Annotated in this window: 49 protein-coding genes and 1 pseudogene (2 of these 50 running past the window's edge); 24 read left to right on the forward strand and 26 right to left on the reverse strand. The window is 64.9% G+C overall.

The annotated features are described in order from the left end of the window. The 7 genes from AC1HFH_RS20760 to AC1HFH_RS20790 all read left to right on the forward strand — a co-directional run. On the forward strand, window positions 1–1,348 hold the 3' portion of the coding sequence (locus AC1HFH_RS20760; RefSeq protein ID WP_480244453.1) for a type IV secretory system conjugative DNA transfer family protein. Its footprint begins 1,127 nt before the window's first position; only the last 1,348 of its 2,475 coding nucleotides appear in the window; the start codon falls outside the window, past its left edge; its stop codon occupies window positions 1,346–1,348. A 166-nt stretch (window positions 1,349–1,514) separates the two neighbouring features. Next, window positions 1,515–2,438 (forward strand): replication-relaxation family protein, encoded by a 924-nt coding sequence (locus AC1HFH_RS20765; protein ID WP_480244454.1) that lies wholly within the window; start codon window positions 1,515–1,517, stop codon window positions 2,436–2,438. Window positions 2,439–2,445: 7 nt separating this feature from the next. Further along, on the forward strand, window positions 2,446–3,450 hold the full coding sequence (locus AC1HFH_RS20770; protein ID WP_480244455.1) for a C40 family peptidase: 1,005 nt from the start codon (window positions 2,446–2,448) through the stop codon (window positions 3,448–3,450). Between the two features lie 31 nt (window positions 3,451–3,481). Then, entirely contained in the window at window positions 3,482–4,885 is a 1,404-nt protein-coding gene (locus AC1HFH_RS20775; RefSeq protein ID WP_480244456.1) for a cutinase family protein, read from the forward strand. Between the two features lie 683 nt (window positions 4,886–5,568). Then, a complete protein-coding gene (locus AC1HFH_RS20780; RefSeq protein WP_480244457.1) occupies window positions 5,569–6,495 on the forward strand; it encodes a hypothetical protein in 927 nt (308 codons plus the stop codon). After that, window positions 6,492–7,031 carry a restriction endonuclease gene (locus tag AC1HFH_RS20785; protein WP_480244458.1) on the forward strand — a complete coding sequence of 180 codons (540 nt, stop codon included), beginning with the start codon at window positions 6,492–6,494 and terminating at the stop codon, window positions 7,029–7,031. The genes AC1HFH_RS20780 and AC1HFH_RS20785 overlap by 4 nt, the downstream gene beginning before the upstream one ends. Before the next feature lie 252 nt (window positions 7,032–7,283). Then, window positions 7,284–8,183 (forward strand): hypothetical protein, encoded by a 900-nt coding sequence (locus AC1HFH_RS20790; protein WP_480244459.1) that lies wholly within the window; start codon window positions 7,284–7,286, stop codon window positions 8,181–8,183. 169 nt (window positions 8,184–8,352) lie between these two features. On the opposite strand, the gene AC1HFH_RS20795 is transcribed toward AC1HFH_RS20790, so the two are convergent. The 12 genes from AC1HFH_RS20795 to AC1HFH_RS20850 all read right to left on the reverse strand — a co-directional run bounded on the left by AC1HFH_RS20795 (window position 8,353) and on the right by AC1HFH_RS20850 (window position 20,368). Then, the gene (locus AC1HFH_RS20795) at window positions 8,353–8,814 is read right to left on the reverse strand and encodes a hypothetical protein (RefSeq protein ID WP_480244460.1); all 462 of its coding nucleotides are present in this window, start codon (window positions 8,812–8,814) and stop codon (window positions 8,353–8,355) included. A 90-nt stretch (window positions 8,815–8,904) separates the two neighbouring features. Continuing rightward, window positions 8,905–9,630 carry a hypothetical protein gene (locus AC1HFH_RS20800; protein ID WP_480244461.1) on the reverse strand — a complete coding sequence of 242 codons (726 nt, stop codon included), beginning with the start codon at window positions 9,628–9,630 and terminating at the stop codon, window positions 8,905–8,907. A 135-nt stretch (window positions 9,631–9,765) separates the two neighbouring features. Continuing rightward, window positions 9,766–10,275 carry a hypothetical protein gene (locus AC1HFH_RS20805; protein WP_480244462.1) on the reverse strand — a complete coding sequence of 170 codons (510 nt, stop codon included), beginning with the start codon at window positions 10,273–10,275 and terminating at the stop codon, window positions 9,766–9,768. Window positions 10,276–10,322: 47 nt separating this feature from the next. After that, window positions 10,323–10,634 (reverse strand): hypothetical protein, encoded by a 312-nt coding sequence (locus AC1HFH_RS20810; RefSeq protein WP_480244463.1) that lies wholly within the window; start codon window positions 10,632–10,634, stop codon window positions 10,323–10,325. 127 nt (window positions 10,635–10,761) lie between these two features. Continuing rightward, window positions 10,762–12,546: a vWA domain-containing protein gene (locus AC1HFH_RS20815; protein WP_480244464.1), complete on the reverse strand. Its 1,785-nt coding sequence runs from the start codon at window positions 12,544–12,546 to the stop codon at window positions 10,762–10,764. Between the two features lie 40 nt (window positions 12,547–12,586). Next, on the reverse strand, window positions 12,587–12,856 hold the full coding sequence (locus AC1HFH_RS20820) for a hypothetical protein (protein WP_480244465.1): 270 nt from the start codon (window positions 12,854–12,856) through the stop codon (window positions 12,587–12,589). Between the two features lie 57 nt (window positions 12,857–12,913). Further along, entirely contained in the window at window positions 12,914–14,107 is a 1,194-nt protein-coding gene (locus AC1HFH_RS20825) for an AAA family ATPase (protein WP_480244466.1), read from the reverse strand. A 740-nt stretch (window positions 14,108–14,847) separates the two neighbouring features. After that, entirely contained in the window at window positions 14,848–16,632 is a 1,785-nt protein-coding gene (locus AC1HFH_RS20830) for a BTAD domain-containing putative transcriptional regulator (protein WP_480244467.1), read from the reverse strand. Window positions 16,633–16,644: 12 nt separating this feature from the next. Beyond that, window positions 16,645–17,385, reverse strand: a complete 741-nt coding sequence (locus AC1HFH_RS20835) for a DUF8176 domain-containing protein (RefSeq protein WP_480244468.1) — start codon at window positions 17,383–17,385, stop codon at window positions 16,645–16,647. Between the two features lie 84 nt (window positions 17,386–17,469). Further along, a complete protein-coding gene (locus AC1HFH_RS20840) occupies window positions 17,470–18,624 on the reverse strand; it encodes a lipase family protein (RefSeq protein WP_480244469.1) in 1,155 nt (384 codons plus the stop codon). Next, complete coding sequence (locus tag AC1HFH_RS20845; RefSeq protein ID WP_480244470.1) at window positions 18,621–19,730, reverse strand: cutinase family protein; 1,110 nt, start codon at window positions 19,728–19,730, stop codon at window positions 18,621–18,623. Before AC1HFH_RS20845 ends, AC1HFH_RS20840 begins: the two co-directional genes overlap by 4 nt. Before the next feature lie 122 nt (window positions 19,731–19,852). Then, entirely contained in the window at window positions 19,853–20,368 is a 516-nt protein-coding gene (locus tag AC1HFH_RS20850) for a hypothetical protein (RefSeq protein WP_480244471.1), read from the reverse strand. A gap of 1,024 nt (window positions 20,369–21,392) precedes the next feature. Between AC1HFH_RS20850 and AC1HFH_RS20855 the strand changes: the two genes are divergently transcribed. The 5 genes from AC1HFH_RS20855 to AC1HFH_RS20875 all read left to right on the forward strand — a co-directional run bounded on the left by AC1HFH_RS20855 (window position 21,393) and on the right by AC1HFH_RS20875 (window position 24,339). Continuing rightward, entirely contained in the window at window positions 21,393–22,208 is an 816-nt protein-coding gene (locus tag AC1HFH_RS20855) for an MmyB family transcriptional regulator (RefSeq protein ID WP_480244472.1), read from the forward strand. A 167-nt stretch (window positions 22,209–22,375) separates the two neighbouring features. Further along, window positions 22,376–23,149 (forward strand): helix-turn-helix domain-containing protein, encoded by a 774-nt coding sequence (locus AC1HFH_RS20860; protein WP_480244473.1) that lies wholly within the window; start codon window positions 22,376–22,378, stop codon window positions 23,147–23,149. A 77-nt stretch (window positions 23,150–23,226) separates the two neighbouring features. Then, window positions 23,227–23,613, forward strand: coding sequence for a helix-turn-helix domain-containing protein (locus tag AC1HFH_RS20865; protein ID WP_480244474.1), 387 nt, complete (start codon window positions 23,227–23,229; stop codon window positions 23,611–23,613). Window positions 23,614–23,615: 2 nt separating this feature from the next. Next, on the forward strand, window positions 23,616–23,969 hold the full coding sequence (locus tag AC1HFH_RS20870) for a hypothetical protein (protein ID WP_480244475.1): 354 nt from the start codon (window positions 23,616–23,618) through the stop codon (window positions 23,967–23,969). Continuing rightward, window positions 23,950–24,339 (forward strand): transposase, encoded by a 390-nt coding sequence (locus tag AC1HFH_RS20875; RefSeq protein WP_480244476.1) that lies wholly within the window; start codon window positions 23,950–23,952, stop codon window positions 24,337–24,339. Before AC1HFH_RS20870 ends, AC1HFH_RS20875 begins: the two co-directional genes overlap by 20 nt. A gap of 32 nt (window positions 24,340–24,371) precedes the next feature. Here the strand turns inward: AC1HFH_RS20875 and AC1HFH_RS20880 are convergent, their stop codons facing one another. Beyond that, entirely contained in the window at window positions 24,372–26,600 is a 2,229-nt protein-coding gene (locus AC1HFH_RS20880) for a hypothetical protein (protein WP_480244477.1), read from the reverse strand. A gap of 216 nt (window positions 26,601–26,816) precedes the next feature. Between AC1HFH_RS20880 and AC1HFH_RS20885 the strand changes: the two genes are divergently transcribed. The 3 genes from AC1HFH_RS20885 (at window position 26,817) to AC1HFH_RS20895 (ending at window position 31,330) form a co-directional block, all read left to right on the forward strand. Next, a complete protein-coding gene (locus AC1HFH_RS20885; RefSeq protein ID WP_480244478.1) occupies window positions 26,817–29,495 on the forward strand; it encodes a hypothetical protein in 2,679 nt (892 codons plus the stop codon). Window positions 29,496–29,581: 86 nt separating this feature from the next. Next, a complete protein-coding gene (locus tag AC1HFH_RS20890; protein WP_480244479.1) occupies window positions 29,582–30,421 on the forward strand; it encodes a phosphotransferase family protein in 840 nt (279 codons plus the stop codon). Between the two features lie 72 nt (window positions 30,422–30,493). Then, entirely contained in the window at window positions 30,494–31,330 is an 837-nt protein-coding gene (locus AC1HFH_RS20895) for an alpha/beta hydrolase (RefSeq protein ID WP_480244480.1), read from the forward strand. 97 nt (window positions 31,331–31,427) lie between these two features. On the opposite strand, the gene AC1HFH_RS20900 is transcribed toward AC1HFH_RS20895, so the two are convergent. Further along, the gene (locus tag AC1HFH_RS20900; RefSeq protein WP_480244481.1) at window positions 31,428–31,940 is read right to left on the reverse strand and encodes a GNAT family N-acetyltransferase; all 513 of its coding nucleotides are present in this window, start codon (window positions 31,938–31,940) and stop codon (window positions 31,428–31,430) included. 10 nt (window positions 31,941–31,950) lie between these two features. Further along, window positions 31,951–33,333 (reverse strand): NsdA family TPR-like regulatory protein, encoded by a 1,383-nt coding sequence (locus AC1HFH_RS20905; protein ID WP_480244482.1) that lies wholly within the window; start codon window positions 33,331–33,333, stop codon window positions 31,951–31,953. A gap of 143 nt (window positions 33,334–33,476) precedes the next feature. Here AC1HFH_RS20905 and AC1HFH_RS20910 point away from each other — a divergent pair, with 143 nt between their 5' ends. Continuing rightward, complete coding sequence (locus tag AC1HFH_RS20910) at window positions 33,477–34,304, forward strand: hypothetical protein (RefSeq protein WP_480244483.1); 828 nt, start codon at window positions 33,477–33,479, stop codon at window positions 34,302–34,304. 466 nt (window positions 34,305–34,770) lie between these two features. On the opposite strand, the gene AC1HFH_RS20915 is transcribed toward AC1HFH_RS20910, so the two are convergent. Beyond that, window positions 34,771–35,526: an ESX secretion-associated protein EspG gene (locus AC1HFH_RS20915; RefSeq protein ID WP_480244484.1), complete on the reverse strand. Its 756-nt coding sequence runs from the start codon at window positions 35,524–35,526 to the stop codon at window positions 34,771–34,773. 1,220 nt (window positions 35,527–36,746) lie between these two features. Between AC1HFH_RS20915 and AC1HFH_RS20920 the strand changes: the two genes are divergently transcribed. The 4 genes from AC1HFH_RS20920 to AC1HFH_RS20935 all read left to right on the forward strand — a co-directional run bounded on the left by AC1HFH_RS20920 (window position 36,747) and on the right by AC1HFH_RS20935 (window position 41,895). Further along, entirely contained in the window at window positions 36,747–37,430 is a 684-nt protein-coding gene (locus AC1HFH_RS20920; protein ID WP_480244485.1) for a hypothetical protein, read from the forward strand. A gap of 984 nt (window positions 37,431–38,414) precedes the next feature. Continuing rightward, window positions 38,415–38,723 carry a hypothetical protein gene (locus AC1HFH_RS20925; RefSeq protein WP_480244486.1) on the forward strand — a complete coding sequence of 103 codons (309 nt, stop codon included), beginning with the start codon at window positions 38,415–38,417 and terminating at the stop codon, window positions 38,721–38,723. 2 nt (window positions 38,724–38,725) lie between these two features. Beyond that, a complete protein-coding gene (locus AC1HFH_RS20930; protein WP_480244487.1) occupies window positions 38,726–41,239 on the forward strand; it encodes a TPR repeat domain-containing protein in 2,514 nt (837 codons plus the stop codon). A gap of 152 nt (window positions 41,240–41,391) precedes the next feature. Next, a complete protein-coding gene (locus tag AC1HFH_RS20935; protein WP_480247925.1) occupies window positions 41,392–41,895 on the forward strand; it encodes a DUF3558 family protein in 504 nt (167 codons plus the stop codon). Between the two features lie 87 nt (window positions 41,896–41,982). Here the strand turns inward: AC1HFH_RS20935 and AC1HFH_RS20940 are convergent, their stop codons facing one another. Both AC1HFH_RS20940 and AC1HFH_RS20945 read right to left on the reverse strand, forming a co-directional pair. After that, window positions 41,983–42,567: a DUF3558 domain-containing protein gene (locus AC1HFH_RS20940; RefSeq protein WP_480244488.1), complete on the reverse strand. Its 585-nt coding sequence runs from the start codon at window positions 42,565–42,567 to the stop codon at window positions 41,983–41,985. A gap of 27 nt (window positions 42,568–42,594) precedes the next feature. Further along, on the reverse strand, window positions 42,595–42,966 hold the full coding sequence (locus AC1HFH_RS20945; RefSeq protein ID WP_480244489.1) for a hypothetical protein: 372 nt from the start codon (window positions 42,964–42,966) through the stop codon (window positions 42,595–42,597). Window positions 42,967–43,180: 214 nt separating this feature from the next. Between AC1HFH_RS20945 and AC1HFH_RS20950 the strand changes: the two are divergent. Then, window positions 43,181–43,337 (forward strand): annotated as a pseudogene (locus tag AC1HFH_RS20950) (IS5/IS1182 family transposase); the annotation flags it as partial. A 251-nt stretch (window positions 43,338–43,588) separates the two neighbouring features. Here the strand turns inward: AC1HFH_RS20950 and AC1HFH_RS20955 are convergent. From AC1HFH_RS20955 to AC1HFH_RS20990, 8 genes are all read right to left on the reverse strand, one after another. Then, the gene (locus AC1HFH_RS20955; protein ID WP_480244490.1) at window positions 43,589–44,197 is read right to left on the reverse strand and encodes a DUF3558 family protein; all 609 of its coding nucleotides are present in this window, start codon (window positions 44,195–44,197) and stop codon (window positions 43,589–43,591) included. Continuing rightward, entirely contained in the window at window positions 44,194–44,571 is a 378-nt protein-coding gene (locus AC1HFH_RS20960; RefSeq protein WP_480244491.1) for a hypothetical protein, read from the reverse strand. Before AC1HFH_RS20960 ends, AC1HFH_RS20955 begins: the two co-directional genes overlap by 4 nt. Window positions 44,572–44,756: 185 nt before the next feature. Further along, window positions 44,757–47,873: a type I restriction endonuclease subunit R gene (locus AC1HFH_RS20965; protein ID WP_480244492.1), complete on the reverse strand. Its 3,117-nt coding sequence runs from the start codon at window positions 47,871–47,873 to the stop codon at window positions 44,757–44,759. Beyond that, on the reverse strand, window positions 47,870–49,099 hold the full coding sequence (locus AC1HFH_RS20970; protein WP_480244493.1) for a restriction endonuclease subunit S: 1,230 nt from the start codon (window positions 49,097–49,099) through the stop codon (window positions 47,870–47,872). Before AC1HFH_RS20970 ends, AC1HFH_RS20965 begins: the two co-directional genes overlap by 4 nt. 2 nt (window positions 49,100–49,101) lie before the next feature. Continuing rightward, on the reverse strand, window positions 49,102–49,908 hold the full coding sequence (locus AC1HFH_RS20975) for a hypothetical protein (protein WP_480244494.1): 807 nt from the start codon (window positions 49,906–49,908) through the stop codon (window positions 49,102–49,104). After that, the gene (locus AC1HFH_RS20980) at window positions 49,895–51,475 is read right to left on the reverse strand and encodes a type I restriction-modification system subunit M (protein ID WP_480244495.1); all 1,581 of its coding nucleotides are present in this window, start codon (window positions 51,473–51,475) and stop codon (window positions 49,895–49,897) included. Before AC1HFH_RS20980 ends, AC1HFH_RS20975 begins: the two co-directional genes overlap by 14 nt. A 383-nt stretch (window positions 51,476–51,858) precedes the next feature. Further along, a complete protein-coding gene (locus tag AC1HFH_RS20985) occupies window positions 51,859–53,043 on the reverse strand; it encodes an XRE family transcriptional regulator (protein WP_480244496.1) in 1,185 nt (394 codons plus the stop codon). Further along, entirely contained in the window at window positions 53,036–53,851 is an 816-nt protein-coding gene (locus tag AC1HFH_RS20990; protein WP_480244497.1) for a hypothetical protein, read from the reverse strand. The genes AC1HFH_RS20985 and AC1HFH_RS20990 overlap by 8 nt, the downstream gene beginning before the upstream one ends. A gap of 233 nt (window positions 53,852–54,084) precedes the next feature. Here AC1HFH_RS20990 and AC1HFH_RS20995 point away from each other — a divergent pair, with 233 nt between their 5' ends. From AC1HFH_RS20995 to AC1HFH_RS21005, 3 genes are all read left to right on the forward strand, one after another. Then, entirely contained in the window at window positions 54,085–54,891 is an 807-nt protein-coding gene (locus AC1HFH_RS20995; protein WP_480244498.1) for a TIGR02391 family protein, read from the forward strand. A 502-nt stretch (window positions 54,892–55,393) separates the two neighbouring features. Continuing rightward, complete coding sequence (locus AC1HFH_RS21000) at window positions 55,394–56,971, forward strand: endonuclease NucS domain-containing protein (protein WP_480244499.1); 1,578 nt, start codon at window positions 55,394–55,396, stop codon at window positions 56,969–56,971. Window positions 56,972–57,575: 604 nt separating this feature from the next. Beyond that, window positions 57,576–57,671: the 5' portion of an NACHT domain-containing protein gene (locus AC1HFH_RS21005; RefSeq protein WP_480244500.1), read on the forward strand. Its footprint extends 1,830 nt past the window's final position; the window shows 96 of its 1,926 coding nt (coding positions 1–96); its start codon is at window positions 57,576–57,578; its stop codon lies off the right edge, out of view.

A 57,671-nucleotide genomic window follows, 5' to 3' on the forward strand; every position in this document is an offset into this window, starting at 1 on the left:
TCTGCCCACCGACGAGGGGCTACCCGGTCTACAACGCGCCGGAGCCCGCGCCCTGTCCCCCGCCCCGGAGATCCCTGTCGGCGGCGAGCACACCAAACCGCTCGGAATGGCTGACACCGGCACTCGTCGCCCGGTTGCGGTGAAGATCTCCGACGCCCGCCACCACCTGCACATCCTCGGCCCTACCGGCGTCGGCAAATCCACTCTGCTGGCGCGCACGATCCTCGATGACGCCGACGCCGGACGCGGGGTGATCGTCATCGATCCCAAAGGCGACCTCGTGACCGACGTCCTGTCGCGGCTGCCGTCACGAATGGGTGAGCGGGTGGTGCTCTTCGATGCCGACTCCCCCGCCGCGCCGCCGTGTGTGAATCCGCTCGACATCGGCCGGATCGGGCGCGCAAGGACCGATCTCGCCGTCGACAACCTCGTCACCGTCTTCCACCGCATCTTTCACCAGTGGTGGGGGCCACGCACCGACGACATCATGCGCGCCGGCCTGCTCACCCTCTGCGCGCAGCCTGGAACCGCGACCCTGGCCGACCTGCCCCGCCTCCTCACCGAGCCTGCGTTCCGCTCCCGCGTCACCCGGACCACCAAAGACCCTGTCTTGCGCGGGTTCTGGGACGCCTACGAGCAGCTCTCCGACACCGGTCGCGCCCAACTCACCGGCCCGTTGCTGAACAAATTGCGTGCGTTCCTGCTGCGCCCGTTCGTGCGGTCGGCCATCGCGGGCGGCCCCAGCACGGTCGAGTTCGCCGATGTCCTCGACGAGGGCGGCATTTGCCTCGCGCGCGTGCCGAAAGGTTCGCTCGGAGAGGAGACCTCGCGCTTGGTGGGGTCTTTGCTGGTAGCGAGGACCTGGCAGGCGGTGACGGCGCGTGCGCGGGTGCCTTCTGCTGACCGGCCGGACGCGGCTCTCGTGCTCGACGAGGCGCAGAACTTCCTCAACCTGTCCACACCGATCGAGGACATGCTCGCCGAGGCCCGAGGACTGCGCCTGTCGCTACTGCTGGCGCACCAGAACCTGGGCCAGCTCACGCGCGAGTTGCGCGATGGCATCTCGGCCAATGCCCGCAACAAGGTCATCTTCGCCGTGTCACCCGATGACGCCCGGGACCTGGCCCGCCACACCGACCCGTGGCTGTCCGAGCACGACCTGTCACATCTGGATGCCTTCCACGCCGCCGCCCGCTTGCTGATCGACGGCCGCAACGCCCGCCCGTTCACCCTCACCACCCGACCGCTCGATCCGCCGATCCCCGGCCGGGCCCGTGAAATCGCTGCCGCCGCCCGCGCCCGCCTGGTCGCCCCAGCATCCACACCTGGCCCCGCGCCCACCGACTGACTCAGCCCTCCCGCACCCAGAACCCTCACCCATTCGACCTGACCACCCGAGAAAGACCGTGCCACAGATGCTTTCCCGCCCCGCCCGGCAAGCAGACAGCCGGCGCCCCCGACCCGACAACCGACCTCGACCCCGACCGCTCGACCTGACCGCGCTTGTCGGGCGGATGACCGAGCGGGACCGCTGGATCCTGCGGATGCTGCACGAGCACCGCGTCCTGACCACCAACCAGCTCGCCGCCCTCGCCTTCCCCACCCCCGCCATCGCATTGCGGCGTCTCACCCTGCTGCATCGCTACGGCGTCCTGGATCGGTTCCGGCCCTTGCGGCCCCGGGGAAGCGCACCGATGCACTGGGTCCTCGCGCCGGCCGGCGCCGGCGTACTCGCCGCCGAAGCCGGGATCACGGTGCGCGAACTGGGCTACAACCACCAGCGCGCCCTCGCCGTCTCCCACAGCTTGCACCTGGCCCACGCCCTCGGCGTGGCCGACTGGTTCACCGCCCTGACCGCCTACCCCGCCCACGACCAGCGCGGCGAACCCTCACAGGTGCGGGCGTGGTGGTCACAGACCCGTTGCGAGCGCCTGTGGGGCGATCTCGCCCGCCCCGACGCCTTCGGCCGCTACACCTACGCCGAGACGACCCTCGACTTCTTTCTCGAGTACGACCTCGACACCACCCGAGGCACGGCCAAGGTCGCGGCCAAACTGAACGGCTTTGCCGAGCTGGCGCGCACCACCGGCGTCATCACACCCGTCCTGTTCTGGGTACCGACCCTCGTCCGCGAGACCAGAACCCGCGCGGCACTGCACCGGACCTGGGAACGGCTCCCCGACCCCGAGGCCGTGCCCGTGGCCACCGCCGCAGCCGAACTCGCCTCCCGCAGTATCGAAGCGAGCCCCGCCGAGCAGGTGTGGCTACCGCTGGGTCCCGCCACCGAACGCACACGCATGCACCACCTCGCCGCCGTGTGGCCCCGACTCACGCCACCGGCCGAGGAGGCCGAACCGGAGCCCACATCGACACCGTTGGGCGGCATCATCGCCCTCGCACCACCGCCACCCCAGCCGCCGCTCTCCGAGTGGTGTTGAAGCAGCGATGCTGGCCAAGGCACTCGGGGCGGGGTTCGCGTTCGTGTTCCTCACGGTCGTCATCGCGACCGTGGTCAGCGCCGTCGTCGTGTTCGACACCGCGCTCGCCCCTGCCCCGGGCGCCTCGGCCGGCACCGGCTCGACCCCGAGCACCGAAGCTCACCAGGACGTCCCGACCGAGATGCTCGTGCTCTACCAGGCCGCTGCCGCAGACTGTCCCGGTCTGGACTGGTCGGTGCTTGCCGCGATCGGCAAGATCGAGACCGACCACGGCCGCTCCACCCTGCCGGGAGTGTCCGCCGGTGAGAACGCCTCCGGGGCCGGTGGACCGATGCAGTTCCTGGCTCCCACCTTCGACTCGGTCATCGCCCGACACTCGTTGCCCGCTGGTGGGGCGAGTCCGCCCTCGCGCTACAACCCCTCCGACGCCATCCACGCCGCCGCGTTCTATCTATGCGACTCCGGCGCGCCCGCCGACATGTACAGCGCGATCTTCGCCTACAACCACGCCGACTGGTACGTCCGCGATGTCCTCGACCAAGCCGCCCGCTACCGCGCCACCACACCCGACACCTCCGGCGGCGACTGCCACACCACCTCACCGACAAACCCGACAGCCGCACAGGTGATCTCGTTCGCCTGCGCACAGCTCGGCCTCCCCTACGTGTGGGGCGGCAACGGACCGGACGTGAACGGCGGCTGGGACTGCTCGGGACTCACCCAAGCCGCCTACCGCGCCGCCGGGATCTCACTCCCGCGCACCACCTACGACCAGGTCCACACCGGCACACCCGTGCCCGAGGACCAGCTCGTCCCCGGAGATCTCGTGTTCTACGGCACCGCAGCCGACGTCCATCACGTAGGGATCTACCTCGGCGCGGGCCGGATGGTGCACGCACCCACCTTCGACCAACCCGTCCAGGTCTCGCCCTACCGGTGGAACGGCGACGACTTCTACACCGCCCGCAGACTCACACCCGCCCACGACAACAACTCCCGCGCCACCTCCTGACCAGCACCCTCACCCGAACGGAGAACACACCATGCACCGCAACAACGCCCCGCTCCGCCGCACCGCCCGCGCGGCGCTGTGCGCGGCCATCACCGCGACCACCGTGACGGCCGGTATCGCCGCCGCAGAACCCACCCCCGACCGCACCGATACCCCGTGCCCGCACTGGACCGCGCTACTGACACCAGGCACCTACGAGACAATCCCCGCCACCAACGGGCAGGCCACGAACGGGACCCTCACCGAGCTCGGGCAATCCCTGACCACCCGCTACGGCACCGATATCGAGGTCCGAACCCTCACCGAGTCCTCCGCAGGTGCGGGGTCGGTGAGCGAAGCAGACCTCACCGCGGCGGTGAAGGGACTGTGCTCGGACACCCGAGTCGTTATGGCCGGCTACGGCCAGGGCGCCGAGGTCGCCGGCGACCTCGCCACCAGAATCGGCAACCATCGAGGCCCGATCCCGGCCTCCCGCGTCCTGGCCGTCGCGCTCGTAGCCGATCCGCGCCGCGACGCGGCCACCCCCCAGCTCGGTACGCCGGTCTCCGGGCAAGGCGTCACCGGTCCACGGGTGCAGGGCTTCGGCGAGCTGACCGACCGGGTCCGCACGCTGTGCCTCACCGGTGACAGCTACTGCTCCACCACCGCCGAGTCCTCTCCGGCCCTCGCCGCGGTGAGCCGTGCCCTCACCACCACGGCGACCTCGACAACGGCCCTGACCAGCACGACCTCAGCGACTGCCTTGGCGAAGGGCGCCTCCACCGCGACGAGCATCGGGTCGTCCACGACCGGGCAGATCAGTGTGTCTCAGGTCCTGGCACAGGTCGTCACGGTTGTCAACGGGCTCGCCGGGTTCACCGCGAATGTGCCCGCGATCGTGGCCGACCTCGCCCAGCTGCCCGGACTGATTGCCGCAGGCGACGTGCGCGGCGTGCACCGTGTCTCGGGTGATCTGAACAACCAGTTCGCCCCGCTGGTCGAGCTGGCCGATGGACTCGACCTGCGGCTGGTCGCGCGGGCGTTGGCGTTGGCTGCACCCCTGGACACCACCGGAGTCGCTACGATCGCCGCCGAGATCGTTGGTGTCCTGGCCGGGCTCGACATCTCCCGCATCGCCACCGACGTCGGTCGCGCCCAGGAGATCGCCTGGACCGCCGTGGAATCCCTCGCCGACGGCGACCCGGTGACGGCGGTGCTGACGCTGACCGGGCTGGCACCGATCGCCGCCGACCTTGTCTCGGCCACCGCCGCAGCGTTCGCCGGCCAGCAGTTCCCCACCCTGGCCAACACATACACCGCGACCACTGCCGGAACGGGCCCCGCTGTTCCGGCCGTCCAAGACGGCCACACGGGCGCGTTCGACGCCACCGGCTACGACACCGCCGCCCCCGCGCTGACCGACTGGATCACCCAGACCATCGAGCGCAGCAAGTAGCCGACAAATCAGTGCGGACCGCACGGCGAGTACCCGTACCAACCGGTGGTACACACCCAGTTGTTCTGACGGAGCGGCGGAAAGGGTTATGTGCGCCCGGCTCGGAGAGGATGAGCCGGGCACCATTGCTGTAGCTACGCCGACACCCCGAGTACGGCCTGCCGAAGACCAGATCCGCGGGGTATCCGAGACTGGCCGCGCGGGGTGGTACTGGCAAGGCGGGATGTCGATGTTGTCTTCGCCCGACAATGGCGGTTGGGTTCTCGTGTAAGCGAACTCGGAGGTCGGAGTGCCTCGAAACGTAGCGAGACATGGTCGGCCGCCGCGACTATGCGATCTGCGGACTAGCCGACCGCGCCGACGCACCGTCACCCGCAACGGAGACGAAGACAGGCCGATGCACGGTACCGGCGTGACCGGTGCGGCCCGGGACAACAGGGCCGCTGCGGTGTCCGTCGAGCTATCATCGACCACAGACCTAATCCATGCCGTACCTGCGGGTGCGGAAGCTGCCATGGTGCCAACCATGCGGCACCACCGCCGTTTCATACCCGACCGTCCCACGAACACCCGTGATCGCGCTGCCCCGAGAAGACCACTTCGAGGGGGCACCGCTGACGTCCGCGCGGTGCAGCCCTCGCTTCCGAAGCACTGCTCGGCCCGGGCGACTATGCTCAGCACCTGTGGAATCCCTTGTGATGGCACCGACATTTCTGGACCTCGCAGTCCTTCGGGAAGCCTTGGATGAGCAGAACGTCGGTGTCCGGACAAGTAACGAGCTCGGTGCGGGTCTCAACCTCGCGGAAACGCCGCTCGAGAAATTCGATCTAGGTGTTGTCGTTGTTCCGGGCGATGACCCCGACGGCACATCGAAGTCACGAGCTGCAATTCTGATCGAAGCCGGGATTGCTTACGCTCGCGGACTACCCCTCCTCTTTATCGTAAACCCGTCGGATCGGTCGTCGCTACAAGCCCTGTCCGGAACAAAAGCATGGACCGTACAAGCACCCATTGATAATAGAGAGGCGATCCGACTCCACGTACGACTGCTCATCCAGTCGATAACACGGAGCCCCAGTTCGAACTCTCAGTCAATCATCCTCGACGGACCACCAGGTAAAGGCAAGTCGGAATTAGTCGCTCGTCTCGCCAAGGAGATTCTGGAGGAAGGAAATACCCTTGTCGTAACTTCAACCTCAACCGGGCAGCCGGTAGAGCCGACCGTGGCGGAACGACTTGAGCAGTTGCTTCATGACCGTGGTATCGCTGCGCAGCGTGAGGTGCGAGCCACACGCGGCAACTCCGGTCGAATCGACCTAGTTTTCAGCCACCCGCAGATTGACACACCTGTCTTTCTGGAGTTGCTCAACGGTCTCCAAGAGAGACCGAGGGCTCATGCCGAGGCGCAACTGGCCAAATACATGAGAGATAAGCCAGGCACGCTCGGCCTCGTGCTGTATTACAATCTGCCGTCATCCGCTCCCGAAATGTCAACGGTTGATGCGCGGGTGTGGTCGGTGAGCATGGCCGATTTCCTCTATCAGGTCGACGTCGGCGCACTGGGTTCGTTCCTGCGAAGGATCCGCAACGAAACGATACATGGCCGATGACCCGTAGTCTCGACTCGACGGAGATTCAGCGCATCCTACGGCTGGCTGCCGAAGCCACCAATACTGACGCACAAGGAAAGGCATACGAAGAGCTGGCCCAGTACCTCTTCGAGCTCATACCAGGATGCCTCGTGGAGCGAAACGGCATCAGCTACTTCGGGACAGAGCAGGTAGATCTGGGTATATGCAACGGGAAACATCAGGACGGCCTACACGCTCTACCACATGTCATCCTGATTGAGTGCAAGGACTGGAGTCGACCGGTCGACAGCGCCACCCTTGGATATTTCATAAATATACTCGCCAGTCGCAGCGTCGAAGCCGGAATTTTGATCGCGGCCAACGGGGTAACAGGGGAGGTTCGGGAGCAATCTCACGCCCACGCCCTCGGCATCGGAGCAATCGCCCGAGGAATGAAGGTGCTCGTGATAACCACCGAGGAGATCAGTCGCCTTACGTGCATCGAAGAGTGGGTCGACCTACTACTGCGAAGGTTTCTTTTGGCTCATATGCGTGGCGGTCTCGGGGTGCAGTAGCCGGTCATCGGCAGCGGTTGCCCGCAGACCTGAGACCGGCGGCAACATTCGTGGGTCTCTGCGAGCTGAGCGATGGGGGTACGTGCTATCTCGGCAGCACCAGCCCCTTCGATCCGCGGCGAGATGCAACTGGGCCCGATGGCTCACGCAACGCGGGCCGGCAGAGGTCGCAGACGAGCTGCGGTTGGCCTGCGGAAGATCGGAGGCGGAAACCAGTGGTCCAAACTCTCACCAGCAGCCTATTCTGCGCCCATGCCCTTCGACGCAGACATCGACAGCTCGTTCAAACTGTGGAGCGCGGAACTCGGCGATCTGTACCGCGCCTGGAATCTGACCAACGTGCAGTTCGGGGCCGCTACGAGGCCGGGCTCGCCCGCAGCCAGGGATGACGCGGCACTAGAATCCCGATCACCGAAACCGTACCAGCCGGAGGGACTCGGAGCAGGCATAGACGCGGTCCAGATGATCGACGCCGCCGCCCAACACCTCAAAGGGCTACACGCATTGGTGAACTTGCGGGCAATGGACCTCGCGCCCTGGCCGATCACCCGTGCCATCTGCGAACACGTCGGCCACGCGGTGTGGCTGCTTGAGCCCGACATCACACCCGAAGCGCGGATGGCGCGGCGGTGGATGGCCAGACTCGCAGCAGCGCAACGCCTTCGATTCCTGGCGATGAACGGATCCAAGTCAGAGCAGAAGGATGCACGAAAACTCCGCAACTCGATCAAAAATCAGCTGGCGCTGCGGTTCCAGAATCACGATCTCGATTGGAATGAGCCTGATGAACCTCCTCCGTGGGAGATCGCGGGGCAGATCTACCCAGGTCTCAGACAACAGACGATGTTGTTGTCGAAAGTCGGTGCGAGAAACATCGATAGCCTTTACGACACATTGTCATTGAGCTCCCACCCTAATGCCATCACCTTGTCGATGGCGGTCGAGTCGGAGGACGCGGACAATTACCGGAAGGTGAAATACCGGACCGACCCAGATGCCTGGGGTGCAACCGTTCGACTGGCGAGCGACTTGCTGTACATCGCCGCGAACGCAGCGTGCGTTTACCTCTACGGCCGGGCCGACCACCTGACGGACTGGTACGACCAGTACCGCGCCCAGGACCCGGACGCCGGGGGCGATGACGGGCAATGACAACGGTTTTCTCAAGCGCCGCCGGCAAGGGCAACACGACCAACCATTGACCCACCGTGCCCGCATGTGCGGGCGACGAGCTTGACTGCTGCACTCCCCACCATGTGCGCAGGAAACGGCCCGTGGTGCCGAGCGGAACGCTCAAGCACCACGGGCCGTTTTGGCGGGGTCAGGAGATGAGCGGTGGCACCGCGCGCGGGGCGAACGCGCGCGGGGTTCCCTTGTCGCGGAACCGCCACGACGGCAACGGGGCGGACGCGGCGTCGACCGGCTCATCGCCGCCGTCGCCGTTGCTGGTGGTTCCGTGGTCGATCCGCTCGTGGAGGGTGGCCATGACCACCGCGCGGGTGGCGGTCTCGAGGTTGCGGTACAGGGTTCCGGTCAGCGGGCCGGTCATGATCCGCACCGACCCGGTGTGCGGGAAGAACTCACCGTCGGTTGTCGCCTTCTCGTAGTGCAGGGCGATCGGTACCCATGGGACCAGCGATGCCAGCACGGGCATTTGCAGCTCCTGCACGGCTGTGTCGGCGATGGTGATCCACAGTTCGAGGCTGTCGGGGGCGTTGCGCGCGTCGGCGTACACGCGGTACAGGGCCGAGGCCAGAACGTTCGGGGTTGGGGTGGTGTACATGGTCGAGCACCTTTCTCAGGGGTTAGATTGAGAGGGCGGTGTCGGACTCCCCGGAGCTGAGCCCTCCGGGGAGTCCGGCATCGTCCGGTTTCAGGACGCGAGGGTGAACTTCTTGGGGGCCGTGCTGGTCTGGCGCGCAGTCCCGCCATCGGTCAGCTTGACCAGGGCGTTGTGGACTGCGCCGCTGGACCGGCTCAGGGCTTTGCCGATCTGGTGTGGGGTGAACTCCTTTCCGGGGTTTTCGTGCAGGTAGTCCTCGACCTGTCCCCGCAGCGCACCGGCGGGCAGGCGTTCGGCCGTCGACTCCGGGTCCCCCGTTGCCGTGTCGTTGGCCGCCGCCGGGGGTACCGGGGCCCCGGTGTCGGGATAGTCGCCCGTGGTGGCGGCTACCGCCGTCTCCGGGGTGGTGCGGGGCGCGGGGGCGGCCGGGGCCGCCTGCTCGGCGGGGTCGGCCGGTTCGGGCGCGGTGGGTTCGGTCGGGGCCGGGTCGGCGGGCGCGGTCGGGGCCGGGTCGATGGTGGCCGGTGTGCCCGTGCCCTGGGTCCAGGTTTTGGCCGCCCGGGGCGATTCGGGGTCGGTGTGCGACTGTGCGCACCCGGCGGCTTCCCACCGGGCCAGCAGACGCCGTGCGGTGGACTGCCCGGTCCCGGCGATGTCGGCCAGCGCGGCGGTGGTGCGGTCGGGGTGGGCGCGCAGCGCCTCCCACAACGCCCGGGTGCTGTCACGGCGCGGCACGGGCCCGGCGTCCGACTGTGTGCCGCGTTCCGGGGTGGGCGCGGCCGTTTCCGTGGCCACGGCGTTCTTGGTTGTCGACATGGGGGTTCCTTCCAAACATGGGTTGGTGAATCCGGTGATGTCCCGGATGGGACGGAATGCGCACCGATCGGGGCAATGTCCCCGGGCGGTCGGTGTCGTTCCGGTTTCCATGACCGCTCGATGGGGCGTGTGATGTCAAGCGGAATGTGGAAATTGTTTCCGGTTGTGAATTCCTCTCTTGTGAACCTGAAATAGACTCAGCGCGAGCGCAATTCGGCTTGGCGCTTTTGCCTCAGCAGGTTGCGAGGCGTCTCGCGCCGGCTGCCCTCGCCGCAGGCGAATGGCACCCGAGCAACGCCGACTCGAAACGCTCGAGCCGGCCGTGAGCGAGGACCACTGCGAGTCATCGGTGCCGGCCTCTGCGGACTCCGCGCTGCCGGGCGGGCGCTGGGTGTCGAGGGCTTCGCGCAGCCGTCGCCAGCCGCCGGTCAGCTCGTAGTGCACGTGGTGGTCGAGTTCCCACCTGTCGGCGCATTCGACGCAGAGGGTGTAGCCGTGGTGGCAGCGGCGAGGGTTGCGTACCAACAGGATCCACCCGGGTGGGTCGTTGCGGTCGCGCAGCCTGACCACGATGTGGCCGTTGCCGCTGTGTTCGGCTGCCGGTTTGATCACGCCGTCCTCGTCGTGGGTGCGTGTGTCTTTCATGAGGCTTCCCTGTTCGCGGTTCGGGTTCGGTCGGGTGGTGTGCGGGGTCATCGAGTCAGGCGTGCGGAGAGGGGGCCGGTGGTGCGGTCGAGCAACACGGTCGCGGCGTGCCCGTGCGCGCCCTGGCGGATTCTGTCGGCGGCCCCGGCGGCGTAGGCGGCGATGTCGTTGGGGTGGACGAGGTGGATGCGTGGGGCGACGTAGCCGCCGGTGCCGCCGGTTACGTGCGCCACGGTGTACATGCCGCGCTCGTCGTGCGGGCCGGGGCCGTAGATGACGAATTGATCGCCGGTGATGGCGTTGGCTGTCACGTAGATCGCGTCGAGGGCGGCCGTGGTGGGAATAGTGGGGTCGGTCATGGTGTCCTCCGTAAGGTTGCCGCCCCGGCCGGGGCGGGTGGGTGGGTGATGGTTGGGCCGCGCCGGGTGGGACCGGCGCGGCCCGGTCCGGATGCCCCGGGCACATGCTGTGCCCGGGGCCCGGGGTCTAGATGGCGCGCACGGCGGCGGTGGCGGCGCGGGCGATCTCGGCGGCGGTGGTCGCCGGGTCGGTGAGTTGGTGCGGGTTCGAGTTGCGCAGCGGGTTGACTCGTCCGCGTGCCGGTGCCAGCCACAGCACCGCGCACCCGGCCGCGCGCAGCGCGTCGAGGCGTCTCTGCGCGCTGTGGCGGCGGACACCGGTGTAGATGCCGTCGGAGATGATCACCAGGAGTCGGGCCGCGCCGGGGCGGGCGAGTCCGAGGGCACCGTCGAGGGCTGCGATGGCGTAGTCGATAGCGTGGTTGCCGTCCGGGCACCCGAATTCGGTGACCCGGGCGGGGGCGGTGCCGGGGTAGGTGATCGGGGTGACCGTGTTCCCGAAGGTCACGGTGGCGGTGGTGGCGGGCACGGCGGCCAGTTCGGCGGCGCGGGCGATGATCCACGCGGCCGAGGACACCGGGGCGGCAAACTCGCCCATCGAGGAGGACACATCGCACGCGATGCCGACCTGCAGCGGCGGGTGCGGGCTGGCTTTGCGGGCGGTGCGGGTGAACGGTTCGGCAGTGGGGATGGCACCGGCCGCGAGCTGTGCTTGCCGGGCCAGCACACCGCGCATCCGCACCCGTCCCGGCGGGACCACCGAGGTTGTTTTCACCGTGGCGCGTTCGCGGGCGGCGGCGGTGTCCAGCGCGCGAGCCAGCACCCGCGCGGCGCGCTGTTCCTTCGCGTACGGGGTGCGGGTGCGGCGCACGATCCGCGAGGCGCCCGGCCCGCCGTCACCGTCGCCGAACACATTCTCCGCCGACCGCTGTGCCCGTTCGGCGGTGTCGGCGGCGGCCTGCCGCGCGGCGGCGGCGGACTCGGCCGGGTCGGCGGGCACGGGGTTTGCCGCTACCTCGCGGGCGATCGCGTCGACGGTGGCGCGGACGGCTGCACCCAACTGTGAGCCCGGGACCGGTTCGGCATGTGGGTCGGGGCCGACGATGTCGAGCCAGCGCTGCCCGAGCTCGAGCATGGCGGCGGTGTCGGCGTCGGCGACGGTGTGGGCCTCGCGCCAGATAGCGCGCAACTTGGCGAGGGTGTCGGTGCCGAGAATGGACTCGATCTCGGTCCGCAGCGGCGCGCATTCGGACTTTTCCAGTACTCCGGCGTCGATCCGCCCCATGATGAGGGCGGCGTTGTGGGCGGCGGCGTAGGTGGTGGCGGGGATCTGGGCGGCGGCCGTCGCGCCGCCGTTGTCGCCGATCACGATCTCGGTGGCGCTGGCGCGCAACCAATGCCGGTCATCGGGGCGGCGGCGAATCTGGGCGGCCTCGATGCGTGACTCCTCGAGCAGTTTGGCCGCTGTGACGACCTCGGGGTGTGCCAGCAGCGGCGGCTGCCATACCGAGTGTTTGGCGTGTGCGCACTCGTGCACCAGCGCACCCCACACCGCCGGGTAGTTGTTGCGGTCGCTGTTGCGGGCCGGGTGCGCGTCGGCCGGGTCGATGTTCAGGCGGGTACCGTCGAGTTCGATGGCCGCGCGCCCGGGTACGAATACCGCTGGGTGCCCGAACGCCGCACCGGGGGCGATGCTGACGGTCAGGTCGTCACGGTCGGCGATCGGCGGGACCTCGGCGGTCATGGCGGCGGACAGGGTGGCCCATCCGCCGGTGACCGGCACCGAGGCGGCCGGGGTGGAGGTGGCAGGCGCGGCGGGGGCCGCCCCCGCCCCGGCGGGGGCCGGGGCGGAAGCGGTGCCGGTGCCCGGGGTAGCGGGCGCGGCGGGGGTGGTGATCACGTGGCCGGTCATGGCGGATGGTGCCTTTCGTTTGGTGAGGGTGGTCGGTCGGTCAGTACGCGTCCGGGTCCGCGTGCAGGGCGAGAAGTGCGGACTCCTCGCCGAGAGCGCGGTGCGCGATCGGGGCGAGAGCGCTGACCCGGCCGATAGCCATCGCGACCCAGTCGCCGTTCGGCGGGTCCACCAACTGGAGTCCGGCGGCGAGGTTGTTCTGGGTGTGTTCGGTCTGTCGGGCCAGCACAGCGAGCGCGTCGCGGAGCTCACGAACGGCGGCGGCATAGTCGCGGATTGCGATGGCCTCGAGTGGTGTGCGTTCGGTCATGTCGGGGTCTTCCTTTCCCGGGTGGTGGCAGTGGTGGCGAATTCGGAGGTCACGGGGTCAGATACGGGGGCCCAGCGCCAGGGGCGTGTGGGTGGTGCCGCACACGGTGCGCACCACGGCGGCAACCACGTCGCGGTCCTCTTCCGGGGCGGCCCCGAGGAGATTGCCCATGGCGGTGTCCGGGTCGGTGGCGGCGGCGATCTTGTGGAACGCCAACAGCTCGCGCAGTTGCGGAGCCCACCCGACCTCGCCCTTGGCCTGCCGGTCGGCCAGCTCGCGCGCCACCTTGACCGCGCGGCGTTCCACGCCGAGCTGGGCGGCCAGGTCGAGGTCGCTGACCACCCGCACCTGGAACGCAAACCGTGAACTCAGCGCGTCGGAAAGGATGGCGCCGTGCACGCCGGGGTTGTGCCCGGCCACCACGAAGAACCCGGGCTCGGCTTTGACGACCTCGCCGGTGGCTTTGACCACCAGCTCTTTGCGGCCGTCCATTGCGGGATACACCGCCGCCAGCACAGTCGGCGAGATGAGGGTCGCGTCATCGATGAACAGCACCCGACCCTCCTTCATCGCCCGAACGAGAGGCCCGTTCACGAAAACGAAGCGGCCGTCCGGGGTTTGGGTGTACTCGCCCACGAAGTCGGCAACCGTGGTGTCGCCGTCGCCCTGCACCGTGAGCAGATCCCCATAGGCGGCCTCGATGAGCGAGGTCTTCCCGGTGCCGGGCGGCCCGTACAGCAGCACCGGCACCTCGGCGGTGCGCATGGTCTGCAACACATCCACATCGGCCCGCCCGGCGAGCTTGCGCATGTGATAGTCCTGCCCGTTCGGCCGGGCCACCGTGCTGCCCGTGCGTGCCGGGGCCGCCGGGGCGACGGGCGCGGCCGGGGCCGGGGCCGGGGTGGCCTTCTTCTTGGTGCGGCGGCGGGCCGGTTTCGCCGCCTTGCTGGCGGCCGGGGTGGTGGAAGGCGTGGCGGGTGCCGGGGTGGCCGGAGCGGCGGCGGTCGAGGTGGTGGCGGTGGCGCGGTAGCGGCGCGGCGATGCCGAGGTGCGTTCGGCGTCCCCGGCGGCGGTCAACGCCTCGAGCGCGTTGCCGACCGCGCCGGAGGACCGGCCGAGCCCGTTGGCGATCTCGCGGGGTGACTGTTCGCGGGCTGAGTCGGCGGCCAGGGCGGCTGCCACCATGCGGCGGAGTTCGCCGTTGGGCAGGCGACCGGCGCCCGGTGCGGCGGTGGCGGATGTGGCGGGCATTGTGACTCCTGAGATTCCGTTTCCGAATTCGCGCCGTTTCCGGCACAGGTGCGGCGTTGCCGCCATTCGGATTGCTGCGAATTCCCGGCGAATTCCGGGAACGTGGTCGACGTTAGCTCGACCTCGAACAGCCTCACAACCCCAAAAACACCTCAATCTCCCGGAATTTTTCCGAACAACCGCGAGTACAACAGTGCAATTCCCGAATGAAACTCGCACGGCCGACCGCAGCTTCACAAACCAGCCAGCCACCAGGCAGGTGAATCAAAAGTCAATAGAACAAGAAAGGAATAAGAGAAGGAGGTGGATACACCGGAAGGCAGCACAGGAGACGAGGGTCGGGCGAAGCGCCAAGGAGACGACGGACAGACCGTCGACGCATGTCTATACAGCTTTGTGTATAGACAATCCACGCTGACACCCACGCAGATAACTCAGCCCTGACCTGCGAGAAGGTGCCGCAGCGGTGGGTCGGTTTGATCCATCCACCGATCAGCGCACCGAACCTAGCCATCGAACGCTACACGGATCGATTTCCATCGAGCCACCCAGGCAGACGATAATTCCAACCTCAGGAAATTACTGATTCTCCACGGCGGAGATCGTGGATTAGCCAGCGATGTTCAGCAGAGCTTCAGAATACCTACATCGCCCCTGTCAACCATTCGGCAAGGGCAATTACCCCTGTCGATATACTAATCGGCAAATGGCACAACCGGGGAATCACCGGCTTCTCTTCTTTAATTCTTGGTGCGGCGGAGGTGTTCGAGGAGTTGGCGTGTCTCGTGACTCGGTGTCTCGCCGATCTCGGCGAGTGTTCGGGTCAGGAGTGTGTAGGTGCGGGTGAGTGCGGCGGTTTCGCCGAGGCGGGCATGCAGGCGAAGGAGGTCTTGCCAGACCGGTTCGTTGTAGGGGTCGTTCTCGACGGTGGTCTCGAGCAGGCCCAGGGTGGCACGGGGGTCGTTTTCGGTGTTGCGGGTGGCCAGCCAGCTCAACGCGTTGAGCGAGGTGCGGCGGGCTGCTTCTCGCTGCGCTTCGACCCAGGTGTCGGTGAGGTCGCTGGCCAGCTCGCTCGTGGCCAGGGCAGCGATGCGGCGGGCGGCGTCGGTCTGCTCGGCGGCGCTGCGTGCGTGGCGGCGCTGGGCCACGGCGTTGTTGAAGTCCCAGTAGTCGACACCGACCAACTGGTTCGAGAGCCGGAACTGGAGGCGGTCCTCGGCGAGGACGTCGGTGATCTGCCCGCCGGTCGCGGTCGTGATGGCAGCCCGTAGGCGGCTGCGCGCGTTCGCGAGTGCACTGCCGCCGCGTTCCCGGGGCCGTTTGCTCCAGAGCAGTTCGATCAGCTGCTGGCGCGAGAGCCCTTCGGGGTGCAGGGCGAGTACCGCGATGAGTTCGCGGATGCGGGGCTGCAACTGCGCGGTGATTTCCACGCTCTCACCGGTTTCGGGATTCTGCCAGAAGATCCGGGTCGGCCCGAAAACCCGCACGGTCAGCGCTGCCGCAGGCTCTGCCCGCTCCGGACCTGGTGTGGTACCGGTGTCGTTGGTCTCGGGTAGGAGGCTGGGCTCGGGCGCCGCGGCGATGTTGTCCTCGCCGGTGTGGCCGGCATCCTCTCCCTCGCCCGCGAGGACGGGCTCGCCGGCCGATGGTGCGAGTGGTTCTGAGGTCTCCGCGGTCACCGGCTCCGGCGCGCGAGGCCGCGATACCTGCACAGCTCCGGCGTCGATGCTGTAGATCCTCGGCCCGTCGTCCTCACGCCGTCGCGGGCGGTTCTGATCGAGTGATCGGGGTGTCGCCGGTTTGGCGATGAGGTGGTCACGGCCATCGTCGCGGAGTTGGATATCCACGGCGGTGGTGATGTAGCGGGCGGGCGTGAGCAAGTGCCGTCGTGCACGACGCCCGGTCAGCAGCCCCCGGGCACCGGCACGCGAGGCAGGCAGCCTGCCCACGACCGGGAACCCGATCGCGGCCACATAGGCGGCGCTGCCACCGATGACCACGATCCCCCGCCACCGGCGACGGCCAGTCAGCGCGAGAACGCGCTGTGCGGCGGGCGCGGGGTCGATGTGGTCGGCACGCACGACGAACAAACTGCCATCGGCGGCGACGACGGCCGGATGGGCGGGCGAGTCCGGATCGGGCACACCACAATCAACGAACACCGTGGCCCCGAACCTCCGCCAGCTCGCGTGGGGATCGGTGAACAGTTCAGCAGCCGAGACCGTGCGGCCAGGTTCGTGGTCCGGTGGCGCGGCCAGCAGCGCTTCACCACCGGGCAGGTTCTGCACGTGTTGTGCGAGCAGGTGGCCGGGGGTGGCGTGTCGGGCCAGGCTCGCCAGCCCGAGATACGGGTCCGCGCCGACCGTGTCGGCGAGCTGGCCACCGGCGGGGTCGGCTTCGATGATGAGAGCGGGTTCGGGGCCGGGCCAGGTGTGGGCCAGGGCGACGGTGGTCGTGGTCGTCCCTGCGCGCGCGGTCAGTCCGGCCACAGCGATCAGGTACGGCGCCTGCGATCCTGGACTCATCGGTGCGCGCTCCTATCCTTGCTTCTGGAAGTTGGAAATCAACAGCCCGCCGCCGGCATCGGCCGGGCGGGTGTTGATCAGCTGGAGGTAATCGACCCGCGTCCGGTCCGGCCGCACTTCGGCGATATGCACATTCGCCGTCGTCGGGGAGATCGCGGTGATCGCCACACAGTGCCGAGTCCCCGCCGGGATGGACGCGATACCCTCGGCGAGTCCCTCGAAAGTGATCCCGGTCTCGGGCGCGAGCAACCCCATCGCTTTCGTGGCGTCGCGGTCGATGTAGTAGGCGGCCTCGAAGGAAGCGATCAGCCCTTCCACGGTGGCGGGATCACCCGCGCGGTCGGTGACCACGGTGCCCGTGAGTCCGGTACACGGACCCTGCGGTGTGGTGGTCGAGCTGGGTGGGCCGGCGGTGCTGACCTGGGCCTGATCGCCGGTGTCGCCGGTCTCGCCGGGCGAGACCACCAGCACAGCGGCCAGGACGGCGATCGCGGCCACCAGGGCGGCCCACGCTCCTCGCGGTAGCCGGTGCCGGATACCGTCCCTGCCGCCGGAATTCCCGCCACTGTCGGCAGCAGTGGGAGTGTCGCGGAGCGGGCCGAACCAGAGCTCACCCGAGGGCGGCTCGTTGTGCTCATCTTCGACGGGACTGGTGCTGGTGTCGGTGACCAGGTGCAGGCCGGGAGGGGCTGGGAGGTCGACCCACGCCTCGGCGTTGTCATCGTCGGATGGGTTGTGCGGGTACCTCACCATTCCTCTCGCCTCGGTAGGTGTCTCCGGGCCTGCCCGCACCCAGGGGAAGTGGGGTGCCAGGGTGCGGGCACGGTCCCCGGAGGGTCAGTGGTGGCTCGTGCGGTTGGTGTGCTCGCCCTCGCTCTGGGGAGGGCGGAGGCGGTGTGCCGGCTGAGTCGTGATGTCATGACTGAGCCAGGCCAGCGCATCGCTGATGGCCAGGTCCGCGGCAGAGGTGTGGTCTGCGTCGTACTCACGCCAGGACACGATCGTGCCCTGTTGTCGGTAGGCGATGAGTGTTCGTCGGCCGGCGCGTACGGGAACGACGATGTCGAGTTCGCCGTGGTAGAGATGCAGGGGCATCTCCGGCTTGACGTGGGCAAGGGTCTCGAGCGCGAGCACTCGCCGCCACCAGGGATCGTTCCAAGGGTCGCGTCGGCTGGTCCAGTGTTCCAAGGGCTGCGGGAAGTGGTGCAGCAGTTCGAGGGCGGTGAGATGTTGTGCCTCAGCGGCGGCGATCACCCCGTCGTCGGTGAGCACATGACGCAGCGGGAGCTGGTCGTAGGCGCGGGCGAGTCCGATGATCGCCGCCAGGCCCAGGCCGGCCTCCGGGCCGGCACTGAGGTCCGGAGCCAGTGCCGCGAGGTCGGAGGCGACAGCTCCGGCGGCGACGCCACGTAGGTCGACCTCGGGGGCGTACCAGGGCTGGAGTTCCCCGGCCGCTGCGGCGACTCGTCCGCCATCGGCGTATCCCCAGGCCACCACCGGGGCGACGGGCAGGTCGAGGTTCGCGCCCCGGTACACGGCGCGGGCGAGGTCGAGTACGAGCTTGGCACCGGTGCGTGCGGCAAGGAAGGCGTGTGGCCCGGTTCCGACACCGAGACCGTGCCCGTCGGGGACGGCCACCACCCAGCCTTGGTCCAGCGCGGAGGCGATGGCGGCGGTGTCGTGTTCGGTGCCTGTCGCCAGCAGGTGCGAGGGTGCGCATCGTCCGCCGAGTCCGCGAAAGGCCGGGCAGTACAGCAGGATCGCGCCCGTGCCGGGGTCGGCGACCGTTTCGGGGATCAGCACAATCGCCGATGCGGAGATGAGGCGGGAGCGCGAATCGGTGGAGACGTAGACGATCTGCCAGGCGCCCGCCGCCCCGGCCAGCTGCGAAGTGAATACCGGGCGGGTGCGTACGAGGTCGCCGGGTCGATGTCCGCCATGCAGGATCGGTGGTTCGTAGAAGTCGACGTTGATGGTTTCGGTGTTTCTCATGGGTGCCTCCCGGCAAGGTCGTGAGCAAGAGCGGTCATCCACGCGACGCCGCTGGCGAGCTGCCCGGTGGCGGCATAGCCGGTGTGACGACCGAGGACGTCGGTGTAGCGAAGCAACACCGCTGGATCGATGAGGTCGGCGTTGTCGGTGACCAACTGCCCCCATGCCGCCGAGAGTCGCGCGGCGAGGTTCGGCAACTGGGTGAACGGATCGGCCGCCACCGCTGTGGTGATCTGGTCCCACCGCGCCGAGGCGGCAGCGGTCTCATCGGGGCTCGGAGCTGGTATGCGGGGGTCGGCGGCGTCGATGAGGCGCTGGGCCAGGCTCGCCTCGGGCGCGTAGTCCACCGATCCCGGAACGATCTGGAAGTCGTTGTTCACCACGGCGGTCCAAGCGTCGCCTAGGGTTCCTGCCAGCAGTGACTGGATCGAGCCGAGGGCAGCGATCGGGTCGCGCAGATCGGCTTGCGCGGCGATCTGGGCGGCTATCCGCAACAGTGCGGCGCGATTGGGGGCCGAGCAGCTGAGGTCACCCTCGATGCAGATATCGGCGACACGGCCGGTGAGCGCACCGTAGTCGACACCGGAGGTGGTGGCGATCCCACCGCCGGACGAGGGCGCGGTGGCGATCGTCACCAACGACACCGCCTGCCCGCTGGTCCCCGGAGCCGGATCCGGGGACAGTTGCCCGGGGCGGCCGGGGATCACCGGTGAGCCCGGGGCACGTTCGGGATCGGAGAACAGCGCGACTCCGGCGACCCGCCCAGCGTCGACGGGACCTGCACCGGCCCCGACAGCCTGCGCGAAGGACGCGACTACCTGAGCGCCTTGGGAGTACCCGACAGCGGCCAGGGCTGTACTCGGGCAGTCGGCGGCGATCTCGGCGGCGGTCGTAGAGAGCTCGGCCAGGCCGGCACCCGCCGAGTGCACGTAAGGATCGGTGCCGCCACCGGTACCGAGGGCGCCACCGAACGCTGCCGGATAGGGAATGTAGGTGCGCGCCACCAGACCTGGTGCGGCGGCTACCACCGGCCCCAACAGGTGCCCGAGCATCCCGGTGTCGGTGGTCTCGGAGGCACCTGGCGAGGACTCTCCGGTCCCCTGCACGCCGAGAATCCACAACGCCGGACAGCTCGGTTCAGGTGAAGCAGGCTGTGCCGTGGAGTCCGGTCCGCACACGGCACCGGTGAGGATGGCCAGAACGGCCGCGGAGAGGACGCGTCGGGCGGTCACGGCTGCCCTACTCCCGCGCCCGCACCGAACCCCGCGCCAGCGGTGCCGCCGACCAGCGCGCCCACAGCGGCAGCGGGCACCCCGGCCACAGCCGCGCCCGCTGCCGCACCGGCCGCCGCGCCCAGCGCGGTGCCGGCGACGCCGGTGGTGATCGTGCCGATCACCGGCACCGCCACCACAGTGCCCACCGCAGCCCCGGCGATTCCGCCGATCGTGCCGCCGGCGAGTGCTCCCACAGCCGCACCGGCCGCCGCTGCCGGGGCACCGGTCACCGTTGCGCCGATCGCTCCGCCGACACCGGCACCGGCGACGGTGGCACCCGCAACCCGATCCGAACGCCCGGCGGGGAGGCCGACCGAGTCCAGGAACGTTGCTGCCTGAGCTTCGAGGTCGGCGGCGACGGTATTGATCGTGTCGCCGACTTCTGGCGGCAACCACTCCGGGTCAGCGAACTCGGCCTGACCGATCCGAATGGTGTCCGGTGGCGGTTCGATGGGCGCGACCGGCTCCACGGGGGTAGGCGAGTGCAGATCGACCACGTACACCGGCGGCGCAGGCGCGGGTGTCGGTTCCGGACGTGGTGCCGGACCGTTCCGGACCTCGGGCGGTTGCTCTTGGTACACAGGCGGTTCGGGTGTGGCTGGCACCGGGGGCGGGGCGGGCGCCGTTGTTCCGGGTTGCGCTGGGGCCGTGACTCCGGGTTGGTCGGCAACGGGACCCGTTGTCGTCGCCGCGTCGGCAGGCTGGGCCGCCATCATCAGCAGCACCGGCACGGCACCGGCAGCCACAGCACGGCCAGTCCACAGCGTGCGGCCACGGTCGGGCAGAAGGACGCGAGGCACCTCGGCGCGGAACCGAGGTCCTGGCGCAAGCGCGACCGGAGCCGATGTATTCCCTTTTCCGGGCATGACAAATAACCCTTCCGACTGAAGGAAAAAACAGGAAATGGATCAGAACTTGCGCGAGTATGCAGGCTCTCCCGAGCGACCCTCCCGACTACGAAAGCATCCGGGAGGATCGGCTGCGATTCTGAAAACGGGAGACAAGAGCAGACCGGTCAGACGAACGGCAAGACCTGCGTCGCGATTGCCAGCATATTCGACACCAACGACGCGCCTGCGCTGAGCAACGACAGAATCGAGTAGAGGTCCATGACTTCCCTTTCGAAGGAGGTTGAGGTACCTCACCATCACAGCCCTGAAACATGCTGATACGCCACCACTTCGATGGGTAAGAGTTGTGCTGCCACCGCCGTTACCCCTGCGGACAGACCAGACGACCTGCTCCGATGCACGAAAGTGGTAAGACGAGTGTCGAACAGGAAATAATCCGACAGATGTCCCGGTCGGCAACGGGTACAGGAACTTCTCCACCGTCGGACGGCGGTCGTAGTTACCTGTCGGCTAGCTCACAGACATACTCAGTGGCCGGGTCGTTCCCATTCTGGTAAGAACGAAACCAACTCGGGGGAGCCAAACTTTCAATCTACCTCTCGAGGTAGGGGACAACAGAAGACGGCAGTAGGAGGGGCTTGATGTGAACGCCAGGACGAACTCCGTCCGACGACACCCGCGGCGTCGTGCCGATTCGGACCTACCCGACCTCGCTGGTTGGGTACGCCTGGTCCGCGAGCGACGCAGGCTCACCCGCACGCGCGCCGCTGGCCGACTTCATATCAGCGCCGAATTGCTCAAGAAGATCGAACGTGGCGATACCCCCTGTTCACCAGCCGTTCTGGATCAGATCGTGGCTTCCTATGACCTTGATCAAGCCCAGGAGCGCTACGCCAGGGACCTCGCCCAGCAACCGGCTCCACTGCCTCGAATCGACGAGCTGCGTACCCGCGCCGGCACTCTGGAGTACCGAACAAAGCTGGACTACCTCGACAACCGTGACCTCGTCGGCGCCTACATCGACCCCCTGTGGAACGTCGTCCTGGCCAACGAGCGCTTTCGCGCAGACCTCCCCGGTGTCGAACAGTATCGCGACAATCTGGCCCTGTGGTTCTTCCATCCCGGCTCGACTGCGTACACCGCCGAACCTCTTGTCGCGCAATGGGATACCGCCGCCTCCCACATCGCCGCTTCCCTACGCGGCGCCTTCGGGCGCCATCGCGACGCGCCGCGCGCAGTCGCCCTCTACCAGGAACTACGTGACTCGCCCAGCTTCACCGAGATATGGGACACCAGCATGTCGGTCGCCTACGGCCTCGAAACCGAGGAGCCCGTTCACCTACGAGACGCCACTACCGGCGAACCGTATACCGTGCGCATTCACCTCGGTGCACAAGGAGCACCGGAACTTCGATTCTGTTTCGCCTACCGCGATCCCGGCGACCGGCCACCGCCCTGAACGACCGCACATCAGCACCACCCGCCGACGACGACGGGCAACGAAAACCGAACAGGAGAACCGAATGAACAGCACGATTGCCTGCACCAGTCATCACGACAACGTGCATCGCCCGATGCAGCCCACATACATCACAGCGCTACCCCCGCAGATCCGAGCACGGTGAAATGCCCACGACCACCATCCCCACCGGCATGCCGGACTTCCACGACTCGGTGGAATACCTGCGCCGCCACCACAAGCTCTCCCGCGAAGCCGCCGCACACCACGCCGGCATCAGCGTTTCCCACTTCAACCAGTTCATCCGTCATCGCACCACACCCGGCCCTCGTGCCTTCGACGGGCTGGTCCGCGCCTTCGACCTCGATTACGCACAGCAGCGCCACCTGCGCCAACTGCTGCAACCGTCCGCCGACCTCGCTCCCGCCGAGGACCTCCGTCGCCGCCTCACTGAGCTCGGGGTCCAAACCCACCTCGACCATCTCGACACCCAGGACCTGCTGGCCGCCTACGTCGACCCCCTCCAAACCGTCCTCCACGGCAACCGGATATTCCATCGTCTGGTCCCGGACCTCGCCGAGGCCGACTACAACCTGGTCCGGTGGATGTGCTCGACCACCGCCCGCGACATCGTCGAGAACTGGGACTACGAGTTCGGGCGATTCATCGCTGTCCTACGGGAGGTACTCGGTCGATACCGTCATCTGCCCCGAGCCCAAGCCCTGTTCCGGACCCTGCGGACATACCCCGAGTTCCGCACCGCCTGGGACACCACCCCTATGCAGGTCTCCTACGACTCACCGCGGCCGATCCCGTTCCACATTCGCCTACCCAGCACCTACACGCCACTGGCGGTGTGCCTCGAAATCGATGAGTACAACGCATGCCCCGACGTCTTCATAATCCACGGCCTCTACAACACCGCCGCGATCGCTTGCTAGTGCCGTGTCCGGAAAGGTTGGTGCGGTAACCCCCGGTGTCCGGGGTGGCGGGTTGATCACCGGCTGGTGACCGGTGGATGCTGCCGGTGGAGGTGATGTCGGTGGCTCGGAAGCCGGATGTGTTCGTCAGAGCGGTGACCCCGGACGAGGGCCGCAAGCTTGCCCAGATCGCGCGGCGCAGCAAGCAGCCGATCCGGATGCGTCGGGCCGTGGTGGTGATGGCCTCAGCGCAGCATCAGCCGGTGGGGTTGATCGCGAAGCTGATGCAGGTATCGGAATCGTATGTGCGGCAGGTGATCCACGACTTCAACGCGCACGGATTCGAGGCGTTGGACCCAAAATGGAGCGGGGGCAGGCCGGCGAAGACCGATCGAGCGACACGTGATCGGATCTGTCAGATCGCCCGGTGCTGCCCCGTGACCTGGGCTGGCCGTTCTCGACCTGGAGTCTGTCGAAACTGGTAGAGGTGTTGCGGACGAACCGGATCGCTGACATCAGCCGCGAGACGCTGCGGGGAATCCTCACCGCCGGTGGAGTGTCGTGGCAGGCCACGAAAACGTGGAAGGCTGGCAACGACCCGGACTTCCGGGCCAAGATGGCGCGGGTACTCGACCTCTACGATCACCCACCTGCCGACGGGCGGGTGATCTGCGTGGACGAGTTCGGCCCGCTGAACCTGCAACCCCGTGGTGGCCGTGGCTGGTTCACCATCCGCCGTCCCCGCCGGCTGCGGGCGACCTACCACCGCCCCACGGTGACCGGCACATGTTCGGCGCGCTGGACCTGGCCACCGGGCAGTTGTGTACTACCGGATCCGTGACCGGAAACGGTGGACCGAGTTCCTGGCCTTCCTGAAAACACTACGGGCTCGTTGGCCGGGGCAGAAACTGTATCTGATCTGCGATAACTACTCGGTCCACAAGCGGGCCGAGGTTCGTGCGTGGTGCGCGGACAACGCCGTCGAGCTGGTGTTCCTACCGACCTATTCGTCCTGGCTGAACCGAATCGAGTGTGAGTTCGCCGCGCTGCGCTACTTCGCGCTCAACGGCACCGACCACCGCAGCCACGGAGAGCAAGACGACGCCATCGCCTGCTACGTCCGCTGGCGCAACCAGCACGCCGGCCCTGTCCGTGACTTCGCCGTCGGCTCCAGGATCCGCCGCCCGGATTACCTACCCAACGTTGCCTGACAAGGCACTAGGTTCGAGATCGGCCGGACTACCTAAGCGAAGAACCGCCGCATCTGCTCGAGCTCAGACTCCTCCAGTTCGAGCAGGCCGGTGATGGCCAAAACCGATGTATCCCACGGACGAAGGCCGTCGTGGCGCGGCGTGAGTAGCACCGCAACAGTCCGGGCCTGGTCCTTGCCAACAGGAATGCCCGCAGCCCAATCCTCGTGGCGCAGCATTGTCCACTGGCGGAACATCTCCCTATGGGTTTCCGTGAACTGATTGCATACCGCAAACCCGAGCTGCAGTTCGTTGTCTCCGAGGAGGTAGCGCCTCGACTTGAAACTGGTGGCCCCTGGTTCCACCACCATCGTCGCTGAGAGCTGTTCAAGGAGGAGATCGCCAATCACCGCCCGCTCAGCCACCGGTAGCCGGTCAAGGAGGTGCAACACCGATAGTCGATCTTCCTCGGATCTTTCCCAGGGGGACGTTGCGATGTCTTCGAGGGTCTGCCGGAACATCATTGCGCCCCGTTCGCCGACACTTGAGGCTGGTTGAGTCGGCAACAGCGGACTCGACGACAGCACACCGCCTTCCCACGCCTCAGCGATGTTGAACTGATTGCTTTGCGTGGCTTGGGAATCTGCCATGGCGAGTTCGTAGTAGTGACCGAGATGATCACCCGGAACGACATCGTCTCCAGCGATTCGGTGGAGGTAATCGACGACGGCAGTGATCGATCGAAGCTGGTCGAAGAGGAAGTCCCACTCCCGGCGTTGCAGGGCAACGATTGGAAGTCGGCTGTGGTCGTATCGTAGATCGACATTGTCCGGGAAATTGTCGTGATCGATGATCACAACGCCCACCCAGTCGAAGGCGTTGCCATCAACGAGGATCGGCCTGCCTCGTCGATTCCGCAAGGTTGCCGGGGTTGTCCGGATCGTCCGCAGCGATCCCGCCGCTTGACGGGCTGCCTGCGCTACTTTCTTACTCACCCACGAGCGTTCGCGTATCGGATCATCGGTAGCGCAATCCCTCGACTTCACTTGAACAGCAATCGCTTTGGATCCGGTCACGATGGTGCCGTCGCCAAGCTCTCGTCGTCCGTCGCCCTTCTTGATCTGCTCCGGAACTAGTACGAAGTCCGGCAGCCCCCATCGTGCCGCGGCTGTAAGCGAGGCTACCTCGGCGGCGATTCCACGCTCGGTGTGTGGGTCAAGGGCTAGCGGTTCTGGAACCCGCCTCCCGAAAAGCCCGTCTGGGGTCTGGACAAGCAACACGATTTCATCGTCGCGTTGATAGACAGCCAGCCCGAGGTCGGATTTCTCCATCGCTATAGCGATCTCGGGTGTATTGGTCGTATCGACCGGAGCCCATTGCGGACCAGGGGCAGGCAAGCCGATAGCGTGCGCTGATCGAGGGCGATGCGACGGTCGGAAGCCGAGGGATCGTTCGAACGAACGCACCACTTCGCTTGCGATGGTGAGGAGCCCCCGAATAGTCCGATTGAGGTTGTCGTCTGGATCAGTCGGCCACGGTGCCACGTCGAAGATTGGATCGAACGCGATCATAGGGTTCGCGCGCACCGATAGTGCGTCGGCGTCCGATGTTACGCGAAACGTGGCGACCACCCGGTGATCCCTCAGCACTCCGTCGGGTTCGGTCGCGATCGAGAGAACTTCACCGGGCGGGTCGATCTCCACCGCTGGTGTCGCCGAATGCGCCCACACTGCGACCAGATCGGCGCCCTCTTCGACGGCATTCGACAGGCTGAGCAATCTTCGCATCATGCTCCGAATGTGTGCCACAGCGACACTGTCGGATTCGGCGTCGAATGGCTGGAACTGTTCGATTAGGTGGATCTGATCCGGGCGCAGGCCTGAAAGCTTCTCTAGCCAGCCTGTCTCGCGGAACTCGCTCCAACTGCGGCAGAGCGGGAACATAAGGGCGGCGTCCCCGGGGCTAGTTCGGATGGCGCCTGACACGCAACGTTCGGCTTCGACGACGGCTCGGTTCAGGCAGTCGAGCACAGTCGCCACAAAAGATCTTGCCGCTGCTTGGAGGGTTTCGAAGGACTCTTGCGGCCACTCGGCGTACACCTCGATCCGCCCGGAACCATCGGTGCTGACCTCTGTTGATGAATCGAACAGATCGCCGTCGAGGGCCTGATTCCATGACCGATGGATCTCGTCCGCGTGGCCGGCAGCGGCATCCACCAGTGCCCATGCGGACGCGAACCATTCGCTTCGGCTATCGGAGGTCTGCATTGGGTCGCTGTTCATGAGAACGGGTATACCGTGTCCCACCGGTGTGCTGTGCCGATAGTCGGTCGCTCTATTGCTGCGGCTCCGCGTTGTCAGTGGCCACTGATGTCATGGGCAAGAAGGAGTCGGGCGCCGTTGGTCGAGTCATGCACTGCACAAGGATGATTCGTGGCGAGATGACCCGGTTGTGTCCTACTCTGGAGCCACTTCCCGGCGAGAGTCAAGATGTCCGGGTTGCCGTCGCAGACGATCAGAGGGGTGGTGGTCGGCGTGTCGCCAGGGGATCTGCGAACCCTGTTTCGATCCGGTCCGGGGAACTTCACCGCACAGGACGTGTTCACCAACCGAGACACCGAGTGGGCCGCGGTCGAACGCAGTCTCTGCGCGGTCGCTGCTGCGGCCCGCGCTTCGGGATTCGCCGTCGACGACTTCGCCGCTCCGCGACGCAACGTGCTGGTCTTCTATGGTGTCGGCGGTATCGGGAAGACCGAGTTCTCCAAGCGGCTGGAAGCCCATCTCACCGACCCGACAGACCAGTGGTCTCCAGCTCCGGCAGAGGTAGGCCGGATCGTGCCGGTGCGGATCGATTTGGCCAAACAGGCGGGCGTCGGGTTCGAAGACGTGATTCTGGCGCTCCGGCTCGCAGTGGGCCGTCTCGGTCGGCCGATGCCGGCGTTCGACCTCGCGCTACGCCAGTATTGGGAGGTCAACCACCCTGGTGAACCACTGGACGAGCATCTTCGCCGCAGCGGGTTCCTGCGTCGTATCGGTGAGGCGGTGTCGCTGCCGGAGCAGATACAGAGCGTCCTCGAGGACCTCGCCGAGGACCTCGCAATCCCTGGCCTACTCGGTACGCTGACTCAGAACGTGATCGGCACGATCGTGCAATCCATCCGAGAGAGGCGTGCAACCAGGCAGGCGCTCAACCGGTGCGCACGCCTGCCGGCGCTGCTCGACGCCGAACAGGATCTCGGCACGCTGAGCTTCTTCCCACACCTCCTGGCCTGGGAACTGGCTCAGCTCCCGCCAGCACGGTCAGGAATGCCGGTTATCCTCCTCGACACCTTCGAAGAGATCGGCGACCGCAGCAATCGCGGGCTCGAGCAACTACTACAGCGCATGGTGTGGCTCATGCCGAACGCACTGTTCATCGTTACCGGGAGAAACCGACTCCAATGGGACGACGCCGCCCTGGAAGGTCAACTCGACTGGGCAGGCCCGCAGCTCTGGCCGACCCTGTCTCCGGGAACCAGTGAGGAGCCGGGGCAGCATCTGGTCGGCTATTTGTCCGACGATGACCGCGAACGTTACCTGCGAACGCGGCTGACCTGGCGTGACGAGCCGGTCATGCCGCCGGCGGTGCGTCGCGCCATCGGAGAGCGCTCGCATGGTCTCCCACTGTTCCTCGACCTTGCGGTCATGCGCTACCTCGACGTATGGCAACGGACCGGCACACCACCGAGCCCGGAAGAGTTCGATCGCGACTTTCCCGCCCTGGTCGCACGGGTTATGCGGGACCTGACCCCCGACGAACGCGTAGTCCTGCGCACGGTGAGCCTGCTCGATTCGTTCACCGTTGAACTCGCCTCCGCCGCCTGCGGCTTCGGGCGCGGTGCTGCGGTTACCGATCTGGTCCAGCGGCCATTCGTGATCCACGACCCGGAAGCACCTTGGCCGCATCGGCTACACGACCTGGTGCGGTCCTCGATCCGGGCAGCCGACGCCACTGCGGAAGACCGCTGGACCCACGACGAATGGTATCGCGCGGCACGGCAAGTCTTCGACGCGCTCGGTAGAAGCTTCCCAGCCTCGAACGGTCACTCGAACCGACGGCAGATTCTCACCTTCTTCACGCAGGGACTACGTCTTTCCTGCGACCACAACTTGGAGCTCGGCTGGCTCGTCGACGCCGCCCACATCTATGTCCGCGAATCCGCATGGGAACCGATCGAGGTACCCAACGGCTCAGGACCACTCGATACCCGGTCGACACCGCCGGTTGTGTTCGCCGCCGCCCTTCGCACGATCGCCGCACGCCAGCGATGCAGCCGCGAAAGTACCGCCACCGAACTGACCACCATCTTGGCGCTGGGGGTGCTGCACGGCGATTCCGAGGATCTCGTCCGGTACTACCAGGCCGAAACCGAACGACACCTCGGCCGCCACACCTCCTCCGCCAACAATCTCCGCCGCGTCGTCGAGAACCGCGGACCGATGGCCACAGACGCCGCTCGGGGCCTTGCCCATCTCGCCCGTCACCGAGGCGACTTCCCCGCCGCTCTCGAAGCCACCGAAAAGCTCCCCCGCGATACCCGATACCACCGTGCCCTGGGACATCTCTGGTGGCTCCACGGCGACATGCACCGTGCCCGTGCCGCCTACAGCACCGCCCGCGAACTCGCGACACAAACCGGCACACACGGCCAAGCTGCGCTCGCCCAGGCCGGTCTCGCCCTGGCCGCGTCGTTCCACAGCGACGGCACCGCTCACCATCAGATCGACCTCGCCCAGGATCTCCTCCGGGATGTCCGATTATCCTGGGCCGAAACCCACGTCCGCATCGCCCAGTTGCTGTCCGCCGCCGGCCGCGACGAACGCCTACCGCACCGTGCTCGTGAACTCGAATCCGATGCCATATCTGCCGGCATGGCATCCTCGGTCGCATACATCCGACTAGCCGTCTGCTTCCATCACGCCATCCGCCGAGAACACCCCTCGTTGACCCACGCCCGAGCACAGTTGGCACAGAGCACCCAGGGCGGCGAATACATGTACCTGCTCGAGATCAGCCACATCCTCGACGACAGCCCGGTCCCGGACGATCTGCCGCCGACACGCTGGATCGACGACACCTCCGTCGTCACAAATCGTTGGCAGACGCTGGTTGCCGACCGCCGCGCGACCATCTACTGACCCGAAAGGTCCCGATGCCTCAACAGTCACAGGCCCGACGTGGAGAGCGTCCCCTGACCGTCGAATCAGCGCGACGAGCCCTGGAAGTGGCCACCGGGCACACCGGGATCGACGCCGGCGAGCCGCACCTGATCCGGATCGGCGAGAACGCCATCTTTGCATTGCCGGACCATGGCATCGTCGCCCGGATCGCTCGAAGTACCAACCTTCGCGAACGGGTCGAACGCGAGCTCGCCGTGGCCCGTTGGCTGCGCCAGCACGACTACCCTGCCGTCCGTATCGCTGAACAGTACGAGCAACCGATCGAGGCAGACAGTCGCCTGGTCACGTTCTGGGAGCTGGTCGAGGTCGCCGGCGAGCCAGCTCATCATGACCTCGCCGAGCTGCTGCGCGACCTGCACGCCTTGCCGGCGCCGGACTTCCCGGTCCCCGAATTCGATCCATTCAGCGTTGTTCCCACCCGGCTGGAAAACCCCGGAAACGCCCGCCCAGAGGCCGTCGCGTTCCTCACCGAGCTCTACCAGGACTTGAAGGGGACGTACGCCGAACTCGAATCGGACGTCCCACTGGGCCTGATCCACGGGGATGCTCACTGCGGCAACGTCATCCCGACATCTCAGGGGCCACTGCTGTCCGACTTCGAGGTCGTAGCGTGGGGACCGAGAGAGTGGGACCTCACCCCGACCGCAGTATCCCGCGGCCGGTTCGGGTTACCCGAAGGCACCTACCGATCATTCGTGAGCACCTACGGCCGAGACGTCACCGACTGGGCAGGGTTCCCCGTCATGCGGGCACTCCGGGAACTGACGATGACCACATGGCTCATGCAGCTCGTCGACGTCAGTCCTGACAGGGCACGCGAGTTCGAGCACCGCGTCGACTCCCTTCGGCAGAACGACGAACACCGGCGGTGGCACACGTTCTGAGTGACCACCGGCCGCATTTCGGGGCACCTCCACCGTTCGAGGTGGACGGATGTGGCGTGCTTTACTGAGCTCGTGCCCGTACGTAGCGATTCACTCCGGCTCCGGACACTCGATGGCCTACACCTCGGGGCTACCCTCACCGTTCCAGCGACACCTACGCGCAGCGCTGTCGTCATGGTTCATGGCGGAGGCGTAACCCGTGATGAGGGCGGATTCTTTACTCGGATGTCCACCGGGCTGGCCGAGGCCGGGTTGACAACGCTGCGGTTCGATCTGCGCGGGCACGGTGACAGCGAGGGCCGGCAGGAAGATCTCACCTTGTCGACAATCCTCAACGACATCCGTGCTGGTCTCGACTACCTCGCCGAGCTGTGCGGTCCATCCGATCTGAGCCTGCTCGGCGCCAGTTTCGGAGGTGGGATCTGTGCGTACTATGCGGCGAAGCGGCCGAGCAGTGTGGCCCGTCTGGTGCTGCTCAACCCACAGTTCGACTACAAGAAGCGCACCATCGACAGCCGCGAGTACTGGGCCGACGATGCGGTCGACGACCAGGCGGCCCAGGAATTGAACGAGACTGGCGCCATACAGTTCACCCCGACGCTCAAGCATGGCCGCCCGCTGCTGAACGAGGTGTTCTGGCTCAACCCGATCGACGTAGTGGATGAGATCGCGACCCCGACACTCATCGTCCACGGAAACGCCGACACTCTCGTCCCGATCGACGGTTCCCGCAGCGCTGCCGACCGCATTGCGGCGCGCTGCGAACTGGTGGAAATCGAAGGCGCCCAGCACGGTTTCGCCATCCATGACGACCCGAAGTACCGCGATCCGAGAAGTATCGAATTCCAGACCGAGGTCATCCGGATCGTGTCGAAGTGGATGGCGTCGGGGTCAGCCTCCGACCACTAGCATCTCCCGGAGTAGCACCTCATCCGTTCGGCCGACAGGGACCAGATCACGACGGAGAACGCGCGAGAGCCGAGGTTCCGGCACCACCGCGTCCTCGTCACAAGGCACGGGCTGCCGAGAGGTCCTTCGCGTACGCACGGTTTCCGGGCCGGTCTCTGTAGATCGAGAATCCGGCAGTTAGGCTGTAGCCGCAGCGCTCGTAGAGGGCATGCGCGGCTGTCTGTTTGCCACCGGTGTCGAGGATTGCCGCCCGATAGCCCGCTGCTCGAGCGTAGGTTTCCAACTGCGTGAGCAGATATCGGGCGACTCCGCGCCGGCGTACCTGCGGATCTACGTACATGCGTTTGATTTCGGCGGTCCCACCGGTCGGGTCATCAGTATGGCGACGGTACCCGCCGCAGCCGATCGGGGCGTCGCGGATGTATGCCACGACGAACAGCCCGCCGCGATCGGGCGAGAACTCGGTCGCCGCGACCTCCGTCTGGTCTGGATGACCGTAGAGTTCCTGGTTGACGGCATGGGCCTTCTCGATCATGGTGGTGGCGGCCGGAGAGTCGTAGTGCTCAGGTCGTAGCACAACAAACTCGCTAGGGGCCGACGAATGCTGCATACAGACAGATTTAGCAGATCGCTCCCCCCTGCACCGCCTGGTACCTGTCGAGAAGCTCGCCGACCGCGGGTGTGGATCGGTGCGGGCGCAGCTCGGTGGCGATCGCATCTATGAGGTTGCGGCAGCGTGCTGAGCCGAGCTGAGGCACCAGGTGCAGGACCTGATCAGCCTCGTAGCAGGCCAGCTCAAGATCTTTCCGGCCACCCGTTCCCCGCGTGTGCGCCAGCGACAACGACAATCCGTACAGAACGCGATCCCGGGTCGCGTTCCCGTCGAGAAGTGCGAGCCCTTCGGCAAGCCGAGATTCGGCTCGCTGTGTGTCTCCCAGGTGCAAATAGCAACGACCGGCCTCACTGGTCAGTACGGTGGAGGTCATCCAGTACGTCCAGCTCGGATCTTCGTCATGAGGTCTACATGCAAGGGCTTGGTGAGCGCGGTCGAGCGCGTCTGAAGTCTCGGCGTGCCTGCCCGTTGTGGCGAAAGCGCGGGCTTCGCGCATCGCGATCAGGGCTCTTACGCGCGGAGAAGCCGCACCGCGAAGCCCCTCCCGAACGGTGTTCATAATCGAAACGGCATCATGAGGCCGATTGCGCCACGTCTGCTGAAATGCGATGCAGCTGAGGATAAGCGCGCCCAACTGGCGGTCTCCGCACGATGCCGCCGCGCGAAGTCCCAGCAGATACATACGCTGAGCAAATCCATGTCGGCCCAAATCGAATGCAAGCCACCCAGCCAGCTGGGCCATCTGGCCGACCACGGACAGCAGCCGTCGGCCGATCTTCGCGGTGTAAGGCGAGTCGTTGAGCAGATCAACAGCGTGAGCGAGTCGATGTGTCACGGCACGTAGAACGAGTTCACCACCGTGCCCATCATCCAGCCGCCGTAGCTCAGCCAGATCGCGGTCCAGGTAATCGATGAAGTCGGCCGTCACGCGTCCTCGATCGGCGACTCCAGCGGCCGACAGCAGGGAATGATTCGTCGACCTCCATGTCTCGGCCAGCAGCGTGAGCTGGTCTCCCGATACTGCGAAGTACGTCTTGGCGCCCACCGCCACTCGGACGTCGTTCAGCAGCTCCATGGTGTTGCCAACATCCCATTGCTGTGAGGCAAGGTCGACCGCTGGAACCCACACTTGAGTGCTGCGCGCCAGACCGGGCCACAGCTGCTCTACGGTAACGATGTCGCCGCGTGCCTCGGTGAGTATCCCGGCCACGACGGCGGGCAGCGGATCTCGCGGCACCGTCCCCCGGTCACGCCACGCGAACGGCGTCTTGAGGTGGATGCGGCGGTCTCGACCCACCACCCGGTTTACCGCTCGCGCAAGCTCGTACGGCGACCACCCGATGTCTTCAAGGATGTGCCGCAGCTCCACATTCGGACCATTCCCACCCATGACAGCGATCGTAACCGCACCGTGAATAGCCCGAACCCGATACCAGTGGCGCGCGGCGAAATACGGCGAAATACTACATCCAGCCAACGGGGGTCGGCGATATACGGTGTCCCATCTGGTAGCGGTGGCACAGAACGTGGGCTGTGCTTGATACAGCCGATCAAATCCGCGATCGGTACAGAAACCGACCAAAGGATGGTGGTCATGGCGGCTATACCAACAGCTTCCCGCATACACAAATCGACAGATTGCTGTTCCTGGTCCATTTCAGCGATCTCCATGAGCGCTGCGGTGATCGACCGGTGAACCGCGCCGTCACCAGCCGAGCGCATCACCGGCAGATAGCAATCGGCTATGTCCGCACCGATATTTCAGGCCTCGATCAGGCCCGGCACGCCTACGAGGTTCGGCGGCTCGGGCAGCGAATGGGGTACGACCCGGTCTACACCGTGCGCCTCGATGGCGACTCCGTGCAGGACCCGATCGGGCATGTGCTCGGCATCGTGGCCGGTGTCCGGGCGGCCGCTTTGATCGTTCCGGAACTGGCGCATGTTGCCGACTACCCGGGCCCGATCTGCGATGTCTGCGATCTGATCACGGTCTACCCGGAGCAGACCTGGCAGAAGGTGGCGCCAGCCGTCAACGAGCAAAAGGGAGCCCCGGCTACAGCGAAGGTGGTCACCGCACCAGGCGCCCACAACACCCCTGACCGTCGGTTGAGCGAGGAGGAAGCGCACCGGATTATGCAGGCGCACCGAGCGTGCCGCGCGGTCGATTGCGGATACAAGTTCGCGGCGATGGCGCGGCTGGTAGAGCTCGGTCACATCGTTCCGGCGGCACGCAGTCCGTTCGAGCGAGCCATTGATCGTGGGATAGCGCCCGGACCTACCACCCGGCCTGGTCACCGTGCGGCAGGAGTCCGGGGTGCGCAGGCGATGCTGCAGGTTCTCGACGGACTGACGGACCACTGAGATGTCTGGCGGCGGTTCGGTGCACACTACCGAGGCGGGCGGTGCGACCGTGTCCTGGCTGTTGAGGGGCCGCGTGGTCCACGTGCTGGCGGTCCGATATCGGGACGGATTAGAGGTCGTCTCGATGATGAGCCGGAGGTCGGTGCGAGTCTGGACCGACTGTCCCGCCCGGTGTGGGACTCGGTGCGCCGCGAAGTCGGACTCTGATCTGGGGTTCAGTCGTGGTCGCCGGTTCATCCCCGCTGCCGACGGAGACCGATGTCCACCTCACCGTGGCGCTGAACGGCGTTGTGCTGAATTACCGTGCCTGCCTAACCGCGGCGCTCATATTCGTCCAGGTGTGGCAGGAACAGCGCCGACCTGGACCGGTTTGGGTGTTCACCGGATGCCTCGAGGGACTGCGCCGGTTACCGTGCGAGACCTTGTACCTGAATCGGTGACGCGACCACTGACCGGCATCGTAGGGTCAGCGATCGGAGGTATCAATCCGGCGCGTGAGTGTGGCGGCGATGGTGTCGTCGGAGGCCGGGACGACGGTGGTGTCGTATCCGACGTCGATGAGGTAGCGGCCGGCGGCGCGGTGGCGGTCACCGATGGTGATCCAGTTTAGGTATAACGGGCGAGGTGGTCGCGGTTCGCGTAGATGCTCCTCGATGCACAGGTGGCCTTCAGCGGTGCGGGGAGCCCTCAGCAGTGCCCGGATTCGGTCATCGTCGGGGACGCGGCCGTCGACGGCGACCATCCGGGTGGTTGGCGGGACCTCACCTCGGACGCGTGGGGTGTGGTCGGTCATTCGACCGGCTGCGCCGGGTGGTGCTTCGGGGAGTGCGGCGGCGATATAGCGGCCGAGTTGGCGGCGGCGGGTGACCAGGATGCGGATGTCGCTGCCGAATTCGGCGGTGTCTCCGGGTGATTGATGCAGGACGACGCCGAGGTCGCCGATCGCGGCAGCTTGGCAGCGGATGCGGTGGCCGGTGAGGTGGTTGATGCCGGTGCCCAAGATCCGCACCTCGGGGTCGGCGAGGACTCGCAACGGTCCGGAAAGGTCGGGATCACCGTGATGCGGGTACCGTTCGGCGATCTCGGCGCGGCGGCGCGCGTAGTCGACGGGGGTGGTCGGTGTTTCGCGGATGGCGACCGGTTCCGGGTAGGGCAGTCGAGTTTCGGCCCACACCCAGGCGAACTCGTCTGCCGTGAAGGCGAAGCGGGTACGGGTCTTCACCGGTCCCTTTCCGGCTCATCGGCAGGTTCCGGCGCCGGGTCATCGGTGTTGTCCCACGGCCCGGCTCCCGTGAAGCTGAACGTCGTCGGATCGCCCTCCCCATGCCCTGGTGTGTCGGATCCTGAACCGGGAACCGGGGCGTGGCCGCCGTCTGGCTGCCCAGCTGCCGCCGGGGCAGCTGCACCCGCGGCGGCCATTGGCTGCTGAGATTCACCCCCAGCGGAGGGCGTATCGGTGCGGGGTGTCGTGGCGTCGGCCCCCGTAGCGGAGCACGGCCCGCGGTAGGGGTTTGTGGGGTGTGGCTGTTCTGGGGGTGGGGTCGACTGGGCCGGGTTGTCGGTGACAGGAGGGCTGACCGGTTCGGAGAACAGGTCACGGATCCGGTTTCGCGCCGGCCCGGCGGGCTCAGTCGTGGGTGGGATATCGGCGGCGGCCGGGGTGGGGTGGTCGTCGGAACCGATCACGGGCGTGATCGCCGGTGACAGTGAGACGAGGCCGGGCTGTTGGCGTTTCAGGTAGTCAGGAACGCCCGAGGTCCGCTCGTCATCTTGGGGGCGGCGCCCACTCCCAGGTGCCATCGGCCCCATCGGACCTCCCGCACGGGTGGCGGGAGTACCGCCTGGAGTGGCACCACCGGTGGCGCCAGCCGCAGAAGGTGTCCCGGGGACAGGAGCCACAGGCCGCGGGACGCCTGGCCGGCCGGGGCCGGATCCGCTCCCCGGTGTCCCGACGGTCCCGGAGCCACCCGGTGCGCCACCTGTCCCAGGGATCGCTCGGCCGCTGCTGTCGAGTCCTGGGTCGCCGAGTGCGTTTCTGTTGCCGGGTAGTAGGTTTCCGGGCGGCGGGCCGGTCGCGGCTGCGCTCTGGCCCGCACCGCCTGGCGTGCCGGCCGGTGTCGTGGACTGTGGTCCGCCCGAGGCACCCGGAGAGGCTTGACCGGTAGCGGCTGGTGTCGTTGCCGCCGCCGCATGGGTGTCCGGCGAGAGCCCGCTACCCGAGGAACCCTCGGCGGCTTCAGCGTTGGTGGGGCCGGTTCCTGGATGTTCACCGGCTGATGATGCGGGAACGCCGACACCGGCCGGGCCTGCAGCGACCGGTACTCCGGCCCCGGTTTCCGGTGGTGGGACGAACGCTGGAACGTTGTCGCCGGAGGTCGGGATGGTCGGCAGGTAGGTGGTGCGTACCGCAGCGATGGCCTGGTCCCGAGCCTGGGCTGCTGCTTGGGCGTCGGCGCGATCTTTCGCACCGTTGGTCAGGCCCGGGAGGACCGACTCGTCGGGATTGTCAGGATCGGGCGCGGTCGGTGTGACGGGCTCGGGGACTGCGGCAACGAAGGCTTGTGCGGCGTAATAGGCCTGATCCAGGCGCATCGCGACCGACTGCCCGACATCACCCACGCGTTCCCCGCTCTGGGTGAACGCGAGCATCGCTTCCAACGCGGCGCCCGCGGCAGCGCCTTCCCACCGATCCTGCATCGCGTTGTGGATCCCGATCCGGGCCAACTGGAACAGGGTCGTCACCCGGATCGAGGATTCGGTCCACGACGCACACGAATTCCAGATCGCGGACTGGGCCCGGTCGAGTTCCTGCGCCGCGTCCCAGATCTGCTGGTGAGTCATCGTCTCCGGCGGCGGCTCCGGGGCGGTCACGTAGGGGGCATCGGCACCACCATCGACAAGGCCGGCATCATGGCGACTCAACTGCTGACCCGACGCCTCCGCCTTCCGCTCCGCTTCCTCACCGGAAAGGATCGGCCGCCCAGTCATCGCACCGACACCCCACCAGCGATCACGAACGGTCGCTCACGCACGTCGAACCCCCTTCATCCGCCGAACGAGGCTATCACGCGCATCGACCGGCGCACCCGGACTGGATCCGGCGTGAATGCACGTTCGGCCCTATGAGGTCGGCGGCGGAACCGGTGACTGCGTCGGGCGCGTTGCTGTTCGGAGTCGATCCGTCTGCTCTGCTGGGCGTGTCGCACGACGTGTGTCGCGGCCAGCAGCAGGAGTTTCACGATCAAATCCGACCTGTTGTGCGGCAATGTCGGGATTTGGGCCTACACTTGCCACGGTTCGGCTCGGCTATGAGTTCTTCGATCACCGAACCTCCCTGCCAGACCGGCGCGTGGCATCCACGCGGGGACATGGTCCGGGCCGCCTGCATCCGGCGGGCGGCCATCGCCACCCGCGGGTGGCTGGCACAGGGAGGTGATAGTGGTCCCACGGCAGATGCCGGACCGGCCCATGAGCGAAGGGGGTTCGCCCCCGGAACGAGTGGGCAAGACTCGGCACTTGGCCCGTTGGTTCTCAGGTATCGCGTGGCTGCTCGACGTCCTCTCGGCGATGGGCATCTACACAGACAGCGACAGCCTGGCCATGGTGGCCAGGCTGTCGGCGGGTTCACTACGGGCGTTGGCGAAGAAGTTGACCATGCCTCGCCTGTAGTGTCTCGGAGCGCTCGGGATCACAGGGGCGGCATCCCCTACCCGGGCGCTTCGTCTTTGTAGGACGCCCATACGGTATGCGAGTCCTAACGCTGTAAAAGCAGGTAGGCCGGGATCTTGTGACGTGTCCCACATGTGGCGAGCCTTCCGGCGTTGGGACTGTCCTACCCACTATTAGGCAGGAACACTACCGGCTCGTTGGGAATGGGAAGCCGGACCTGGAGTCACAAGATGGTGACAACCTGATGTCCACCCCGGACTCGGGTATCGCCTTGAACAACCGAACAGACCAGGTCACCCGCCAGATCACGGCTAACATCGGACAATAAGCCACGTCGAGTCCCCTGGGGTCAACCGGTGGTGACACCTGACGGTGGTGGGGGTGATGACCGGATCGGTATCGTCACCGGGGACCAGACGATCATGACCAGGGGGGTACCTCATGCTCTCGGCCGATATCCCGCAGATGCACGACCTGGCCGGCACGCTCGACGATGTCGGCAACCAGATCGACGCACTCGATGTCCGCACCGCCACCGTCGGGCTCGCTGCGGCGCTGCCCGGGTGCCCGATCCCGGCGGCGTGCGAAACCGCGGGCGAGCACACCGAAGGTGCGTGGCTGCGGGTCGCCGACCGGATCCGGCAAATCGCCGCGATCACCACCCGCTGCGCCGACAACATCGAAGCCACCGATGCCGACTTCAAGACCCAGCTCGACACCATGAGCTTCCAGATCCCCGGAGACCGGTAACCATGTTGAAGGTCACGCTGCCGCAGGTCGAGCAGTGGCAACCCTGGCAACTCGGCGCGTGGGCCGACGTACTCGAAGCCCAAACCCAAACCTACACACACGAACTCGGCCGGATGCGCACCCATTTCGCCGACCTCCATGGTTCCTGGGCCGGCGCCGCCCACGACGCCGCCGATGACCGCATCACCGAAGAACACACCCAAGCCCTACGCCTGGATACCGAAGTCACCGACCTCGCCGGCACGGTCCGCGCCGCTGGCGACCGAATCACCACAGAACGCACCACCCTGCTCGACCGGGTCGCCGACGCCAAAGCTCCGTTCACCGTCGACGGGACCGCGGTGATGTTCACCGTGTCTGAGCTATGGATCGTCACCGCCGACTACCGAACGGCCGGACGGATCACCGAAGACGTGCGAGCGGCGATCATGGCCGAAGCCAACGCACGACAGCAAGCGATCAATACCGCCTACTACTCGTTCGCCCACGCAGTCACCGAAGCCACCGATGCGATCTCCACCGCATCCGGGGAGATCCGCGCCCGAGGCGACCTCCTCGGCAATGGCATCGACTCCGCCACAACCGATGTCGACGCCAGGTTGACCGCAGACCAAGGCCGAGCAGACGGTGAAACCATCGCCGACGGAAAACTGTCCGACGAAGAGATCGCCCGGATCGCCGACAACCTCACCGCCGCCGGACTCACCGCGAGTCAGCTCGCCGCGCTCGAACGCGGTGAGGAAGTGACCGTGCCCGCCTCCACGATGAGCTACCTCACCGAGCTCTACGACAAAGCCGGCCGCGACGGACTGATCGGAGTCTCCGAGCAACTCCGCAACGACAACACCCCAGCCGCCGCCAAGCTGCGGGAAAACCTGGCCAACGGACTGCTCACCGTGTCCAACGACCAAGTTGTCGGCCGCGACTACCGCACCGGCAAAGACGACCCCGGAGGCTGGCACAAACTCCACCCCGAAGTGAAAGAGATCATCGGCACCCGCCCCGCGCTCGGCACCGACGCACCCGACGCCAACACCACCCGACTCCCCGACGACTACCGCAACAACGCCTGGGACTCCCGCAACCAAGCCGGCTCCTACAAGGAATACGTCCAAGACCTCAACCGGTTCGGCGACTTCCTCAACACCTCCGGCGACGGCTACCAGCCCGGCGACCGCCTCGGCCTCGAACTCTCCCGCCAAGCCGCACACCAAACCGCACTCATCGACTCCGGCGAATACCGGGACGCGGTCAACCCCAACGAACGCAACGTCATCGACTCCCGCGCCGAGAAGACCGCCCGCGACCTCCTCGACGTCGGCACACGCAACAACACCTCCAACTGGGCCCTAATCGAAGGACCGGAAGCGGCTGGACACAGAATCTTCGGCGAGGGAACACCTGGCCAGGAATTCAACGGCGACTACAGCTTCGACACCGATGTCGCACCCATGTTGGAGCATGAATGGAGTGACGACGGCAAGGCCGCCGCCGGTGCGTTCTCCTGGATCCAGGAGAACGCGACCTCACCCGACCCCGAAGTCGCGGAACGGGCCGGCAATTCCGCCCGCACTATCGCAGACTACATTGCAAGTAACAAAGACCATCTACTCAACCTCGACGGTGAGCACACCGAATCCTTAGGGCAACGCAATCCCCACCTGTTGGATGGTGTATCTGCCTCCCTCACACCCTACATCCCGGATATGGCGGGCGTACCCGATGCCGACACACCGTTGACCCGCGGATTCGGGAACGATTTCACTGACCGCACCGGAGACTTCGGGAACGCAACCAACGTATTCGCCGTGATGGACACCGACCAGAAGGTCGCCGCTGCCTGGAACGCTCAGGCCCTGATCTCCGCTTCAGAACTCCAATCAGCGTGGCTCGACTCTGCACTCAACGGCGAACACGGACCGCGCCGAAGCCTCGCCGAAGGTGCAGGGATTATCGAAGGGCTGGTCGACGCCGGATTGACCGCCGAAATGGACGACCGTTCCGGAGACCAGGTCTCCGAAGCCAAGCAAGGGTATGCCGACAAAGGAGCGGCATACGACGCAATCAAAGGTGTCCTTACTGGTGCCATCAAGTACACCCCAGTGATCGGGCCAACGGTCGGGGACATGGCCGGCAACGTTCTGAGTCCGGGTATCGATATTGCCAACAGCTATGTCAAGAACGCCGTCACCGGGTTGTACTTCGCACCTAACCACGCAGAGCCGAACGCAAGTGGTGCGCACAACGCCATCCACCCCGGTCGCTGGCACCAAATGGTGCAGAGCCTCGAATCACTCCGCGGCCCGGTACCTCACGCCCCCGAGTTCGCGCCACTCTTCGATTCCGAAGGACGACTCAACGACTACGAGCAGCTGACCGGCGAGCGATCCCCCTATGCCGGAAACCTAACCGATGGCCTGGTAGCTGTCCTGTATGGGTACAACCCCGAACTACTCGACAGTATTGAGAACTACCGGCTTGCAGTCGATGAAGGACGGAGATCGGTGCCATCATGAGTCACACCTACCCCAAGACCGGTACCGCCCTCACGCCGGCTGACGTCGTTGTCGCTCAATCCCGTCATGGCTGGACTCGGGAGGGGCGAGCAGCGCTGGCACGCTGCGCGGATGGGTCGTCAAGCTGCCGGACGCGGGCTGCGGGCGGCGTGATGGCTTTGTCATCGATTGCAGCACTGGCGCTGGGGTGCGCTCCGGAGAGCTCCGCGTCTATCGCGGTTCGGGTCAATTCGCCCGATGTGCCAGTGCAGTGGGATCCTTGCGAAGAGATCACGGACGACGTTATCCAACAGCTTGGGTTCGAATCGGGGACTCGCGAGAGAATGGAATACGAGGACGATCGCTACAAGAGAACCGGGTGCCGATTCGAACGCATCAGGGAAGACGACGAGGATCCAAAGCAGCGAGGATGGCTGACAGTCATGTCCCACCTGAACCCACCAGCGAGTTTGCGTCCTTTCCATACACAGCCGGAGTCGGTAATGGTCAATTCTCGCGAGGGCCTACTGGTGGGAGATGGATCGTACTGCCTCATTGGCATGACCGCGCCTGACGGAATGATTTCTGTGCGGCTGAGCGCATTCGAGCCACAGGCGTGGGGCCCATGTCGGCAAATTGAGGACGCGGCCCGACTCATAGAACAACAGATCGGTTGACCCAGACCACACCCAAATCGGCATGAAAGCGATCCTGGAATACAATCTGAATCAATTTAGTTGAACTGGAAGTTTTTTACTCGGCTCCTACAGTTCGGGAACCAACGGCAGCAGTTCGCCAGCCACGTCGATGACACGCTTACATGCATCAGCTTCTTCCATTACACCCATCTGGACCGACATTCGGAGGGCGAGCCCGGGTTGCGACTCCATGACCAAGTAACACGGGTCATCCAGAGTATCGTCCAGCCGGTAGGTTAGAACGGGCCGGCCATTGACGGAGCCTTCTAGCGCTATGTCTGCGTTTTTCGTACGCCATTCACTATAGGATCTGTTGTTGACACTCAGATACAGGCTTTCAGACATGGCGCCTACATCGTCTTTGACCTCAAATTCACATCCGAGAGAGGACACGGTGTCGTCGTGGTGGTCTGAGCGTTCCCGGTACTGTGGGTCGTACCCGATATCCCGGACGGTGCGGTCGCTGATCTGCGTGCACGGATCGAAGTGTATATCAGGCCGCCCAGCATTGTGAAACTCAGGTGGTGAATCAACAGGACGAGCAAAAGTACTTGCCCCGGTCGACGACAGGGTGGTGTCACCGGCGGTTTCTTCTGCAGGTGATTCGGAAACTCCACACCCTGCAATCAGCAAGGTTCCAGTGAGGGTCACTGCACAATATAGGAACCGCATCCTGAATCAACCCACCGTTCCTTCGATCCGCCGCACAGCGGCGGCGCTCCTCTCATCCGCCTGGGTGTACATTCCCGCAGCCCTGAAAAACGATTCCTGAAGTTGCAATGCGCCAGTGATATGCTGCTGAAGTACTTCAATATAGTCGTCCACTTTACGAGTGAACCCTGCCCCCACTTGCTGCATTGACGGAAACCCCCCGACATTAGATAGGTCAGTACCACGCTTGATCTTGTCGATTTCGTCCACGAGTCCGTCGATCACGGCCTGGAGCTGTCGAACGACCTCCAGCGCCGCATCCTCCTCGAACTTGACTTCCCCAGCGGCGATAGCATCGTGGAACTCCTGGATCTTCGCCTGCCCATAGTCGACTTGCATGGCCACCCCCTGTCGGTTCGCTTGCCGCAGAGGCTACCAGGCGAGGCAGCGTTCTTGTCATGACGAGGAGGCTGTTATGGCGGCCTGCTGCTGCTAACCTTGATCTTTCGCCGGGCCGACGACCCGGCGAAAGATCGAGACTAAGACCATGTCTCACATGGGTGTAGTTCGTTCAGACGCCGCCGAGTCTGGATGTGCTGCATGATGTTCGGTTGTGGTGGATCCGTTGTCGCGACGTCTGGTGCCGGACGGGTTGTGGGAACTGGCCGAGCCGTTGCTGCCAGAGTTCGGTGTTCGACCGCAGGGCGGTGGGGTGGCGCCCGTGGACCAGCGGGCCGTGTTCACCGCGGTAGTGTATGTGCCGGTCAGCGAAACAGCACATCCTACCCGACCGCTCGGGCATCCCGTTGGCGGTCGATCTACGATCGCGAGGGCATCCAAGTGCGGGACGGGCTGGTTACGGTGCGGCTGGGAGCAGAGCCGTCGGCGACGTGGGGCCATGCGCTCAGATCGAGGTAGCTGCTGGCCTGATCGAAGCACAAATCCATGAAGACGACCGCTGAAGCAGCCAGATTGAACCCCTTTCACGGGTACGTACCATGTAGGAGGACCGATGCCAGAGCTACAATTCGGGCACGAGCGGTAGCAGTTGGTCGGCAACCTCGACGACGCGATCACATGGACTGGAATCCGAGAGGTCAAAGCTTACAAATACCGACACGTTCACTGTTCCGGTTTCGGATTCCAGGTCGAGATAACACATATCCGCGCCTGCGGGACCATCCTGCCGATACCGAATTGCGTGACGACCACCGACCTCCACCACTTCGAGGACATCGGAGTATTTCGTGCGGAGCTCATTGATGCGCACATTGGTTGATTCCAATCCAAGGATCTCGACCGTTCGGCCAGCACCGTTCAACATTTTGAATGTGCATCCGAGCGAAGCGAGACCCCATTCGACACGATCATCCCGCTCACGGGTACTCGGATCGTAACCCAGTTCAGCTACGACCGAATCGCCGATTTGCGTGCACGGATCGAATGCAACGTCAGGGCGGGTCGAATTCTCTTGTGCGGGCGCAGGATCCACCCGCACCGACACCTCCGACTGGGACGAGGACGAGGTCGTCTCTGCAACGCCGGTCTCAGGATTGGCGGGATCCGAGGTGTTGCAGGCTGTGAGGAGCAGGGCCGTCAGTACGAGACCGGTCACTATGCCGCGCATCATGTTGCATCCACAGACTCGGCGAGGATACGCATCGCAGCCGCATACTTGCCGTCAGCTTCGCCGTACAGTTTCGCAGCTCGCAGGAATGCCTCCTGTAGTTGTAGTGCCCCGCAGAGATGCTGACGAAGAATCTCCCCGTACTGCTCGGCTTTCCAGCTGAACCCTTCCCCGAGCCGCTTCGCCGACGGAAAGCCTCCGATGCCGTCAAGGCGGCAGCCGCTGTCCGCTGCCGCCATCTCTGCACGTAGTCCATCGACTACGCCATCGCGCTGCCGGACCGCCTCCCGCACCGCACCCTCGTCGAAGGTCAGTGCTCCGGCGGCGACGGTGTCGTTGAACGCCTGGATCTGCACTTGACCGTAGTCGACCTGCAATGGATCCCCCAATCGGTGTGTCCCGGTGCAAACAGTACCAGCGCGGCCGCCCGTGATCCGAGGCCGGCTTGGTCCCGTCAACGGGACCGGTCAATCCGAGATCGTGTGCGGACATAACCGAACACCATGCACCACAACCGATCACGACCTGAAGCGACCTACGCCGAATCGACGTGAGACCAGGCCTACTCGTAGACACCTCTGTTGGACGTCAGCCCAAAGTAGCGTTCGAAGAATCGAGTTAGCGCATCGATACTGCGCTTCTTCTTGTCGCCGTGGTTGGCCTCACGGTTGAAGCGGGAGACCGGAGGAAGGATCTTCGTGATCTCCGTTCCGGTCGTGCGGATCTGTCCATCGCGGAAGGCAGCATCGACGAACGCTCGAGTCTGTTCGGGCTTCAGCTTCTGTTCCTCGATGATCGCTGCCAGTTCGGCATCACGCTTGGCGTCCACGTACGCCTTCCACTGTTCATTCACGGAACCATCAACCGACAGCGAGTCGACGAAGTCCTCGACCAGATCCCGTTTGCTGCGCAGGCTCGGGCTGGAATCGACCGCACGCGAGATCTGGGCGCGAATCTCCTTGTTCTCCCCGTCGCCACGCTCGGCGCGCATCTTCTCGACGAGCATCAGGATGTAGTCAACGTTGATTTCAACCTGCTTGACCAGCTCAATTTCGAAGACGACGTCGTCGTTTATGCGCTCCTTCTCAGCATCAGTATCCGTGCGGAACTCGGCATACAAATTGAGGTAGACGCTGCGGTAGTCTTGGTGCTGACGCTCCGTGAGGAGGTCTTGGCCATCGAAGTCGTCGAACTCGGTCAGTATGTTGTGCAGGCGGAGGACGGCGCCGAACAGGTTAATGAAGTCCTTCTTGTCCTGCTCCCCTACGATCCGTATGCCCAGGGGGAACCGCTGTAGCAGGTCGTTCACCTTCTCGGAGTACTCGCTGTAGTACTCGCCGTAGGACGGCACGACCACGATCCCGCGCGCGTCCTTGTTGCCGAACAGCTCCAGCGCGGCGTTTGTCTCGTCTTCGAGGTCGCGAAAGACGATGACATTGCCGTGTCGCTTAACGGAGTTCAGGATGCGGTTGGTGCGCGAGTACGCCTGGATGAGTCCGTGCATACGCAGGTTCTTGTCGACAAAGAGCGTGTTGAGCGTCGTAGCGTCGAAACCGGTCAGGAACATATTGACCACGATGACCAGGTCGATCTCGCGGTTCTTCATCCGCTGCGAGAGGTCTTTGTAGTAGTTCTGGAACTTGTCCGCGCTGGTGTCGTAGCTGGTACCGAACATGGTGTTGTAGTCCTGGATCGCCCTGTCCAGGAATATGCGCGCATCGCCTGATAGGCCGTCGGTGTCGAAGGCTTCGTCATCGAGGATTCCGTCATCGGTAGCTTCGTTGGCACCGTACGAGTAGATGATTCCGACCGTCAGGCGCCGATCCGACGTCAGCTCTTCCTGCTGCACCTTGAACTGCTGGTAGTAGCGCTGCGCCGCCTCGATCGAGGCAGTCGCGAAGAGCGCGTTGAAGCCGCGGACGCGCTTGCGCTCCTTGAGCGCCTCGGCCTGCCGGCGCGTGCGCGTGGACTCCGCCACGTTGGTGACGACGGAGTGCTCGTAGCTGGTCTGACGCTTCGTCTTCTGGTCGAAGTGCTCCAGGATGTACGCCGTGATCTCGCTGATCCGACGCGGATCGAGCAGGGCCTTCTCGCGGTCGATCGCCGAGACCTGCTTATCGTCGGGGTTCCCGACCTTGATGGTGTTGATGTAGTCGATCCGGAACGGCAGGACGTTCTTGTCCGTGATCGCGTCCATGATCGTGTACGTGTGCAGCTTCTCGCCGAACGCCTGCTCGGTGGTCTTCAGCAGCGGGTTGCCACCGTTGCCGGAGTTCGCGGCGAAGATCGGCGTGCCGGTGAAGCCGAACAGGTTGTAGCGCTTGAACGCCCGCGTGATGTCAGTGTGCATGTCGCCGAACTGCGAGCGATGGCATTCATCGAAGATGATCACCGCATGACCTGAGAACACCTCGTGGCCCTTGTTCGCCTTGATGAACGTCGACAGCTTCTGAATCGTCGTGATGATGATCCGCGCGTTCGGATCCTCGAGTTGCTTCTTCAGGATCGCCGTTGACGCGTTCGAGTTCGCCGCGCCCTTCTCGAACCTGTCGTACTCCCGCATCGTCTGGTAGTCCAGATCCTTGCGGTCGACGACGAACAGCACCTTGGCGACGTCAGGCAGCTTCGATGCCAGCTGCGCCGCCTTGAACGACGTCAGGGTCTTGCCCGAGCCCGTCGTGTGCCAGACGTAGCCGCCGGCCTCGACGGTGCCGAGGGTCCTGTAATTGGTAGAGATGTCGATCTTCTGCAAGATCCGCTCAGTCGCGACGATCTGGTACGGGCGCATCACCAGCAAGTCGCGGTCGGCCGTGAGCACGCAGTACTTCGTGAGGATATTCAGCAGAGAATGCTTCGCGAAGAACGTCCGGATGAACGACGTCAGTTCCACGATTGGCTTGTTGTTCGCATCCGCCCACCAGGAGGTGAACTCGAACGAGTTGCTCGACTGCTTCCCCTTAGTCGTGCCCTTCGCCTTCTTGACCTCGTCGAGACGCTTCGCGCGCGTGCTATTCGAGTAGTACTTCGTCAACGTGCCATTGCTGATCACAAACAGCTGCACGTACTCGAACAGTCCCGACCCCGCCCAGAAACTATCGCGCTGGTACCGATCGATCTGGTTGAACGCCTCACGGATATCGACGCCCCGGCGCTTCAACTCGATGTGCACCATCGGCAAGCCGTTGACGAGCACCGTCACGTCGTAACGGTTCGCGTAGTTCGCACCACCCTCGCCCCGGTCGACCTCGTACTGGTTGATAACTTGCAACTGATTGTTGTGGATGTTCTTCTTGTCGATGAGCGAAACGTTTTTCGTCGAATCATCGTCACGCTTCAGGATCTGGACATGATCCTCTTGGATGCGCACGGTCTTCTCGACGATTCCGTCATTCTGGCCGGCAATCTTGGTCGTGAAGAACGTCTCCCACTCCGCGTCCGAGAAGGTTATCCTGTTGAGCCTCTCCAGCTCTTTCCGAAGGTTCGCGACCAGCTGCGTCTCGGAAGTGATCGGGAGGTACTCATACGCCTGGGTCTCCAGTAGACGGATCATCTCGCGCTCAAGCGCGGCCTCCGACTGGTACGCCTCTGCCTTCGCCGGCTCGGGGAGGTACTCGGCAACGACCGTGCTCTCCGACGAGATCGCGATTGGGTCGAACTTGCGCGCCTGTGCGTCACTCATGCCGCCAACTCCTTGAACGTCAGCAGACGGTCGCGATAGTGCTCGTATTGCTTGCGACGGGCATTGAGCTCGGCAGAGAGACCGATACTGATGTCGCTGACGAGCGCATCGAACTTGTCGAGCGTACGAACGATCGCTGCCTGTTGCTCAAGCGTGGGCACCGGAACGCGAACCCGCTTCAGTGCATTCGCGTTGAACTGCGGTTGACCTGCTGTGCTCACCAAAGAGTTAGCTTGGTCCCAGTACGCAGCACTTTGCGCATAGTGCCAGTAGAACGCGGGCAGCATCCGGTTTTCCTTGAACCTGATACGGATCAAGAAGGACGCGTAAACTGCTGGCTCCCCAGAGCCGACGAGCATAGTCTTCCCGTATGTTGCACCGGTACGAGCCATCAGGACGTCCCCTGGCCGAACCACGTACTCGGAAGCATCATTGCCAGGAGAGACGAACTTTGCGCCATCAGGAGACAGCTTGCCTTGCGGATTGATGTCAGTGATCCGCAGGAAGCGATGCGTGCCTGCATCTGCAGCTTTATCGGTGAATCCATACTTGAACTCCGCAATGTCGCCCAGGACTACCGTCTGAACTACTGACTCATCGCCACTGAGAGCCGCGCCCCGGTAGTGCGCGAGCTGGGCGCATCGGGCTTTCATCTCCGCCTCCAGCTCCGATTCCAGTTCCGCCTCCAGCCGAGCGAACCTATCCAAGACTCGCGCGATCTCGTGCTGCACCTCAAGAGGCGGCACTGGGATCCGAATCTTTGCTAGCGAAGCGCCGGAAACACGTCGAACCTTGGTCCCAGAAATGAACCGTCGCTTCTGTTCCTGGAACATCGTCGACTGGAAGAAGTACGCCATGTACTTCGGGTCGAGGTCATGGCGATAGATGTATGCATCGCCACTGAGCACCACCTCAGTCTCGCCAAGCCACGCGGTGGCCTTGGCGACTGCGTCGTCATCTTCGCTCGTCGTCGCGATCAGCAAGTCGCCCGGTCGTGCGTGACGGAGCTTTGCAGCGATCGCTTCCTCGGTGAACGACTTCGTCTCAGCAGCCCACACGCCGTAGTGGGTGTGAATCTGGCCGTAGTGAATCGCTGGAATGCCTTCATCGCGAAGGTCGGCCTTCTGCAGGCCGTTCCCCCGGATGAATTCGCCTACCCGGCCGAGGGTGTTGTGCTCTACACCGTCCGGGCACAGCTCCCGGATCAGTTCCGCGATACGAGTCATACTCACGCATCTCCTCGTGCAAGCGCGCCGACGTTCTCGATACTCCATCCAAGTTCATCAATGGCTTGAGCTACCACGTTGTCTCTGTTGACTTCCTCGACGACCCCGAGAACCAGCTGGAGACACGGCTTAAATTTCTGAAGCGCCTCCACTTCACTTGAATCGCCGTGAATGATTCCACTCAGCTCTCGGAACAATTGATATCCGTCACTAGAGAAGCGCTGGGGAATAATCCTGCGCCGTGCATTTACCTCTTCAAGCACCTGAGAAAAGGGGCGTGGATTACCATTTTGCCTCATGGTCTCGACTCCGAGGATTTCGGCAACCTCCCAAGTGACCTTCTCAAAAATCTTGCGGAGGTAGATTACGGATCCAGCACCAAGACCGCTCTCATACGCGAGATGTGCTCGCTTCACAAGCTCCGAGAACGGACCGGCTGCAACGTCGACACGTTCCGCCCTCTCTCTAAGATTCTCGGTATATCTCTCGATGTATACCTCCGGCGCCCTGGAATGAAGCATCCCGCTTGACGCAACCAAGAACCATGTTTCTATCGACGAACGGCACACCATGCAACGCAACGTCGCGTCGATGCTGATTTGGTTGTCCCCGACGCCCAAGCATGAGAGTTCATCGGCCGACTCAAATGGCCTGACATCATTGCACTCATGACAATGAAAGTTGTGAATGACTTTGCCAACCCGGATCTTCTTATGCTTCCCCCAGCCAAGCGGACGATCTGAAAGGAATCCCTCGACTTGAGCTGCCGTCACCTCGGGCGCTTTTGAGAGCAAGTCAGACAACCTCATGTCCCCCTACTTCCAAACTTTCTACGATTTCGTCGATCGCTGTGCGGAGCTCGGCCTGGCGCGCCACGATGCGCGCGATCTCAGCGTTCAGCTCTGTAATGTCGACCTTCTCGCGCGTGTCCTCCGCCTCTACGTAGCTGGACACGGCGACGTTGTAGTCATTGGACGCAATGTCCTCGTTGCTGACGACCTTGGTGAAGTGGTCCTCCGGCTGGCGCGTCGTGAATGCTTCGAGGATCCGCGCCTGGTGCTCCTCAAGCAGCTTGTTCTTGTTGCCCACGCGCTTGGACTCTGCCGATGCGTCGATGAACAGCACGTCGTTGGTCTTCTTCGACTTCTTCAGAACGAGGATGCAGGTTGCGATCGTGGTACCGAAGAAGAGGTCCGGCGGCAGCTGGATGACCGCGTCGACGTAGTTGTTGTCAATGAGGTATTTACGGATCTTCTTCTCCGATCCCCCGCGATACAGCACGCCGGGGAACTGGACGATCGCGGCCGTGCCGTTGACGGCCAGCCAGCTGAGCATGTGCATCGTGAAGGCGAGATCGGCCTTCGACTTCGGCGCCAGCACGCCGGCCGGCGCGAAGCGCTCATCGTTGATCAGCAGTGGGTTGGCGTCGCCTTCCCACTTGATCGAGTACGGCGGGTTGGAGACGATCGCCTCGAACGGCTCATCGTCCCAGTGCTGCGGGTCGATCAGGGTGTCGCCGTGGGCGAGGTTGAAGTCGGCGTAGTTGACGTCGTGCAAGAACATGTTGATCCGCGCCAAGTTGTACGTCGTCAGGTTGATCTCCTGACCGTAGAAGCCCTGGCGGACGTTGTTCTTGCCGAGTACCTTGTCGAACTTCAGCAGCAGCGACCCGGAACCGACCGCCGGGTCGTAGACCTTGTTGACCTGCTTCTTGCCGACCACGGTGATGCGCGCCAGAAGCTCGGATACCTCCTGTGGCGTGTAGTACTCGCCACCCGATTTGCCGGCGTTGGCCGCGTACATCTGCATCAGGTACTCGTAGGCATCGCCGAAAAGGTCGATCGAGTTGTCCTCGAAGCGCCCCAGCGGCAGGTCGCCGATCGCGTCGAGCAGCTTCACCAGCTTCTGGTTGCGCTTGGCGACCGTCGAGCCGAGCTTGTTGCTGTTGACGTCGAGGTCATCGAACAGACCCTTGATGTCGTCCTCGCTGTCGGTGCCGAGTGCCGATCCTTCGATGTTCTTGAACACCCGCTCGAGCGTCTCGTTGAGGTCCTCGTCGTCCGCAGCTCGCCTACGGACGTTGACGAACAGGTCGGACGGCAGGATGAAGAATCCCTTCTCAGCGACCACCTCGTCGCGAGCGAACTCCGCCTCCGAGTCGGACATTCGAGTGAAGTCGAACGACTCGTCACCCGCCTCATGCTCGCCCTTGTTGATGTAGGCCGTGAGGTTCTCGGAGATGTACCGATAGAAGAGCATGCCCAGCACGTAGGACTTGAAGTCCCACCCATCGACGCTTCCACGCAGATCGTTCGCGATCCGCCAGATCGTCTTGTGCAGCTCAGCGCGCTGCCCTTCTTTGGTTGTGGGTGCCATGTTGCAGTTGTTCTCCTCCGCGCCACGGCGCGATTCGGTTGCTGTGAGGTGGTGGGGTCAGGTTACCGGCGGGCCACCGATAGGAAGCGACTGCCGCGCCTGCTCCGGACGCCCAACGCCCGGTACCGGGATCCCCTGCTTGCCCATGTTTGTGTGTCCTACCAGGTGTTGTGTCCTACCGGGAAATCGAACCAACGACCACCCAGCAGGCGGGCCACGGTGGTGTACGGACCAGCGCGTTCCTCATTTCCGGATATCGTCGACATAGGTCTCGCGCTCATAGCCGAAGCGGAATGTCCACGTTGTTCCGACGCAGCCGACCCGCACGCCTGGCCAAGGTGATCGGGAGTCGCTCGCACGCAACGCCGCTGTAGTCGTCACGGTCAGCGAGCCGTCGTCTCGAGGTCGGTGACCAGGCGCAGGACGGGCCGCTCATCGGGTTGACCGAGGAGCTGGCGCACTCGCTTGGGGCGCCATCTCAGCTCGCGGGCCAGGCCGGTCAAGGTGAGGGTGCCGTGGTTTTCGGCGAGTTCGAAGGCCTTGGCTAGCAGGGTGGGTGTCTCGCCGGGATACTGAGTGACAGGATCGGAGCCGAGTATGCCGACCTTGTAGAGGTGGTTGAGGCGTTGGTAAGCACGGCGGGCGACGGCGTCAGAGATCGCGCCGGTTTCGCAGGAGCGGTACACCAGCGACTTGATCGAGACGCCCCACTCGTGACTGAGCTGCCGGAGCGCGTTGGTGTCGAAGCGGCGGGGAAGCTGGTCGCGGATCTGGTCGGCGGGGGTGAGGAATTCGGCGGCGAAGGCGTCGGCTTCGTGTTCTTGTTCGGTGTCACCGGGAGCGGCGTCGCGGTGCAGTACGAGGTGGCCGAGTTCGTGTGCCGCGGTGAATCGGTGCCAGCACACGTCGTCGCTGCGGTCAGGGGTGAGCACGATCATCGGTCGAGGCATGCGGGAGGTGGAGAAGGCGTTGACGGTTGGGGTGTCGTCGCCGGCGAACTCGGCCATGGTGGTGACGATCCCGCGCATCTCCATGGTGCGCACCAGGTGTGGGATCGGGCCGGGCCCGATTCCCCAGTGTGCTCGCAGGGCGCGGGCGGCGGCTGCCGGGGTGTCACCGAGTTCGGTGGGATCGTCGGGGAGGAACCCGGGCAGGTCGATCGCGGGGAACTGAACGTGGCGCTCGAGGACGTGGGTGAGCTCCCACACCTGCTGAGCGAAGGCGACGGCCTTGGCGCGCTGGGTGGCCTTGGTCGAGCGCAGGCTGCGGAAATGCGCGCTGGCGCCGTCGAGTTGGGCGAAGGGGCGCCCTGCGGCGAAGAACTCGACGGGAACGTCGAGGACTTCGGCTACGCGGAGCAGGTGGTCTGGCCGTGGGGGTGAGGTCATCGATTCCCACTGACTCACCGCCGCGCCCGAGACCCCGATCTGGCTGGCCAGCGCCGCTTTGGTCAGGCCGGCGAGCTGGCGGGCCTGGGTGAGGCGGGCGGGGTCGAACACCACCGCGGAGGCCGGAGCCGCCGCGGTGGTGTCGCCGGAGAAAAGTGTCAGGGGTGGACGTTCAGGCATCGCTCGAGGTCTCGGGTTGCGGCATCGGCGGCTGCCCGCCGTCCGGTGCGGTCAGCGGCGGGAGTGGTGCCAGTTCGAACTCGGGCGGTGGAGCGGATTGATCCCAGCGGGGGCCGGTGCCAGTCTTGGGCTCGGGAACCGGTGCCGGGCCGGTGGTTTGCACCGGGGCCTGCTCGTCGTCGGGGGGTGCGGGGATCTGATGGATCTCGCTCCAGTTCAACCGGCCTCGTTCGTCGGCTTGGGAAGCTTCGCCCCAGTAGATGCGTAGGATTCCCGCGCGCGGATTGGCGGCGTAGGCGATGAGGACGAGCCGCCCGGCCTGGATCGCGTCGTCGAGGAAGGTCTCGGCGTCCTCGAATTCGGCGTTGATCTCATCCTCGGTGAGGTCGGCGTGGTCGAAGGAGAGCTGGGAGTCGGACTTTGCCTGGGTGAGCGCCAGCAAGCTCTCGCGCAGCTTCGACATCGTCATTCTCGCGTTCGTCACCGGCGTGTGAGCGTCGTCGGCGAACTTCCAGAGGTACAGGATGACGTTGTCCTCACCCACTACGTTGAGCTCGTAGCGGGCGCGTACCGGCTTGATCCGTCGCATTTCCGGTACGACGGCCTCGATCGCGTGGCCCACCTCTTCGTCCTGGACCAGCCACATCAGGCCGTAGCCGTCGTTGGTCGCCAGCGCCAGACCTGTGTGAGCGGCTAGTGCGCGTTGGTGCGCGGCTCGAAGACCGCGCCAGATCGCGTTCCGCAACGGCAGGGCGTTGCCTCCGAATCGCTTGGTCTCCCACGGTGTGGGTACAACCTGCTCGCTCATGGATCCCTCCCTGGCACCCCGCCACGGTCACTTATGATTTTAGAACCGAGAGCAGGGTAGCACTTAAGTTTCTCGCAGCGACTGCGCGCCACGCCGTCGAGGCTCGACTTCTTCATGGTCGCTTCCAGCCGGCCGGAGTGCACCTGCATTGCGCCACTGCAACGTATTTCGCGCCTGATCGCTGCCGGGTGAACTCCCTCGACACGACAGCGTGTACGTGGTTTCCTCTCAAGGTGAGCGAACCCATGTGGGATGCCGCTGTCGTGGTTGGGGTGGCGCAGGTGCTCGGCGCTACCGCCGACGGACTGACCGGAGCCGAGATCGGAACGCTGTTGGCGCGGTTGAACATCCAGGACCCCGGCGCGATCACCAAGTGGAAGCGGCTGGAGATGGGGCTGTCGGCGCGGCAAGCCCAGGACATGTCGTCCCAACGAATCATCACCTTCATCAACGAGGCGATGAAGCCGGTGCGTTACATCAACACCCCGGACATGTTCACTCGACGCCAGGACGGGCTGAACGAGGTGCTGTCGTTCGCCGGGCTGCGCGTTAACGACCGCGGGCAAGTGACCCGCGGCGCCGTCTCGACCACTTTGGACGAGGCGAGCAGGAATGCGGCCTCGCTGCGGGCGGAACTGCGGCGCCGCCGCACACATCCTGAAGTGCTCGCCTACTGTACGGTAGAGCTGCTGAAGAAGAGCAATTTCCACGCCGCATTGGAAGCGACGAAGGGCGTTTTCGATCGTCTACGGGTTCTGTCCGGGCAAACCGGCGACGGGGCCAGACTCGTCGATGCCGTGCTGACGCTACGTCGCACGGGAATCCCGGTGATCGCGATCAACAGCGGCCGGTCGGTGACCGACCGCGACGAACAGACCGGATTCGCGACCTTGCTCAAAGGGCTCACCAGCATGTACCGCAACCCGACCGCGCACGACCCACGAGCACTGCGCTCCTTCCCTGACGCCGACCTGCTCGAACTACTCACCATGCTCTCGATGGTGCACCGACGACTCGACACCGCAACCGTCAGACCCTGACGGGTCACGATCCTGGTCCGTTCGTTCGATGGCCGATATCAGCACAGCCCACCGCGCGGAAGTTCGGAATCCGGACGACGATGCTCATCTTCGCACCCGCAACTGCTCCGCTCTTCGCACCCAGTTTCGTTGGCTCGGGTTGGGATCCCGATGGCTAAACCGCAGCCAACCACCGTGCAGGTGCCACCACAGTCGTCTCTGCGCCGTCGCACCACGAGATCCACCAGCGTGAATCGAAGAGTCGGGGCCGGCGGCACCAGGGTCTATCCGTCGTTGCTATTCCACCGGCGGCCGTATTGGTCTGGGATGGTTTCCCAACCCAGATCGGGTGGTGACCAGCCGCTGAGCCTGCCAGTTCCGGGGAGGTGGCAATGCTCGTGGCTGTACCACAGCAGAAACCCGCACTGATCGATGCTCGGCTCCCGTTCGTACGGACACCAAAGCACCTGTCGGTGGGCCACGTTAGGATGGTCCCACAAAGGCTTTGAGCAGGGAGGATACAGTGACTTTCGCTCCTCGAGAGTCGAAAATTCGACAGCACCTCGCCAGCCACCTGGAGCTGCTGGAACCCGGCCTTCGCCTCTTCCGACAGGAGTACTGGATTGCGAACTCCCACGGCAGCGGTGGCTACATCGATGTCCTCGCCCGCGACCGGCATCAGAACTGGGTCGTGATCGAACTCAAGCGCGCGAACAAGTCAGCCCGCGAGACTGCCCAGGAACTCACCAAGTACGTCGAGCTCTTACGCCGCGAAAAAGCCCTGCTGCCCGGTAGGATCCGCGCCTTCGCGGTCGCGCTCGAACCTCAGTGGCACGAGCTCCTGACGCCGCTGAGCAACCTCGCCCGTGACTGGGACCACGACCTCCGCGGCTACTGCCTCGCGGTCGACGACAATGGTGTCCCGCAATCAGCGCAACCTGTCGAGTTGCTCGATGAGCCTGTCGAACGACGACTCACCTCGGTTCACGTCGTGTTCCTCTTCGGTGACGAATCCGAACGTGACCGGTGCTGGGACTCAGTCGTCATGTTCGCCGCGGAAGCCCGAGTAACCGACCTCGTCGGCGTCCACCTCGACTACGGCGGCGCATCGGACATCGTCATCTACCCGCACGCCCTCTACCTCGCTTTCGGCCAGGTCGACCTGCCCGGTCCACTCGGCAACGACCACCCCTGTGTCCGTTTCTGCCGTCACGCGCTCTTGGACAGCAAAGAGCGTGACGAATACGAGCACCCGAACGAATACGACGCCCTCACACACGTGTGCTCGAACATACGAGCCAGAGAGATCGCAAGCGCGAGCCCGGACATCTACTCCCAGCTCACCCGTGAGGAGAACTGGATCGCCACGCGGGTCCGCACAACTGGGGTGTTCAGCCACGACACCTACCAGGACGCCGACATCATCCGGCTTCTTCATGGCCACGACGGCGGAGCCAAGATCCTCTTCAAAGGCACCGCCAGCACCAAGAGCACCGGACCATGGCGAGAATTCCGGCAATCGGTGATGACCAGCCTGGCAACCAACAACGACTGGACCGAACTCATCGGCACATGGCTCGATCGGATGGCCGAACTCCCCGGCGAACACGACGTCACACTCGGCATCTACAACCCGTGCGACATCATCTCTACCTTCGTGCACGGACTACCCGACAGCCTGCACAAATACCAGCCCTCCGTCATCGGCGTCGCAGAACCCCGCGACAGTCGATCTGCAACACACGTCCTCCGAGGTGGACTCCGATGGAACGGCACGCAAGTGCCCGACCTGATCGGCTACTTACGACTCGTGTACCGGGATGTGATCTCCTGGCACGCAGCAAACTACGGCGGGATCGTGCACCAGACAGACCACGAACTCCTCAGGTACTGGGGAATCCGGCACCTGGTCGAAGAGATCACCGTCTACTCAGACCACCGCGATAATCAGAACCCCGACGTCATAGTCCGGCTCCCAAGCGCCACTGCTCCCGAAGACCTCGACGAGTGGACAAGCATTCACTCCCTGGAGGACTTTATCGAGCACCACCTTTACGATGTGTGGCAACTCGTTCGCGAGTACAGCAGCATGCACTCGTAAGCCAGACGCGGCCCGGATTACACTGGCCCCGGTGGTGCAGAATCTCGCCACTACCGCGGCGCACGCAGGGACGTCGGCCCTTAACCCGGCCACAACCACACCGGCGAGGCGACTGGGATACCGCAAACCTGGCTCACAGCCCCTCAACCCCGTACCCAGCTGATTCTGAACGATCGGGACTGCTGCACGGTCAGGTGACGATGTCACCTACCCCTGCAGCAGCCCCGTGCCGCATCGAACCCGGGGTGGTTCACTCAGTTGACAAGTGGATGCACCGGTACACCACTCGACGCCGTCACTCCGCGATCGGGATGATCAGCCCGATCACCTTCGAACAATCACTCTCCACGGCTGCCCCAGCCGCTTGACCCCTGTCCACCATTCGGGGGGGAACCTCAGTCTCACGGGCATAGTCCCGCGTCTGGAGGTGATGGTGAACGGCAACGGATTCAGCCCGCGCCAACCTCACACCAAGAGTTCAGCGTGATTGCCGGTGATCATCCGTACGCAGGCGCGAATCCGGAGTCAGCGTCATCGCAGGTAGATCACCCAACACCTCCGACAGATGATGTGAGGGAACGTTATCGGTGGCAGACTGTTATTCGTGACAGGGATCGAGGCCGCGGCCGTGCGCGCTGCGGCGGGGGCGAGCGTGCCCGTAGCGCGCGGGCTGTATCGGCGGTGGCGGCCGAAGTCGGAC

The organism is Nocardia sp. KT25-26, assembly GCF_056627695.1.

What these genes read in the sequence shown, in the direction of transcription:
- AC1HFH_RS20765 (WP_480244454.1), top strand. Translation starts at nt 1,515, where the DNA reads ATGACCGAGCGGGACCGCTGGATCCTGCGGATGCTGCACGAGCACCGC.
- AC1HFH_RS20770 (WP_480244455.1), top strand. Translation starts at nt 2,446, where the DNA reads ATGCTGGCCAAGGCACTCGGGGCGGGGTTCGCGTTCGTGTTCCTCACG.
- AC1HFH_RS20775 (WP_480244456.1), top strand. Translation starts at nt 3,482, where the DNA reads ATGCACCGCAACAACGCCCCGCTCCGCCGCACCGCCCGCGCGGCGCTG.
- AC1HFH_RS20785 (WP_480244458.1), top strand. Translation starts at nt 6,492, where the DNA reads ATGACCCGTAGTCTCGACTCGACGGAGATTCAGCGCATCCTACGGCTG.
- AC1HFH_RS20790 (WP_480244459.1), top strand. Translation starts at nt 7,284, where the DNA reads ATGCCCTTCGACGCAGACATCGACAGCTCGTTCAAACTGTGGAGCGCG.
- AC1HFH_RS20795 (WP_480244460.1), bottom strand. Translation starts at nt 8,814, where the DNA reads ATGTACACCACCCCAACCCCGAACGTTCTGGCCTCGGCCCTGTACCGC.
- AC1HFH_RS20800 (WP_480244461.1), bottom strand. Translation starts at nt 9,630, where the DNA reads ATGTCGACAACCAAGAACGCCGTGGCCACGGAAACGGCCGCGCCCACC.
- AC1HFH_RS20805 (WP_480244462.1), bottom strand. Translation starts at nt 10,275, where the DNA reads ATGAAAGACACACGCACCCACGACGAGGACGGCGTGATCAAACCGGCA.
- AC1HFH_RS20810 (WP_480244463.1), bottom strand. Translation starts at nt 10,634, where the DNA reads ATGACCGACCCCACTATTCCCACCACGGCCGCCCTCGACGCGATCTAC.
- AC1HFH_RS20815 (WP_480244464.1), bottom strand. Translation starts at nt 12,546, where the DNA reads ATGACCGGCCACGTGATCACCACCCCCGCCGCGCCCGCTACCCCGGGC.
- AC1HFH_RS20820 (WP_480244465.1), bottom strand. Translation starts at nt 12,856, where the DNA reads ATGACCGAACGCACACCACTCGAGGCCATCGCAATCCGCGACTATGCC.
- AC1HFH_RS20825 (WP_480244466.1), bottom strand. Translation starts at nt 14,107, where the DNA reads ATGCCCGCCACATCCGCCACCGCCGCACCGGGCGCCGGTCGCCTGCCC.
- AC1HFH_RS20830 (WP_480244467.1), bottom strand. Translation starts at nt 16,632, where the DNA reads ATGAGTCCAGGATCGCAGGCGCCGTACCTGATCGCTGTGGCCGGACTG.
- AC1HFH_RS20835 (WP_480244468.1), bottom strand. Translation starts at nt 17,385, where the DNA reads ATGGTGAGGTACCCGCACAACCCATCCGACGATGACAACGCCGAGGCG.
- AC1HFH_RS20840 (WP_480244469.1), bottom strand. Translation starts at nt 18,624, where the DNA reads ATGAGAAACACCGAAACCATCAACGTCGACTTCTACGAACCACCGATC.
- AC1HFH_RS20860 (WP_480244473.1), top strand. Translation starts at nt 22,376, where the DNA reads ATGCCCACGACCACCATCCCCACCGGCATGCCGGACTTCCACGACTCG.
- AC1HFH_RS20865 (WP_480244474.1), top strand. Translation starts at nt 23,227, where the DNA reads ATGCTGCCGGTGGAGGTGATGTCGGTGGCTCGGAAGCCGGATGTGTTC.
- AC1HFH_RS20880 (WP_480244477.1), bottom strand. Translation starts at nt 26,600, where the DNA reads ATGAACAGCGACCCAATGCAGACCTCCGATAGCCGAAGCGAATGGTTC.
- AC1HFH_RS20900 (WP_480244481.1), bottom strand. Translation starts at nt 31,940, where the DNA reads ATGCAGCATTCGTCGGCCCCTAGCGAGTTTGTTGTGCTACGACCTGAG.
- AC1HFH_RS20905 (WP_480244482.1), bottom strand. Translation starts at nt 33,333, where the DNA reads ATGGGTGGGAATGGTCCGAATGTGGAGCTGCGGCACATCCTTGAAGAC.
- AC1HFH_RS20925 (WP_480244486.1), top strand. Translation starts at nt 38,415, where the DNA reads ATGCTCTCGGCCGATATCCCGCAGATGCACGACCTGGCCGGCACGCTC.
- AC1HFH_RS20930 (WP_480244487.1), top strand. Translation starts at nt 38,726, where the DNA reads ATGTTGAAGGTCACGCTGCCGCAGGTCGAGCAGTGGCAACCCTGGCAA.
- AC1HFH_RS20935 (WP_480247925.1), top strand. Translation starts at nt 41,392, where the DNA reads ATGGCTTTGTCATCGATTGCAGCACTGGCGCTGGGGTGCGCTCCGGAG.
- AC1HFH_RS20945 (WP_480244489.1), bottom strand. Translation starts at nt 42,966, where the DNA reads ATGCAAGTCGACTATGGGCAGGCGAAGATCCAGGAGTTCCACGATGCT.
- AC1HFH_RS20955 (WP_480244490.1), bottom strand. Translation starts at nt 44,197, where the DNA reads ATGATGCGCGGCATAGTGACCGGTCTCGTACTGACGGCCCTGCTCCTC.
- AC1HFH_RS20965 (WP_480244492.1), bottom strand. Translation starts at nt 47,873, where the DNA reads ATGAGTGACGCACAGGCGCGCAAGTTCGACCCAATCGCGATCTCGTCG.
- AC1HFH_RS20970 (WP_480244493.1), bottom strand. Translation starts at nt 49,099, where the DNA reads ATGACTCGTATCGCGGAACTGATCCGGGAGCTGTGCCCGGACGGTGTA.
- AC1HFH_RS20975 (WP_480244494.1), bottom strand. Translation starts at nt 49,908, where the DNA reads ATGAGGTTGTCTGACTTGCTCTCAAAAGCGCCCGAGGTGACGGCAGCT.
- AC1HFH_RS20980 (WP_480244495.1), bottom strand. Translation starts at nt 51,475, where the DNA reads ATGGCACCCACAACCAAAGAAGGGCAGCGCGCTGAGCTGCACAAGACG.
- AC1HFH_RS20985 (WP_480244496.1), bottom strand. Translation starts at nt 53,043, where the DNA reads ATGCCTGAACGTCCACCCCTGACACTTTTCTCCGGCGACACCACCGCG.
- AC1HFH_RS20990 (WP_480244497.1), bottom strand. Translation starts at nt 53,851, where the DNA reads ATGAGCGAGCAGGTTGTACCCACACCGTGGGAGACCAAGCGATTCGGA.